This is a genomic window from Streptomyces sp. NPDC036764 (assembly GCF_055609385.1).
Genome location: NZ_JBVJPT010000023.1, coordinates 1 through 57,671 on the forward strand (window position 1 = coordinate 1; position 57,671 = coordinate 57,671).

The following is a 57,671-nucleotide window of genomic DNA, read 5'->3' on the forward strand; positions in this document are numbered from 1 at the left end:
TAGGCGACGACGTTGAACTGCTTGCCGGAGAAGTTCAGCCGCATGCCGTGGGTGAGGTGGCCGCCGTGCGCCAGGTCCAGGCCCAGGATGGTGTCACCGGGCTGGGCCAGCGCGAACAGCGCCGCCTGGTTCGCCGAGGCACCCGAGTGCGGCTGCACGTTCGCGTACTCCGCGCCGAACAGCTCCTTGACCCGGTCGATCGCGATCTGCTCGGCGACATCGACATGCTCGCAGCCGCCGTAGTAGCGCCGGCCCGGGTAGCCCTCGGCGTACTTGTTCGTGGCGACCGAGCCCTGCGCCTCCATCACCGCGACCGGAGCGAAGTTCTCCGACGCGATCATCTCCAGCGTCGACTGCTGACGCTCCAGCTCGGCATCCAGAGCCGCCGCGATCGCCGGATCCAGCTCGTGCAGGGATTGGTTGAAGAGGGTCATCGGCGCTCTCCTTGGGTGTGGGCGCGGTGGGCGGCGTAGGTGTCGGCGGACAGGGCGCCGGCGATGTTCTCGACCGGTAGCCCGAACAGCCGGCGGACGGTGTGGCGTGCGGCGTTGTCGAGGGAGGTCATACGGCGGGAGGGGCGTCGAGCCTGTTCTGCACCCAGGTGTGGAACTCGCCGATGTGATGCTCGCTGGGCACGAGGACGCCGCCCTTGGCGTAGGCCCGGGAGCTCATCCCCGGCTGAGTGCGCTCGCAGGCGTCGAAGTCCTGCTGGTTCACCCGGTGGAACAGCTCCACGGAACGCTCCACGTCCTTGCCGCTCTCCACCACGTGCGGGAGGTAGAGCCAGTCGCACTCGACGACCGTGCGGTCGTGCGCCATCGGGTACATCCGGTGGAAGATCACGTGGTCCGGCACCAAGTTGACGAACACCTGCGGCCTGACCGTGATGGCGTAGTAGCGGCGGTCCTGGTCGTCGGCGACACCGGGGATGCGGTCGAGGCCCGCCGAGCCGTCGACCGTGAAGCCCTCGACCTCGGCACCGAACTCGGCGCCGTGGCCGACGTAGTACTGCGCCGCGTAGCCGTCCGCGAACTCCGGGAGCACCTCCGTCAGTTCGGGGTGGATGGTGGCGCAGTGGTAGCACTCCATGAAGTTCTCGATGATGAGCTTCCAGTTGGCCTTCACGTCGTAGGTGATACGGCGGCCCACCTGGAGGCGGTCGATGTCGTAGCGGTCGATCGACTCGACGTCGCCGAGCCGCTCGACGACCGCGCCCATGACGTCGCCCTCGAAGGAGGGCGGGGTGTCGGCCAGGCACACCCACACATACCCGAGCCACTCCCGGACGTGGACGCCGACCAGTCCGTACGCGGTCCGGTCGATGTCCGGCATCGACGTCAGGTTGGGCGCGGCGACCAGCCTGCCGTCCAGTCCGTAGGTCCAGGCGTGGTACGGGCATTGGAAGGCCCGCTTGACCTCGCCGGACTCGGCCGTGCACAGCTTGGCACCGCGGTGCCGGCAGATGTTCAGGAACGCCTTGACCGAGCCGTCCCGGGAACGGGTGATCAGCACGCTCTCCCGGCCGACCTGATAGGTGCGGAAGCTCCCGGGCCTGTCCAGCTCCGCGGCGCGGGCCGCACAGAACCACATGGTCTCGAAGATCCGCTCCTGTTCCAGGGCGAACACCTCGGGGTCGGTGTAGTGCTCGCCCGGCAAGGTGGCGATCAGGCTCGGGGGCAGGCTGGTCGTGGTCATCGAAATCACCTCGGAGGGTCAAAGAGGCCGGAGGGGTCAGACGCACACACTTCGAGGGTCGGACTCGACCGACCGATTGTTGCTTATCACGCAACCATCGTCTCCATGAGCAACGACCGTCAAAACTGTCTCGTTGCGGACACCCACTGTCAAGGGCCCGGCCGGTCCGACGTCGGCCGCCGCCGCAACGGGCTGGGCAACGGGAGCCGCACAGCCGTCTTCCGTTGACATCACGGGCCGTGCGAGCATGCGGGCAGCCGGATCCGGCCGTCGCGAGGGCCCGCACCCGTCCGCACCTTCCGAGGAGCCCCGGGATCCATGAGCGCAGCCGCGTATAGTTGCGTCATGAGCAACTACGCGGCAGAGGGCGCAACATCGGGTCCCGCGGTCGGCGGCGTGCAGTCCGTCGACCGTGCCGTCAGCGTCCTGGAGATCCTCGCCCAGCGCGGCGAGGCGGGTGTCAGTGAGGTGGCCGCCGAGATCGACGTCCACAAGTCGACGGCGTTCCGTCTCCTCGGGGCGCTCGAGGCGCGCGGACTGGTCGAGCAGACGGCCGAGCGGGGCAAGTACCGCCTCGGCTTCGGGATCGTACGCCTGGCAGGTGCGGTCACCGGTCGTCTCGACGTCACCCAGCAGGGCCGGCAGGTGTGCGAGCGGCTCAGCGAGGAGATCGGCGAGACCGTCAACATCGCCGTGCTTCAGGAGCACTACGCGGTCAACCTGTATCAGGTACGCGGCCCGGGCGCCGTCGGCACCCACAACTGGGTCGGTCAGCTCACCCCGGTGCACGCCACGTCCAGCGGCAAGATCCTGCTGGCCCACCTGACGGCGGACGAGCGCGCCGAAGTGCTCGCGGCGTCCGGGCTTCAGAAGCTGACCCCGCGCACCCTGACCGCGAGGGCGAAGCTGGAGGGGAACCTCGCCGAGGCCCGTGAGCGCGGGTACGCGGTGACCCTGGAGGAACTGGAGATCGGGCTGCACGCCGTGGCGGCGCCGATCCGGGCACGCGAGGGCCAGGTCATCGCCGCCCTCAGCGCCTCGGGCCCCGCGTACCGCTTCACCGAGGAACGCATCCATGAGCTCGCGCCGACGCTGGTCAAGGGCGCGGACGAGATCAGCCACCGGATGGGCCATCTGGGCTGAGCCCACCCGGGTGGCTGGCGCGACGGCGAGGGCGGACACGGCCGTGGGCGCGGTGTCCCCGTCCCGGCGGCACGGGATTCGACCGAGGCCGGGACGGGGGCCGCTGCCCGGGAACGACCTACGAGATGCCCGACCAGGACGGGACGCCCCCGTCCTGGGTCGCTCAGAGGTGTTCCGTCGCCGCGTCGAGCAGCCAGTCCGCCAGATAGCCGGCGAACGACGAACGGACCAGCACCCAGAATCCGGCCCTGGGTTCGTCCCGGGCGACCAGCACGACCTGGGTGCGGCCCAGCGTCGTCTGGGCGCAGCGCCCGGAGCCGAACGCCCTCGGATGCAGGTCCAGCGGACAGCCGTGCGCCAGCAGGTCATGGGCGCGGGGGCCGGTCACCAGCAGGGTGGTGCGCTGTGCGGAGACGTCGGTGACCGAGACGGGCTCGTCCCCGGCCGCCTCCCGGATCCGGCTCTCCAGATCCCGCTCGCCGCCCGGCGGTCCGACCACCAGCCACTCGTCCGGGCCCAGCCACAGCGCGGTCAACGCGCCCGCACGCACGACGGTGTTCGGCTGGAGGGGCAACTGGAGGTCCAGCGCCAGTCCGACGGCCTCGGCCGCCGCTCCCTTGGCGTCGAGGCGGACGTTGACCTGGGTGAGGAAGGGGAGTTCGGCCAGCCGGATCGCGCCCCGGGAGGTGCGGGTGACGGCGGCCAGGCGGTCCGCGACCCGCGACAGGGGGCTGCGGAGCGGGACGGTCAGGGCGTTGTCAGCCATCGCGGCGGGCTCCTTCGGGGTCGTAGAGGACGGGGCTGGCGACGGTCACCGGGACCAATCGGTCACCCACGGGGGCGATCAGGCGCTCGCCGATGCGGTCGCGGCCGCCCTTGACCAGGGCGAGTGCGAAGGTCCGGCCGAGCGCCGCACTGCGGTAGCTGGACGTGACATGGCCGAGCATGGGGACCGGTGGGGTCAGCAGCACACCGTCGGCGATCAGGTGGGTGCCCTCCGGGAGGAAGGTGCCCGGGTCCTCGGGGAGGAGGCCGACCAGGTGCTTGCGGTCGGGCCGGGCGGTGTCGGCCCGGGCGTAGGAGCGCTTGCCGATGAAGTCGGGCTTCTTCTTCGACACCACCCAGCTCATGCCGAGGTCCTGGGGGGTGACGGTGCCGTCGGTGTCCTGGCCGATGATCGGGTAGCCCTTCTCGGCCCGCAGGACGTGCATGGTCTCGGTGCCGTACGGGGTGATGCCGTACGGGGCGCCGGCCTCGTACACGGCCTCCCACAGGGCGAGGGCCTGCCACGGGGACACGTTGATCTCGTAGGCGAGTTCGCCGGAGAAGCTGATCCGGCAGACCCGGGCCGCGATGCCGGCGACGGACGTCTCGCGCCAGGCCATGAACGGGAAGTCGTCGTTGCCGACCGCCAGTTCGGGCGCCAGCGCGCCCAGCACCTCGCGGGACTTCGGTCCGACCAGGGCGACCGTGGCCCACTGCTCGGTCACGGACGTGCAGTGGACCTTCAGCTCGGGCCACTCGGTCTGGTGCCACTCCTCCATCCAGTCCAGTACGGCGGCCGCGTTGCCCGTCGTCGTGGTGACCAGGAAGCGGTCCTGGGCGACACGGATGACGGTGCCGTCGTCGAAGACCATGCCGTCCGGGCGGCACATGACGCCGTAGCGGATCATGCCGACCTTCAGGGTACTCATCATGTTGGTGTAGAGCCGGTCGAGGAAGACGGCCGCGTCCGGGCCCTGTACGTCGATCTTGCCGAGGGTGGAGGCGTCCATGAAGCCCACGCTCTCGCGGGTCGCCCGGCACTCGCGCAGCACGGCGGTCTCCATGTCCTCGCCGTCCCGCGGGTAGTACCAGGGGCGCTTCCACTGGCCGACGTTCTCGAACAGGGCGCCGTGCGCGACATGCCATTCGTGCAGGGCGGTCGTGCGGACCGGATCACTGAGTGCGCCGCGGTCGCGGCCGGCGAGGGCGGCGAAGGAGACCGGGACGTACGGCGGCCGGAACGTGGTCGTGCCGAGTTCCGAGATGTCGACGCCGAGCAGTTCGGCGACGATGCCGCCGGCCAGGACGCCCGAGGTCTTGCCCTGGTCGTTGGCGGTACCGGCCGTGGTGTAGCGCTTGGTGTGCTCGACCGAGCGCAGTCCTGCGCCGGTCGCGCGGGCCAGGTCGTCGACGGTGACGTCGCGTTGCAGGTCGACGAAGCGCGGGGCGTCCGCGTCTCCCGGCACGTCGAACACATGCATGGGAGGTGTCCGCCGCGGCTGAGCGGCCGGTGCCGGGAGGCGGGGGGTCCCGGACCGGTAGCCCTCGGCCTCGACGGCACGGGCGCCGGCCGCCGCGCCCTGGGCCAGCACCCCTGCCAGGTCCAGGACACCGCTCGCGGAACCCGTGACCTCGACCGCCTGGCGGACGCTGTCGGGGACGAAGGAGCCCAGCTCCTCGTCGTGGCGGAGCTTGCCGCCGGACTGGCTGAACAGATGCACCACCGGGTTCCAGCCGCCGGAGACCAGCAGCAGGTCGGCGGCGAACTGCCGCTGTCCCGCGGACTCCCCGTACGGGGCGACGGTCACCGCGGTCAGGCGTGCCCCGCCCTCGGTGCCGGTGACGGCATGACCGGCCAGCACCTCGATGCCTGCGGCCCTCGCGCGCTCGGCCCACTCCCCCGGTTCGGGGCGGGTGTCGACGACGGCCGTGATGGCCAGGCCCGCTGCGGCAAGATCCAGGGCCGCGGCGTAGGCGCTGTCGTTGGTGGTGAAGACGACCGCGTGGCGGCCGGGCAGGACGCCGTGGCGGTTGACGTAGGTGCGGGCCGAGGCGGCCAGCATCACTCCGGGGCGGTCGTTGTCCGCGAAGGCGAGGGAGCGCTCGTGGGCGCCGGTGGCCAGGACGACCCGGCGGGCACGGATACGCCAGACGCGTTCGCGGGCGACGTGCTCGGGGGCGGCGCCGCCGAGGTGGTTGGTGCGGCGTTCGACGGCGAGAAGGTGGTTGTCGTCGTAGTAGCCGAAGACGGTGGTGCGGGGCAGGAGACGGACCTCGGGGGCGGTGGCGAGCTGTCCGCTGACTTCCTCCACCCAGTCGAGGTGTTCGCCCGTGCCGAGGAGGCTGCCGCCGGGCTCCGGCTGGTCGTCGGCCAGGATGACGCGGGCGCCGCTGCCGGCCGCCGCGGCTGCTGCCGCGAGGCCCGCCGGGCCGGCGCCTACGACCAGCACGTCGCAGTGGGCGTGTACGGCGTCGTAGCGGGCCGGGTCGGGGTCGGTGGCGAGGCGGCCCTGGCCTGGGAGGCTGCTCGCGACCAGGCCGTCGTACAGCTCGACGGTCGTCGCGGGGAGCATGGGCTCGGGGAAGGGCTCCTCGATCTGGACGACCGCGTTGGGCTCTTCGACGCCGGCGGAGAAGATGCCTCGGGGGCGGCCGAGCTTGATGCTGGTGCCTGCCTGGATGACGCCGTTGGCGAGGAGGGCGGAGGCGAGGGTGTCGCCCCTGAAGCCTTGGTATTCGGTGCCGTCGAAGGTGAAGGTGAGGGGCTCGTCGCGGTGGATTCGGCCGCGGGTCGGGTGGCGGAACGGCTGGGTTGACTCGCCCCCGCCGCCCCTACCCGTCCCGTCCTGAAGGGGCTCCGCCCCTTCGACCCCGCCAAGGGACTCTGCCCCCTGGACCCCCGTCGGCCCCGAAAGGGCCTCGTCCTCGAACTCCCCCAGAGGGGGTGCCCCCAGACGGGCTGAAAGGACTGGCCTCGGCCCGGGAGTTGCCGGGCGTTCCTCTCCCGTCCGGTACACCGTCAGGATCTCGTTCGTCGACGTGTCCCGTACCGCGTTGAACCAGCGGCGGCAGCCCGACGCGTGGCTCCAGCGTTCGGCGAAGGGGCCCTTGGTGTTGTCGCGGAAGAAGAGGTACCGGGCCCATTCCTCGTCGGTGAGGGACGCGGGGTCCTGCGGGTACGGCACATGGGCCTGGCCGCCGTAGTGGAACTCGGCCTCGTCGCGGGGCCCGCACCACGGGCAGGGGATGAGCAGCATGGATCGGCTCCCAGAGCTTCAGTGGTCCTAGTGGGCCACCGCGGCCGCGCCGTGCTCGTCGACGAGCGCGCCGGTGGTGAATCGGTCGAGCGAGAAGGGGGCGTTCAGGGCGTGCGGGGTGTCGTTGGCGATGGTGTGGGCGTAGACCCAGCCGACGCCCGGGGTGGCCTTGAAGCCGCCCGTCCCCCAGCCGCAGTTGAGGTAGAGGTTGTCGACGGGCGTGAGGCCGATGATCGGCGAGGCGTCCGGGCTGACGTCGACGATGCCGCCCCAGGTGCGCAGGACGTGGGCGCGGGCGAAGACCGGGAAGAGCTCCAGGGCCGCCGACATCTGCTCTTCGATGATGTGGAAGGCGCCGCGCTGCGTGTAGGAGTTGTAGGCGTCGATACCGGCGCCCATCACCAGCTCGCCCTTGTGGGCCTGGCTCACGTACACGTGGACGGCGTTGGACATGACGACGGTGGGGTGGATCGGCTCCAGGAGCTCCGAGACCAGGGCCTGCAACGGGTGGCTCTGGAGCGGGAGTTCGATGCCGGCCATCGCGGCGAGGACCGAGGTGTGGCCCGCCGAGCACAGCGCCACCTTGCCGGCCGCGATGGGGCCCAGGTTCGTCTGCACTCCCACGACCCGGCCACCGACCACGTCCAGGCCGGTGACCTCGCAGTTCTGGATGATGTCGATGCCCGCCGCGTCCGCCGAGCGGGCCAGGCCCCAGGCCACGTAGTCGTGCTTGGCGATGCCCGCGCGGGGCTGGTAGGTGGCGCCCAGGACCGGGTAGCGCACGTCCGGGGAGATGTTGACGATCGGGCAGACTTCCTTGACGCCGTCCGCGTCCAGCCACTCCGCGTCCACGCCGTTGAGGCGGTTCGCCTCGACGCGGCGCACGCTGTCGCGGACGTCCTGGAGGCTGTGCGCCAGGTTCAGCACGCCGCGCTGGGAGAAGAGGATCGGGTAGTCGAGCTCCTCCGCCAGTCCCTCCCACAGCTTGAGGGCGTGCTCGTAGATGCCGGCGCTCTCGTCCCACAGGTAGTTGGAGCGGATGATCGTGGTGTTGCGGGCCATGTTGCCGCCCGCGAGCCAGCCCTTCTCCAGCACGGCGACGTTGGTGATGCCATGGTTCCTGGCGAGGTAGTGGGCGGTGGCCAGGCCGTGTCCGCCGCCGCCGACGATGACGACGTCGTACGACCTTCTGGGCTCGGGGTTGCGCCACAGCCGGTCGGGGTGATCGGGGAGTTCGGCGCCGGGGGTGCGGGGGCTCATCGGAGGGCTCCGTCCGCTGGAAGGGACAGGTTCATACGGCGTTCGTGTTCCTCTCGGCGGCCTCGACGACGTTGGCGAGCAGCATCGCCCGTGTCATGGGTCCCACGCCGCCGGGCATCGGTGCGACCCAACCGGCGACCTGCTTCGCCCCCGGATGTATGTCGCCGACCAGGCTGCTGTCGGTGCGGGTGATGCCGACGTCCAGAACCACCGCGCCCGGGCGGAGCATGTCGGCGGTGATCAGTCCGGGCGAGCCGGCGGCCGCGACGACGATGTCCGCCTCGCGCACGTGCCAGGCCAGCCCCTTGGTGCCGGTGTGGCACAGGGTGACCGTGGCGTTCTCGGTGCGGCGGGTCAGCAACAGCCCGAGGGGACGGCCGACCGTGATGCCCCGGCCGATCACGCACACCCGCGCTCCGGCGATCGGCACCTGGTACCGGCGCAGCAGTTCGACGATGCCGCGCGGGGTGCACGGCAGCGGTGCCTCCTCGCCCAGGACGAGGCGGCCGAGGTTGACGGGGTGCAGGCCGTCGGCGTCCTTGGCCGGGTCCATGCGTTCCAGTACGGCGCCCGCGTCCAGGTGGGCGGGGAGCGGCAGTTGGACGATGTAGCCGGTGCAGGCCGGGTCGGCGTTGAGTTCGTCGATGACGTCCTCGACCTGCTGCTGCGAGGCGTCGGCGGGCAGGTCCCGGCGGATGGAGGCGATGCCGACCTGCGCACAGTCCCGGTGCTTCCCGGCGACGTAGGCGCGACTGCCGGGGTCCTCGCCGACGAGGACGGTGCCGAGTCCGGGCGGTCGGCCGCCGATCGCCGTCAACTTGGCCACGCGTTCGGCGAGTTCACGGCGGATGGCGGCGGCGGTGGCCTTGCCCTCAAGGAGTTGTGCGGTCACCGGTACTCCTTTCAAAAGGGATCTGCTGCAACGCCCTCCAAGGGCGCCGGGCTGTGTCCATGTGCGGCTCCGCCGCGTGGGCGCGACCGGCCACGACGGACGGGCGACCCATCCACAACCTGTCGCGGCACTCCCTTCAGGACTGTCACCCACGAAGTCGGGACATCGAGGGGTCGAACAGCGGCTCCTCGGCCACGACCGCCTCGACGCGCTGATCGAAGTAGCCGATGTGCAGAGTCCTGCCGGGGACGGCGAGTTCCGCCGGCAGCCATGCGTAAGCGATCCCCTTGCCGATCGTGTAGCCGTACGCGGCGCTCGTGACGTACCCGACCGCATGCTCGCCGTCGTACACCGGCTCCTTGCCCATGACGACCGACCACGGGTCGTCGATGGTGAGGCAGGTCAGCCTGCGCCGTACGTCGGACTTACGCCGCTCCAGCGCCGCCTTGCCGATGAAGTCGCCCTTGTCGAGCTTGACGGCGAAGCCGACGCCGGCCTCGTAGGGGTCGTGCTCGTAGGTCATGTCGGTGCCGAAGGAGCGGTAGCCCTTCTCCAGGCGGAGGCTGTTGAAGGCGCCGCGGCCGGCGATGACGCCGCCGAGGGGCTCCGCCGCCTGCCAGAGGGTGTCCCAGAGTTTCAGGCCCTGGTCGGCGGTGGTGTAGAGCTCCCAGCCCAGTTCGCCGACGTACGACAGGCGCATCGCCGTCACCGGGACGCTGCCGATGTAGGCGCGCTTGGCGCGGAAGTACTTCAGGCCGTCGTTGGTGAAGTCCTCGTCCGTCAGGGGCTGCAGGACCTTGCGGGCCAGCGGACCCCACAGGCCGATGCAGCAGGTGCCCGGCGTGATGTCGCGGACCTGGACCGTGCCGTCGGCGGGGAGGTGGCGGGTGAACCAGTCGAGGTCGAGGTTGCCGTTGGCGCCGACCTGGAAGAGGTCGCGGCCGAGGCGGGCGACGGTGATGTCGCTGCGGATGCCGCCGTCGTGGTCGAGCAGCAGCGTGTAGGTCACCGAACCGACCGACTTGGCGACCTTGCCGGTGCACAGGCGCTCCAGGAGGTCGGCCGCGCCGGGGCCGCTCACCTCCAGGCGCTTGAGGGCCGTCATGTCGTACATGGCGACGGTCTCGCGGGTGGCCTGCGCCTCGGCGCCGACGATGGGCGACCAGAACTGTGCGGCCCAGTCGTTGGGGGTGGGGATGTTGCGGCCTTCGACCAGCCGTGCGTTGGCCTCGTACCACTGCGGGCGCTCCCAGCCGTTCGCTTCCAGGAAGAACGCGCCGTGCTCCTGCTGGCGGGGGTGGAAGGGGCTGGTGCGGATCGGGCGCGGGTCGCCGGACGGCTGGAGCGGGTGGAGGATGTCGTAGACCTCGACGAAGTTCTGGCAGTCGCGGGCCAGGACGTACTGCGGGGAGAGCTGGTGCGGTTCGAAGCGGTTCACGTCGCACTCGTGCAGGTCGAAGGACGAGCAGTGGCCGTCGACCAGCCACTCGGCCATCGCCCGGCCCACGCCCGCGGAGTGGGTGACCCAGACGGCCTCGGCGACCCAGAAGCCCTTGACGTCCGGGGACTCGCCGAGAAGCGGGAAGTTGTCGGTGGTGAAGGAGAACAGGCCGTTGATGCCCTCCTCGACCTTCGCCTCCTTGGTGGCCGGGAGGAGGGACTGGGTCTCGGTCCAGGCCGGCTCGAAGTCCTCCTCGGTGAACTTCAGGACGGACGGCATGTCGTCGGCCTCGTCCACGGAGAGGATGTCGTCGGCGGAGATCGGCATCGGGCGGTGGCCGTAGTAGCCGATGCCGATGCCGTCGAAGCGGTCGCGGTAGTAGAGGTCGGCGTCCTGGTGGCGCAGGATCGGGCGGACCGCCTCCTCGGTCTGGCCGGCGAGGGCCGGGACGGGGCCGGTCCAGGCGAGCTGGTGGGCGAGCGGTGTGAGCGGGAGGTTCATGCCGGCCATGCGGGCGATCTTCGGGCCCCAGATGCCGGCGCAGCACACGACGATGTCCGCGGGGATCTCGCCCTGGTCGGTCAGGACGCCGGTCACCTCGCCGTCGGCGCGTAGCACGTCGAGGACCTCGTGGCTGGCGAGGAAGCGCACGCCGCGTTCCGTGGCCCGGCGGATCTGGGCCTCGACGGCGAGGACCGCCTTGGCGAGGCCGTCCGTCGGGACGAGGAGGCCGCCGAGGACCTTGTCGCGGTCGACGAGGGGGTGTTGCTCGACGCACTCCTCGGGGGTCAGCAGCCGGGACTCGATGCCCCAGGCCGTGATCCAGCCGTGGCGGCGGCGCAGTTCCGTGAGGCGCTCGGGGCTGGTGGCCACTTCGAGGCCGCCGACCTGGAGGAAGCAGGGCTTGCCGTCGACTTCGAGGGAGCAGAACTTCTCGACGGTGTAGCGGGCCAGTTCGGTCATGGTCTTGGAGGAGTTCGTCTGGAAGACCAGGCCTGGGGCGTGCGAGCTGGAGCCCCCGGTGGCCGGGAGCGGACCCTGGTCGACCACGGTCACTTCGGTCCAGCCTCGCGCGGAGAGCTCGTCCGCGAGCGCCGCACCGACGACTCCCGCTCCGATGATGACCACTCGGGGTCCCGCCATCGCCGCACCTCCGGTTGAGTTGCTTTCTGCGCAACGTGACTCAGGTTGCGCAACTCAATGTGCCTGCCGTGCAGGTAGGTGTCAAGAGGTCCGTTGACGTCGGAGAACGGCCTGGAAAACAGCAATACCCGGTGGGTGGTGCGCGTTGGTTCGCACCACCCACCGGGCATCCGTGAAGGGCCTACTTGATCCAGGCGTCCACCTTGGCGCGGTTGGCCTCGACCCACTTCTTGGCCGCCGCCTCGGGGGCCATCTTGTCGACGGCGATGTACTTGGCCACGACGTTCTGGTCCTCGTTGGTCCAGGTGAAGTTCTTCACCAGGTCATAGGCGGGGCTGCCGGACTTGGCGAACTTCGCGCTGACGATCTTGTCCAGTTCGTACACGGGGTAGTCGCAGTCGACCTTCTCCGTATCCGTGTCGCAACCCTGCTTGTAGTCGGGCAGCTTGACCTTGACGAGCGGCACCTCGGACATGAACCACTGCGGCTCGTAGAAGTAGCCGATCACCCATTCCTTGTTCTTCTCCGCCTTGCGGAAGGCCTGGATGAGGGCGGTCTCACTGCCCGCGTACACCACCTTGAAGTCCAGCTTCAGGTTCTTCACCAGCGCCTCGTCGTTGGTGACGAACGACGGGTCGCCGTCGAGGAGCTGCCCCTTTCCGCCCGACTCCGAGGTCTTGAACTCGGCCGCGTACTTGTCGAGGTTGTTCCAGTCGGTGATGTCGGGGTGCGCCTTGGCCAGCCACGGCGGTACGTACCAGCCGATGAGCCCCTTGTTGCCGGTCGGGCCGGCCTCGAGAGCCGTCTTCTGGTCGGTTATGTACTTCTTCTTCAGGTCGTCGTGGCCCCAGTTCTCGATGACGGCGTCGACCTCGCCCGTCCCGAAGCCCTGCCAGGCGATCTCCTCCTTGAGGTCCTTCTGGTTGACCTTGCAGCCGAGGTCGTGTTCCGCGACGTACGCGACGACGGCCGCGTTGGCCTCGTAGCCCACCCACGGGTTGACCGCGAGGTTGAAGGTGCCGCACTTGCCGGAGTCGCCCGAGCCGCCGGACCCCGCGGAGTCGTCGCCGACCTTCGCACCGCCGCAGGCGGTGAGGGTGAGGCCGAGGACGGCCAGTCCGGCCGCGCCGGCTCGCCAGTGTCTTGCCATGGTGTGGTGCTCCTTATGCGCTGGTGCGGCGAGCCGCCGCCTGAGTGATCCGGTCGAACATGACGCCGAGAAGGACGATGGCGAGCCCCGCGGCGAGCCCCTTCCCGTAGAGCTGGCCCTGCGAGAAGCCGGCCACGACGTCGTAGCCGAGGGCGCCCGCGCCCACCAGGCCGCCCACCACGACCATCGAGAGGACGTAGATCAGGCCCTGGTTGGTCGCGAGTGTCAGGGCGCTGCGCGCCATCGGGAGCTGGACCTTGGTGATGATCTGCCAGGTGTTGCACCCGGCGGCGGTGGCCGCCTCCACGGTGGTGGCGGGCACGTTCCGGACCCCGTCCGCGATGATCTTCATGGCGACGGGGGCCGCGTAGACGACGGCGGCGACGATCGCCGTGAAGCGGGTCGCGCCGAACAGTGCGAGGAACGGCACGAGATACACGAACGGCGGCATGACCTGGGCCGCGTCCAGGCTTGGCCGCAGCAGCCGGTCGACGAGGGCGCTGCGGCCCATCCATACGCCGAAGCCGATGCCGAGGAGCATCACGAGCACCGTGGCGACGACGGTCGACGCCAGTGTCGTCATGCTGTCGGACCACACCCCGGTGCCGACGAGGAGGCCCACGCAGACGGCCGTGGTGATGCCGGCGCGCCATCCTCCGAGGACGACGGCGAGCGCGATCAGGGCCGCGCCGACGAGCCACCACGGGGAGTCGGTGAGCAGCGTCTGGAAGGGGTTGAGCAGTCCGTTGGTGATGGCGTCGCGGAAGGCGTTGGTGAGACCGGACAGGTTGTCCTGCGCCCAGGTGGTCACGCTGTCCGCCCCGCTGGAGATGGCGCTGCCCACGCCTCCCTCGCCGGGGAACTCCGCCGCCCACACATAGGTGTGCGAGAGGTAGACGAGGACCGCCGCGGCCGCGGCGCCCACGCCGAGCAGGGGGCGGCGCCAGGCCAGGAAGCGGTTCTTCGAGCGCCGGGCCGCCTCCTCGCGGACGCTCGCCGCGGTGGTGACGCGGTCGAGCACGATGGCCATGACGACGATCGCGAGACCGGCGTTGAAGGCTGTGCCGACGTCGAGCGACTGGAGAGCCTGGACGACGGTCTTGCCGAGGCCGGGCGCGTCGATCAGGGCGGCGATGGTCACCATGGCCAGGGCGGCCATGATGGTCTGGTTGACGCCCATGACCACGGTCCGCTTGGACATCGGCAGCAGCACCTTCGTCAGGGCCTGCCGCCGGGTGGCACCCAGCGAGTCGGCCGCCTCCACCGTGGTCGTCGGCACGGAGCGGATGGCGTGCGCGGTGATCCGGATCGCGGGCGGCGCCGCGTAGACGAGCGTGGCGATGGTGGCGGAGGCCGGGCCGATGAGGAAGAACAGGGTCAGCGGGGCCAGGTAGACGAAGGTCGGCATCGTCTGCATGAAGTCCAGGAAGGGCGTCATGATCCGGTTGACCCGGTCGGACAGCCCCGCCCAGACGCCCAGCGGGATCGCGAACAGCAGCGCCACGAAGACGGCGGAGACGGTCAGCGCCAGCGTGTCCATGCTCTCCTGCCACAGGCCCTGGAGCCCGAGGAAGGTGAATCCGGCGACCGCCAGCAGCGCGACCCGCCAGTTGCCCACGGCCCAGGAGACGTAGCCGGCGATGCCGACGACTCCGAGCCAGCCGATCTGCGGGACGGGCCGGCCGGCGCCCGGCTGCGAGATCAGCTCCTGGACGAAGGTCACCAGGGAGTCGATGACGAGGCGGATCTCGTTGAAGAAGTACAGGAAGAGCGGGTTGGAGTTGCGGTCCGCGCCGATCGAGTCGTTGACGTCGTTGAACCAGCGGTGCAGATCGGTGAGGTCGGCCGCGGCCAGGGTCAGGGTCTGTTTTCCGCGCAGGACGGCGAAGAGCACCAGCCAGACGACGACGATCGCGGCGACCACCATGGACCGGCTGATCCCGCGTTCGGGCCTGACGGGAGCGGGCGGTTCCTCGACGGACGCCGTCTTGTGCGGTTTCTCCATCGCGACGGTCATCACGCGGCGCCTTCCGTCCCGGCGACCACAGCGAGGATCTCCTCGTCGCCGACGATGCCGAGCAGCTTGCCGTCCTCGACGACCTTGACCGGCTTGTCGGCCGCGAGGACGGCCCGGGTGGCCTCCTTCACGACGACGTCCGGCCCGAGTTCGGGACCGTCCAGGGCGTCGCCGTCCGCCACCGGGCGCATGATCCAGCGCAGGGTCAGCACATCGCCGCGCGGGACGTCCTTGACGAACTCGCGGACGTAGTCGTCCGCCGGGGCGCCGACGAGTTCGTCGCCGGTGCCGCACTGGACCATCTTGCCGTCGCGCATGATGAGGATGCGGTCGCCCAGCTTGAGGGCCTCGGAGAGGTCGTGGGTGATGAACACCATCGTCTTGCCGACCTCGTGGTGCAGCCGGATGACCTCGTTCTGCATGTCGCGCCGGATCAGCGGGTCGAGCGCCGAGAACGGTTCGTCGAAGAAGAGGACGTCGGGATCCCCGGCCAACGCCCGGGCCAGGCCCACGCGTTGCTGCATGCCGCCGGAGAGCTGGTCGGGGTAGGAGTTCTCGTAGCCGGCGAGGCCGACCAGTTCGACGACCTCCTGGGCGCGCTTGACGCGCTCGGCCCTGCCCATGCCGCGGATCTCCAGACCGAACGCCACGTTCTCGACGACGCGACGGTGGGGCAGCAGACCGAAGTGCTGGAAGACCATGGAGAACTTGCGGCGCCGCAGGTCGCGCAGGCGCGCGGCGTCGGCCTGGCGGATGTCCTCGCCCTCGAAGACGACCTCGCCGGCGGTGGGTTCGATCAGCCGGGTGAGACATCGCACCAGGGTGGACTTGCCGGAGCCCGACAGGCCCATGACGACGAAGACCTCGCCGGGCGAGACGTCGAAGTGGACGTCGCGTACGGCGGCGGTACATCCGGTGCGGTCCATGAGCTCGCGGCGGGTGAGGCCGCACAACTCCTCGGATTCCGGCACCTGGTCGGCCTTCGGCCCGAACACCTTCCACAGCCTGCGAACGGAGATGACCGGGGTGGGGCCCGAGTCCTGGGGCGTGCCGCGCCGCTGCGGCACCTCGGTCTGAGTGGTCACTTTCGACCTCATTTCGGCGTTCAGCCGCGGAACCAGTGCTGCGGCCGGGGTTGGATGTTCTGCCAGATGTGTTTGGGCTCTCGGTACTCGTTCAGACCGGTCGGTCCCAGCTCCCGCCCCACGCCCGAGTGCCCGAAGCCACCCCATTCCGCTTGCGGCACGTAGGGGTGGTAGTCGTTGATCCACACCGTGCCGTGGCGCAGTCGCCGGGCGACCCGCTGGGCCCTTCCGGCGTCCTGGGTCCACACGGCTCCGGCGAGTCCGTACTCGGTGTCGTTGGCGATGCGTACGGCGTCGTCCTCGTCGGTGAAGCGCTCCACGGTGAGCACGGGTCCGAAGGACTCCTCGTGCACCACCCGCATGTCCTGCCGGCACTCGTCGAGCACGGTGGGCAGGTAGTAGTGGCCGTTTGCCAGGGCGGGGTCGTCGGGGCGCGCGCCGCCGCAGCGCAGTACGGCGCCCTCGGCGAGGCCGGAGGCGACGTACGCCTCGACCTTCTCCCGGTGCTGTGCGGAGATCAGCGCCCCGGTCTCGGCGTCGGGGTCGAAGGGGCCGCCGAGGCGGATCTGCCGGGCCCGGCGGACGACCTCGTCGACGAAGCGGTCGTGCAGGGTGTCCTCGACGATCAGCCGTGCGCCGGCCGAGCAGACCTGTCCCGAGTGCAGGAAGACCGCGGTGAGGGCGAAGTCGACGGCCGTGTCGAAGTCGGCGTCGGCGAAGACGACGTTGGGGTTCTTGCCGCCGAGTTCCAGGGCGACCTTCTTCACGGTCGACGCGGCGGTGGCCATGATGCGCCTGCCGGTGTCGAGTCCGCCGGTGAAGGAGACCATGTCGACGCGGGGGTCCTCGGACAGCGGCGCGCCCGCCTCGGGCCCCGCGCCCAGGACGAGATTGGCGACGCCGGCCGGGAGCCCGGCCTCCTCCAGCGCCCGCATCAGCAGGACGGAGGTGGAGGGGGTGAGCTCGCTGGGCTTGAGGACGATGGTGTTGCCGGCGAGGAGCGCCGGGGCGACCTTCCAACTCGCCTGGAGCAGTGGGTAGTTCCAGGGCGTGATCAGTCCGCACACGCCAACCGGCTCGTACACGACGCGACTCACGGCGTCGTCCCGGCCGGTGTCGATCACCCGCCCGGCGTCGGTGCCGCCGAGGCCGCCGTAGTGGCGCAGACAGGAGACGACGTCGGCGATGTCGTACTCGCTCTCCACCAGGCGTTTGCCGGTGTCCAGGGACTCAGCGCGGGCGAAGTCCTTGGCGTCGCGTTCGAGGATGTCGGCGGTGCGCAGCAGCAGCGCGCCGCGCTCTCGCTCGGGGGTGTTCGGCCAGTGCCCCGCGTCGAAGGCACGGCGGGCGGCGGCGATCGCGGCCTCGGTGTCGGGGCGGGTCGCTTCGGAGACGGTCGCCGAGAGCGTGCCGTCAGCGGGACATCGGATCTCCCGCTGCCCACCGGCCACGGGATCCCGCCATTCGCCATCCACGTACAGGTCTGCCACGCGCCGAGCCTTTCAACAGAAATTCGTTGCGCATCATGCACCCGATTGCTTGTGGTGGAACACCCTGGCGAATGTCCAGACAGTCGTCAAGGGGTTCGCCGATGACGATTCAGTCATGCGATCACTTATCCTCCCGACCCTTGACCGGGAGGGGTGACAAGCCGACCATGTTGCGTATCGCTCACCATGTTGTGCAATGCGCACCGACGGAGGCCGCACATGTCCCCTCGACCGCAACCTGGCCGTGAGTACGTCCTCACTCTCTCCTGTCCCGACCGCGCCGGACTGGTCCACGCAGTGAGCGGCTTTCTCGTGAGGAACTCCGGCAACATCCTGGAAAGCCAGCAGTTCGACGACCGGCTTCAGGACCGTTTCTTCATGAGGGTTCACTTCGATGTTTCGGATCCGAACACCGATCTGGAAAACCTGCGTTACCGGTTCGGGCCCGTCGCCCAGGCCTACGGAATCACCTGGACCCTGGCCGACGCCGCCACCCCCACCCGGACCCTGATCATGGTGTCCAAGTTCGGCCACTGCCTGAACGACCTGCTCTTCCGCCGGCGCACCGGCGCCCTCAACATCGAGATCCCGGCGATCGTCTCCAACCACCGGGACTTCGAGGGACTCGCCGAGACGTACGGCATCCCCTTCCACCACGTCCCGGTCACCAAAGACACCAAGCCCGAGGCCGAGGCACGGTTGCTGGAGCTGGTGCGCGAACTGGACGTCGACCTGGTGGTACTGGCCCGCTACATGCAGATCCTCTCCGACGACCTGTGCAAGCAGCTCGAAGGCCGGGCCATCAACATCCACCACTCCTTCCTGCCCAGCTTCAAGGGCGCCCGCCCCTACGAGCAGGCGTACACGCGCGGTGTGAAGCTGGTCGGCGCGACGGCCCACTACGTGACGCCGGATCTGGACGAGGGGCAGATCATCGAGCAGGACGTGGTCCGCGTGGACCACTCGCTCGACCCCGGCGAGCTGGTCACGGTCGGCCGGGACGTGGAGGCACAGGTCCTCGCGCACGCGGTGAAGTGGCACAGCGAGAGCCGCGTGATGGTGGACGGCAACCGCACGGTGGTCTTCCGCTGAGCGGTACCGGCGGTGGGGCGGGACCGGGTTCTCCGGTCCCGCCCCTTTCGTATACGGCCCCTGAGCCCCGTCCCCGCTGTCACCGCTGCCGCTGGAGGAAGGCGATGAGCGCGGCCGTGAGCTGCGCGGGGGCGTCCTCCTGGACGAGGTGTCCCGCGCCGGGGACCGGTTCGAACCGCGCGCCGGGGACGAGAGCGGCGAGCTCGCGTCCCTTCTCGATCGGGATCCAGGTGTCGTCCTCGCCCCAGCACAGGAGCGTGGGGATGCCGATCTCGCCGTAGCGGTGCTGGATCTCGTCGGTGTAGCACTGGTCCGCCTGGACGATCTGCCGGTAGAAGGCCGACTGGCCGGCGCCGTCCAGCCAGGGCGCGACGAGCCGGTCGAGGACGTCGGGGCGCAGGCCGGGGCTGCTCGCGGAGGCGACGTACTCGCGCACCAGGGCGCCGTGCAGCGCGGGCGGCAACCGCTCGAAGACGTCGGCGTGCTCGCCGACGAGCCGGAAGAACGGGGAGCCCCACGGCGCCACGGCGACCGGATCGACCAGGGCGAGGGCCCGGTAGCGGGCGCCGTGCAGCAGATGGGCACGCAGTGCGACGGCACCGCCGAAGTCATGAGCGACGACCAGCGGCTCCGCGAGCCCCCAATGGGCCAGCAACTCGCCGAAGACGCGGCCCTGGGCGGCCAGGGAGACGTCCTGGCCGTCGGCCTGCTCGGAGCTGCCGTAGCCGGGCATGTCCCAGACGTGGACGTCGTACTCGCGGGCGAGCGAAAGGGCGACGGCACGCCAGACGTACGACGAGAAGGGGGTGCCGTGCAGCAGGACGACCGGTGGCCCGCCGGGCGGGCCCAGCCGGTCCCAGCGGACGTCACCGGATGAGCTGGTGAAGGTTCGGGTGAGCTGCCAGTCGGTGTCGGCCGCCATGCCTCTCCTGGTTCAGTCGCCGAGGCGGTCCAGCAGGGCGCGGCGCCAGCGCTCCGTCTCGGCGATCTGGTTGAAGGTGAACAGATGCAGGCCCGCCACCCCTGCCGAGGGGACGGTCAGTGCCTCCTCGGCGCGGGTCAGGAGCCTTTCGGGTGCATACCCACCGGGCGCCGCGAATCGCAGGAACCAGGAGGGGTGCTTCGTCAGGAAGCGCGTCGACTCGCCCACCCCGATCTTCGTCGCCATGGCCAGCAGCTTCGCCCGCTGCACCGGCCCGGCCACCCCCACATGCAGCGGCAGGGCGATGTCCCGGCGGCGTATCCGGCCGATCCACCCGCCCAGCACCCGCGGGTCGAAGCAGAGGTTGCTCACGATGTACGTGGCGTGCTCGCGCTTGTCCCACATGGCCTGGACGGTGACGTCGTCGTGGATGAGGGGATGGCTCTCCGGGTAGCCGGTGACGCCGACGCGCGCGAAGGGCCTGCCCAGCTCGGTCAGCCTGCGCAGCACCGGAAGGGCCCCTTCGTAGCCCCCGGCGGGCGGGTCGGCGTCACCCGCGGGGACGAAGACGTCGTCCACGCCCACCTCACGGAGCCGGCCCGCGACCTCTTTCAGGTGCAGGTCGTCCCGCAGCAGCCGCGCCGGCACGTGCGGGACCACCCGGTAGCCGTGCGTGGCGAGCCGTACGGCGAGATCGAGGGTGGGTTCCAGGCCCTTGACCGGCGACGCCGTCACGGTGACGACGACGTCGCGCGGCACATGGGCGAGGACCTTGTCCTCGGTCGGCTTCGCGGGCAGCACCTCGTAGCGGACGCTCCCCAGCAGCGCCCTGAGTCCTGCGGCGGCCAATTAGCCCTCCGTCTGCTTCTGCGCGTCACGGTGCCGGTAGAACGCGGCCTTCGACGGCGCGAGCGGCTCCTTGCCGAGGATCAGGTCGGCGGCCTTCTCGGCGATCATCATCACCGGGGCGTAGATGTTGCCGTTGGTGACGTACGGCATGACGGAGGCGTCCACGACGCGCAGTCCGTCCAGGCCGTGCACCCGCATGCTGGCGGGGTCGACGACCGCCATGTCGTCGGTGCCCATCTTGCAGGTGCAGGACGGGTGCAGGGCGGTCTCGCCCTCCTTCGCCACCCAGGCGAGGATCTCCTCGTCGCTCTCCACCTTCTTGCCGGGCGAGACCTCGCCGCCGTTGTAGGGGGCGAGCGCGGGCTGGTTGAGGAGCCTGCGGGCCACCCGGATGGCCTCGACCCATTCGCGGCGGTCCTGCTCGGTGGAGAGGTAGTTGAAGCGCAGCGCCGGGTGCTCGCGCGGGTCCTTGCTCTTGATCTTCACCGAGCCGATGGCGTCGGAGTACATGGGCCCGACGTGCACCTGGTAGCCGTGGCCGCCGGCGGGCGAGGAGCCGTCGTAGCGGACCGCGACGGGCAGGAAGTGGAACATCAGGTTGGGGTAGTCGACGTCCTCGTTGCTGCGGGCGAAGCCGCCGGCCTCGAAGTGGTTGGTGGCGGCCGGACCCTTGCGGAACAGCCACTGGAGCCCGATGAAGGGCGCGCGCCACTTCGCCATGTACGGCTGCATGGAGACCGGCTGCTTGCAGGCGTACTGGACGTAGACCTCAAGGTGGTCCTGCATGTTCTCGCCGACGCCCGGCAGGTCGTGGACGACGTCGATGCCGAGGGCGCGCAGTTCGGCGGCGTTGCCGACGCCGGAGAGCTGCAGGAGCTGCGGGGAGTTGATGGCGCCGCCGCAGAGGATGACCTCCTTGGCGCGGACCTGCTGGGGCGCACCCCGGCCGCGCCGGTACTCCACGCCCACGGCCCGCTTGCCCTCGAACAGGACGCGGGTGACGAGGGCACGGGTTCTGACGGTGAGGTTGGGCCGCTTCATCGCAGGCTTGAGGTACGCCTTCGAGGCCGACAGCCGGCGTCCGCGATGGACGTTGCGGTCGAACTTGGCGAAGCCTTCCTGCCGGTAGCCGTTGACGTCGTCGGTGGGGGCGTAGCCCGCTTCCTCGGTGGCCTTGAGGAAGGCGCCGAAGAGAGGGTTGGTGGCGGGGCCGCGTTCGAGTACCAGGGGGCCGTCGTGGCCGCGGAACTCGTCGTCGGGGTCGGCGGCGAGACAGTTCTCCATCCGCCGGAAGTACGGCAGGCAGTGCGCGTAGTCCCAGGTCTCCATGCCCGCGTCGGCCGCCCAGCGCTCGTAGTCCATGGGGTTGCCGCGCTGGAAGATCATGCCGTTGATGCTGCTGGAGCCGCCCAGCACCTTGCCGCGGGCGTGGTAGACACGCCGGCCGCCCATGTGGGGCTCGGGCTCGGACTCGTACTTCCAGTCGTAGAACCGGCTGCCGATGGGGTAGGTCAGCGCCGCGGGCATGTGGATGAAGACGTCCCACGGATAGTCCGACCGGCCCGCCTCCAGGACCAGCACCCGGTTCGCGGGGTCCGCCGAGAGTCGGTTCGCCAGTGCGCTGCCGGCCGAACCGCCACCGACGATGACGAAGTCGTATTGCAGGGAAGCCATGGTGCCTCGTCTCGCTCGCGTCTTCGATACGCGACGCATGCTAGACCTGGTGCCGCTATGCGCACCAGGTTGCGAACAACGCAACTTCCAAGGTCTTTGTTGCGACGCGGTTACTTGTGGCCTTGTTGTTTACTACGCGTATAGTTTCACTGTGAGCAACTACAGCCATGACACAGAAACGTCGAATTCACAGGCCGGCGGGGTCCAGTCGGTGGACCGGGCGATCAGCGTGCTGGAGATCCTCGCCCAGCGCGGCGAAGCGGGCGTGAGCGAGGTCGCGGCCGAGATCGACGTCCACAAGTCCACGGCTTTCCGTCTGCTCGGCGCCCTGGAGGCGCGAGGCCTGGTGGAGCAGGCCGGCGAGCGGGGCAAGTACCGGCTCGGATTCGGCATCGTCCGCCTGGCCGGCGCGGTCACCGGCCGTATCGACATCACCCAGCAGGGCCGCCCGGTCTGCGAGCGCCTGGCCGAGGAGCTCGGCGAGACGGTCAACATCGCCGTGATGCAGGAGCAGTACGCGATCAACCTGTACCAGGTACGCGGTCCGGGAGCGATCACCGCGCACAACTGGGTCGGCCAGCTCACCCCCCTGCACGCCACGTCGAGCGGCAAGATCCTGCTGGCGTACCTGCCCACCAAGGAGCGCACGGCGCTGCTGACGGAGACCGGGCTGAAGAAGGTCACGTCACGCACCATCACCGCGAAGACCAAGCTGGAGAAGAACCTCGCCGAGGCGCGCGAGCGCAGGTACTCCATCACCCTGGAGGAGCTGGAGATCGGCCTGCACGCGATGGCCGCACCGGTCCGCAACCGGGACGGCGACGTCATCGCCGCACTGAGCGCCTCGGGTCCCGCTTACCGGCTCACCGAGGAGCGCATGCACGAGATGTCCCCGGTGCTGGTCAAGGGCGCCGAGGAGATCAGCCACCGGATGGGCTACCTGGGCTGATCCGCCCGACTACGACAGGGGAGCGCCGAGACGCTCGTTCACCCAGTCGTGGAACGCACCGATGTGGTGCTCGCTGGGCACCAGCACGCCACCCTTGGCGTACATGCGCGACCCCATGCCGGGCTGGGTCCGTTCGCATGCCTCGAAGTCCTGGCGGTTGACCCGGTCGAAGAGTTCCACGGACCGGCTGACGTCCTTGCCGCTCTCGACGACGTGCGGAAGGTAGAGCCAGTCGCACTCCACGATCGTGCGGTCCACGGACACCGGGTACATCCGGTGGAAGATCACATGGTCGGGGACGAGGTTGATGAACACCTGAGGCCTGACGGTGATCGCGTAATAGCGGCGGTCCTGCTCCTCGCCGACCCCGGGAATGCGGTCCAGGCCCTCCGAGCCGTCGACGGTGAAGCCCTGGACGTCCTCGCCGAACTCGGCACCGTGACCCACGTAGTACTGGGCGGCATAGCCGTCCGCGAACTCCGGCAGCACCTCGGTGAGTTCCGGGTGGATCGTGGCGCAGTGGTAGCACTCCATGAAGTTCTCGATGATGAGCTTCCAGTTCGCCTTGACGTCGTACACGATCCGTCTGCCGACGGAGAGGTTGTCGATGTCGTAGTGCTCGATGGACTCGACGTCGCCGAGGCGGGAGACGACCTCGCCGATGACGTCCTCCTCGAAGGACGGCGGGTTCTCCGCGAGGCACACCCAGACATAGCCGAGCCATTCCCGCACGGCCACGCTCACCAGGCCGTACTCGGTGCGCCCGACGTCGGGCATCTTGGTGAGGTTGGGGGCGGCGACGAGCTTGCCGTTCAGGTCGTACGTCCAGGCGTGGTACGGGCATTGGAAGGCCCGTTTGACCTCGCCGGACTCCTCGGTGCAGATCCTGGCTCCGCGATGCCGGCACACATTGAAGTAGGCACGGACGGCGTTGTCCCTCGCCCGGGTGACGAGGATGCTCTCGCGGCCCACGTCGACGGTGCGGAAGGCGCCGGGCTTCGCCAGCTCCGAGGCACGGGCGACGCAGAACCACATGGTCTCGAATATGCGCTCCTGCTCCTGGGCGAAGATCCCCGGGTCCGTATAGGAGGGGCCGGGGAGAGTGGCGATCAGGCTGTCCGGCAGGCCGGTCGAGGTCACGGTGCACTCCTCGGGGGAACGTCGTGGAGGGGTCATTCACGCGCCGGTAGGTGCGACTCCGGACGGCGTTGTGTATGGAGCAACACTGGGTGTCATGTGAAACCGCAGCATGGGATGGAGCCGGGGCGGTGTCAAGACACGATGGTGGTGATCTGCTTGCGCCAGCGCGTGAACAGCCGCGGCTGGTTCATCCCGAGCACGGCGACCGGGACACCGGACCGCCGGTAGACGGCCAGGACGTTGCGCTCGTCCGCGGTGCCGTCCTCGATGGTGACGCTGTCGGCGCCGGCCGCGTGGCCGGCGAACTGGATCTTCACGCCGTACTGGTCGGACCAGAAGTACGGCGGCCGGGGCACACCCGGTTCCACGGCGCCGCCCGCGAGCAGCGTGGCGACCGCGGCGTCGGGACGCTCGCGCGCGCCGGTCCAGTGCTCGACGCGGCGGTGCAGGCCCGCGCGCGGGTCGTACCAGTTGGCGCAGTCGCCGACCGCGACCACACCGGCCAGGCTGGTGCGGCCGTCCGCGCCGCACTTGACGCCGTTGTCGAGGACGACCCCGGAGCCTTCCAGCCACTCGACGTTCGGGCGAGCGCCCACGCCGACCACGACGATGTCGGCGGGGATGGAGCGGCCGTCCTCCAGCAGGACGGCGTCCACACGCTTCTCGCCGCTCAGCCCCTTGACGCCCACGCCGCACAACAGCCCTGCGCCGTGGTCCGCGTGGAGGGCGGAGACGACGGCGCCCATGGTCTCGCCGAGCGGTCCGGCGAGCGGTGCCGGCGCGGCCTCCACGACGGTGACCTCCAGCCCGAGGGCACGGGCCGTGGAGGCGACCTCGGCTCCGATGAAGCCACCGCCGATCACCACCAGCCGTCCGCCCAGGGCCAGTTCGTGGCGCAGGGCGCGGGCGTCGTCCAGGGTGCGCAGCGTGTGCACTCCGGCCAGCCCTTCGGAGCCGGGCAGGGTGCGGGCCGCGGCGCCGGTCGCGATGACGACGCCGTCGGCCTGGACCCGACGCCCGTCGGCGAGCCGGACGGCACGGTCGGCCGCGTCGAGTCCGACCGCGCGGGCGCCGAGCAGCCACTGGGCCGCCAGGTCCTCGCCGTCGGTCTCCAGCGCGAGCTCCTCCTCGCCGAGGGTGCCGGCGAGGAACTCCTTCGACAGCGGGGGCCGGTCGTACGGGCGGTGGAGCTCGTCGCCGATGACGACCAGCCGCCCGTCGTAGCCCTGCTTGCGCAGCGAACGCGCCGCCGACAGGCCGGCGAGGGAGGCGCCGACCACGGCGACGGTCCTCACGCGGGACCTCCGGCGAGCCGCGCGGCGATGCAGGGCGGCAGGTTGGGTGCCTCCGTGGAGATCCGCACGTGGATCATGCCGTCGTCGTCGACGACGACCTCGTGCGTCCGGACCGGAAGCTTCGCCGGCGGGGCGTCGACCGCACCGGTCCTCAGGTCGAACTTCGAAGCATGCAGCGGGCATTCCACCTCGCAGCCCTCCAGCCAGCCGTCGGCGAGCGAGGCGTCCTGGTGGGTGCAGGTGTCGTCGATGGCGAAGAGCTCGCCATCGTCGGTGTGGAACACCGAAACCGGCGGATCGATGTCGAGCCGGTGGGCCTCGCCTCGTGGAAGATCCGCGAGACGGCACGCGGGAATCATCATGACACCTCGGGTGCGTATAGCGAAACGGATTGCGGTAAGCGCAACGTCAGTCTGCGGGCCGCTCAGAAGCGTTGTCAAGGCGTCAAAACGCCTCGTTCGCACCGGCCCGCCGCCCGGCCTCCGGGCAGCACGAAGCGCCCGAACCACCTGCGAAAACAAGCGGAACGGGCGCCCCACGAAGCCTCCTTGGGGAGCTCAGAAGCCGCGGTCGAGCCACTCCTGGAGATGCGGAGCCTCGGCGGCGACCGTGGTCGTCTCGCCGTGTCCGGTGTGTACGACGGTCTCTGCGGGCAGCGTCAGCAGCCGGTCCCGGATCGACTCGATGATGGTCGGGAAGTGGCTGTACGACCTCCCGGTCGCGCCCGGACCGCCGCAGAACAACGTGTCGCCGCTGAAGAGCGCCCCCAGGCGCGGCGCGTGCAGACAGACCGCGCCGGGGGCGTGGCCGGGCGTGTGCAGCACGGTGAGGTCGACACCCGCCACCGCGATGAGCTGACCGTCGGTGAGCTCGGCGTCCGGCGCCCTGTCGGGATGGGTCTGCTTCCACAGCGGCAGGTCGTCCGGATGGAGCAGGACCGGGGCGCCCGTGCGCGCCGCGAGTTCGGGCGCGGCGTCGATGTGGTCGTTGTGGGCGTGCGTGCACACGATGGCCCGCAGCGCCCGGTCGCCGACCGCCCGGACGATCGCGTCGGCGTCGTGGGCGGCGTCGATGACGATCACCTCGTGGTCGTCCCCGACGATCCACACGTTGTTGTCGACGTCCCAGGTGCCGCCGTCCAGGGAGAACGTCCCCGAGGTGACGAGGTGTTCGATGCGGGCGCCGGCCATCAGAGGACCACCACCGAGCGCAGCACGTCGCCGTGGTGCATCCGCTCGAAGGCCTTCTCGACCTCGTCCAGCGCGATGGTCTCCGAGACGAAGGCGTCCAGGTCCAGTCGGCCCTGGAGGTAGAGGTCGATGAGCATCGGGAAGTCCCTGCTCGGCAGGCAGTCGCCGTACCAGGAGGACTTCAGCGCGCCACCGCGTCCGAAGACGTCCAGCAGCGGCAGCTCCAGCTTCATCTCCGGGGTCGGTACGCCGACCAGGACGACGGTGCCGGCGAGGTCGCGGGCATAGAAGGCCTGCTGGTACGTCTCCGGGCGGCCGACCGCCTCGATGACGACGTCGGCACCGAACCCGCCGGTCAGCTCGCGGATCGCCTCGACGGCGTCGGCGTCCTTGGAGTTGACGGTGTGGGTCGCGCCGAGCTTCCTGGCCGTGTCCAGCTTGCGGTCGTCGATGTCCACCGCGATGACCTTCGCGGCGCCCGCGAGGTTCGACCCGGCGATCGCCGCGGCGCCCACACCACCGCAGCCGATGACGGCGACCGAGTCGCCCCGGCCCACGTTGCCGGTGTTGATCGCCGCGCCGATGCCGGCCATCACGCCGCACCCGAGGAGACCGGCGGCCGCCGCCGACGCGGTCCGGTCGACCTTCGTGCACTGCCCCGCCGCGACCAGCGTCTTCTCCGCGAACGCGCCGATGCCGAGCGCCGGCGACAGCTCCGTGCCGTCGGTCAGCGTCATCTTCTGCTTGGCGTTGTGGGTGTTGAAGCAGTACCACGGACGCCCGCGCAGACAGGCGCGGCACTGTCCGCACACCGCACGCCAGTTGAGGATCACGAAGTCCCCGGGGGCCACGTCGGTGACCCCCTCCCCCACCGACTCCACCACGCCCGCGGCCTCATGACCGAGCAGGAAGGGGAAGTCGTCGTTGATGCCGCCCTCGCGATAGTGCAGATCGGTGTGGCAGACCCCGCAGGCCTCGACCTTGACCAGCGCCTCACCCGGTCCCGGGTCGGGCACGATGATCGTCTCCAGGCTGACGGGGGCGCCCTTGCCCCGCGCTACGACAGCACGGACCTGGTGCGTCATGGCCACTCCTCGGCTGATCGGGACTCGGAATCAGATGTTGCTCATTACGGCACACATCTCATGTGTCGCAACACAGCATCGTGGAGGGGCCAGCGGCGGTCAAGGAGGAAGACGGGGGTTCCTGCCGCAGGGCCGGTTCGCGCCGGAACACGCCGAACGCCCGGTGGGGGCGTGATCGAAGACGCCGGTGCATGTCGACGCCGCAGCCGCGCCGCCGGACCCGGCGGACGGAGGAGGTGTCCGCCGGTCAAGAGGAGGAGGTGTCCGCCGGTCAAGCGGAGGAGGCGTCCGCCGGTCAAGCGGAGGAGGCGTCCGCCGGTCAAGCGGAGGGGAAGAGGTGTTCGCGCGCCCATTCCGGGTCGGGGTTGGTGTGCGACCGCCCCGCCACGACGACCGTCGGCACGGTCTCGTTGCCGTCGTTTACGGCCCGCACCGCTGCCGCTCCGGCCGGGTCACGCCAGATGTCGACCCAGTACGCCTGACGGCCGCCACGACCCAGCCGGATGCGCAGTCGCATGCAGTACGGGCAGCCCGGGCGCCAGTAGACGATCGGCCGGCCGTCGGCCGCACTGCGGCGCTGCGCCTCCAGCGCACCGATCGGCCTCGGGAAGATCAGCGGTGAATTGACGCCGGCGAGCAGCACGAACACCAGCAGGATCGCCACGGCCGCGCCGGGGCTCCCGTCGAGGATCAGCCCGGCCGCAAGGGCCGAGCCGCCGAGCACGAGCAGCAGGGGCAGGAACCAGGCACGCGTCATGGCGCGCAGGCTATCGGCGAGCCGGGCCGCCGCGCTCACCGATCGCCCGCCGGGACGCAGGGTGCGGCACTTGATAGGCAAGTGTCGACTTGCCTATGCTGGGGTCGTGGCCGACGACCTCTTCAAAGCCCTGGCCGACCCCACCCGCCGCACCATCCTCGACGAGCTGACAGAGAAGTCCGGACAGACACTGTTCGAGATCTGCTCGCGCCTGGCCATGAAGCACCGGCTGGCCATCTCCCGGCAGGGAGTCTCCCAGCACCTCGCCGTGCTGGAGGCCGCAGGGCTCGTCGAGACGAGGCGGGAGGGCCGCTACAAGTTCCACGAACTGAACACGGCCCCGCTGCGGCAGATCACCGAGCGATGGCACGTGCCCGACACTTCCGGACCGGAGAAGAGCACCTCATGAAGATCCATCTGACCAGCGTCTTCGTCGACGACCAGGCCAAGGCCCTGCACTTCTACACGGAGGTCCTCGGCTTCGTGAAGAAGCACGACGTCCCCGTGGGCGAGAAGGACCGGTGGCTCACCGTCGTCTCCCCCGAGGAGCCCGGCGGCACCGAGCTCCTCCTGGAGCCGGTGGGCCACCCGATCGCCCGGACCTACCGTGACACCCTCGCCCAGGACGGCATCCCGCTGGCCCAGTTCGCCGTCGAGGACGTCCAGGCGGAGTACGAGCGGCTGCGCGCCCTCGGCGTCCGCTTCACCCAGGAGCCCCTGGAGATGGGTCCCGTCACCACGGCCGTCTTCGACGACACCTGCGGCAACCTGATCCAGATCGCGACCCAGCCGAAGTAGACGCCCGGCGCCGGACGCACTCCGCCCCCGCGCCGATCTGCCCGGTGTGGCCGTGGTGACGAGCTACGTCACCATGAAGACGCTCTCCAACCGACACCACGTGACAGTTCCTCTCGGTTGCTTCCGGTTCGCGGCCCCGTTCTCGTACCCGGTCAGCCGGCCAGGGGCCGCCATCGGTCCTCCCTGCTGGGATCGATGCTGCTGAGCCACACCAGGACCCCACCGACCAGGCCGGGCTTGTCCCGTGTCGCCAGGGCCGGGGCTTCGAGCATGTCGGCGGCCTCTTCCAGGTACGTGACGAGTGTGTCGAGTTCTTCGCCGGGGGCTTCGTTGTAGCGGGACCAGCGGCCCAGGTAGCCCGACTCGGCGTCCAGATACAGGCCCGAGGTGCGGTCGGACGGGCCGAGGCAGATGACCGGAATCCAGGCGGGCTTCCACACGGTGATCCGCTCGTCCTCGGGGCGGCGGGCGTTGAAGGTGTCCTCGTGGGCCTGGGTGTCCATCATCTGACGGTGCAAGACGGCCACGGCCTCCAGGGGCATCAGCGCCCGATTACGTGGAAGGCATCCCCAGCCGTTGACCCCGTCGTCGCCCGCGGTCAGCAACCACAGGGCGCGCAGCTCGACCGGTATCCGGATGCCGAGGTCGTCTTCCACCGCAGCGAGGGCGGCAGGGCTCGCGCCGGGGCGGAGCGCGGCGCAGGAGTCGGGGGCGTGCTGCTGGAGCCGGCGCGTGATGCGGTGCCAGGCGTCCGCGACCTCCCGCACGGTGACCGCGTCGATGACGGGATCGGCGGTCCGCTCCTGCTCGCGTTCCTGCCCCACCTCCTGGTCCTGGGCCCCGGCGTCCGTGTTCGGCTCGGCGAAGGAGGCCGGTGTCACGTACCGGATCTCGATGCGCTCGGGCTCGCGGATGTAGCCGACGGCCAGGTCGGGGCAGTCCTCGAAGACATCACCGTCGACCATGACCGTGAGGATGCCGGGCAGCCCCGAAGGCCGGCCCATGTCCGGGTCGTCCGCCAGCCGGCCGGCCAGGACCTTCAGAGCGTAGGGGACGCCGGCCCCGAGCCCGGTGGCCAAGTCGGTTACGTGCGAAGGGATTTCGACGTTCACGGCCGGGCGCTCCTTGCTGGTCGGGGAAGAGCGATGCCCCACACAGTAGGACGCCTGACTGCCCGCGGACGGGGCACACCGTGACCGATCTGCCGTTGACCTTGTCGCGGCGCCGGCCAGGCGGCCGTGGGCGACGCGGTCCATGGCCGCGCCGCATGCCTTTGCCGACGCGCCGTGGGAGGACCGGCGGTTTCGCCGCCGCTCCTCCCACGGCTCATGCTCCGCGAGCGCCGCCCGTCAGGTGCCGGGCTTCGGGTAGAGCTGGTTCAGGACGGCGAAGTCGTCCGACGACGGGTGCTGCGGGAACTCCGGTACGGACAGGCAGCTATTGGTGGATCCGTTGTGGTCGAGTCCGAGGGCGTGGCCCATCTCGTGGCAGGCGACGCTGCGCCGGGCCGCGTAGGTGTTCGGGGTGACCTGGTCGTTGAGCTTGACCGTGACGCTGCCGTCGACGAAGTAGCCGCCCGACGTGGTCGCCTCGGTCAGGCCGTACCAGGCCGTCCCGTAACTGCCGCTGTACACGTGCACGCAGTGCCGCCCGCCACCGGGGCATCCGGCGGTGTGCCAGCGGTAGTAGGCGTCGATGCCGGGCGCCTGGTACCAGTCGACCCGGGCGTCGGTCACCGGCCACGAGTCGCCGCTGTGGTCGAGGAAGTACACCTGCGGGTCGTTGAAGGGTCCGTAGTCCCACTTGTGACCGCACCAGGCGGAGGCGGTGCCGACGACGGGCGAGCAGCCGGCGATGCCGATGCCGAAAGCGCTGCTCTCGTCCTGCACGCCGCGCACGCCCTGGCGACGCAGGCTGCTGCGCAGCTCGTCGGCCGTGACGCCCGGAGCGGGTTCGTAGATGGCGGTGTAGGTGGTGCCGTCGGGCCGTGGCTGGACCACGTAGACGGCGTTGTCCGCCCCGGCACGATCGGACGTGAGCCCCTTCGGGGCAGTCGTGTCCGCCTGCACGGCCGGAGCCGAGAGCGCGACGACCAGCGCGGTCACTGCCAGTCCGATCGCGGTTCTCGTTCTTCGCAACATGTCGTTCCCCCTGTTGCCCGCGGCCGCCTCCCGCTGCCTACTGGCGGCGGGATCCTTGAGCGGCCGTGGAAAGACGAGCGCAAGAGTGGCATGTCCTCGACAATCAGGGAACGACGTTAATCGGCCACATTGAGAGCCTTTGGTAGGACCCGGGCCGGGGGCGATCAGAGGTGCGGGCGTCGGTGCGGGCACCGAGGCGCGATGGGGTGTATCCAGAACATATGGTTCCTAGACACCCCCAGGATCTTCGTTGGTCACAGGAGCCAGCTCAGGCGCTGCCGGCGGTGCCGATCATGATGATCGTGATCGTCACACTGGTCGACATCCTGGCTCCGGCCAGCGTCCACCTCGGGCCGTTCCTGGTGGCCGCGCCTGCCGTCACGGCGTCGTTCGCAGGTCCCCGTATGACCGCCTACGTCGGCGCACTCGCCGTGTCGGCCCAGGCCCTGGTGGCGGCGGTGCGCACCACCCTCGTCGACCTGAACCACACCGTTCAGCTCATCACCCTGATCCTGATGTCGGCGTTCGCGACCTCCTTCGCCGCTCGGCGGGAACGCCACGAAAGAGAGCTGATGCAGCTACGGTCGGTCGCGACAGCGGCGCAAGAGCTGGTGCTCAAGCCGCTGCCCCAGCGGGTCGGTTCGTTGCGCATCGCCTCGGTGTACCTGGCCGCCGAATCCGAGGCGCAGATCGGCGGCGATCTGTATGCCGCCGCGCGTACGGAGCACGGATTCCGGATCATCATCGGCGATGTCCGGGGAAAGGGCCTGGCAGCGGTCGGGGATGCCGCCCTCCTGCTCGGCGCATTCCGCGGCGCGGCCCACAGACAGGCCGACCTGGCGGCGCTCATGAGTTTCCTGGAGGGAACCGTCTCCTCTGACCTCGACGACCCCGCGGCCCTCGACGCCGCGGCCGAGGACCGCGGCGAGGCGTTCATCACCGCCGCCGCGCTCGACATCCCGGACGACGAGCCGGTCCTCCACCTGATCAACTGCGGACACCCTTCGCCACTGCTGCTGCGCGACGACCGGGTCATTCCCCTGGCCGTACGCCACCCGGCACCGCCCCTGGGCCTCACCGAGTTCGTGGAAACCGAGCTCTCCGAGGAGACGTTCGCCTTCGAAGACGGCGACATCGTCCTTCTCTACACGGACGGTGTCATCGAAGCCCGCGACGACAAGGGCACGTTCTACCCGCTGGCGGAGCGGATTGCGGGCAAGGCGGCAGACCACGGTCCCGACGCTCTGCTGGCCCACCTCTGCAAGGACCTGATGCGGCACGTCGGCGGCCATCTGGGCGACGATGCCGCCATGGTCGCGATCGAGCGCGTGCCGCGGCCCGCCTAGGAGCGCGGACTCCGGCCCCGCACCGCGTGGCGTGACCGCCGGCCGGTCCGGCGCTCCGCCAAAAGGGCAGGACCGAACACCCTGACACCGGTCTCGTCGTTGAGCCGGACATGAAGATCATCGCTGCCGCAGCACTCGCCGGCGCCGCTCTCCTCGCCGCCGCCCTCCCCGCCTCTGCCGACGACGGGCCCATTGACTTCGGCATCTTCCAGGGCGTCAACGACACCAAGGGCTCGAGTACGACGGACTCCGGAACGACCTGGGGGCAGACGGGCGGCGGGACGGGCGGAACCGTCCCGAAGTCGCCCCTGACCATGCTGGTGGACGGCCTGACATGGCCGGACCAGCAGTGACCTCGAGTGAGGTCGGCTCGGTCAGGTCGGGTCAGGTCGGGTCGGGTCGGGTCACCGCGACTGGATCGCCGCCTCGGCCGCCGCCTTGATCCGACCCCCGAAGCCGGGGGCATCCTTGCGGGCGGCGGAGAGCGCCAGGCCGACGAGGAGCTTGCCGAGGCCGTGGCCCTCCAGAACGTTGAAGATGCGGACCCGGGTCCGGCCGTCGGCCAGCGCCTCCAGGTCGTAGCCGCCCTCCCTGGCCATGACGATGTTCTTCGACACCTCGGCCCACCGAATCTTCGCGGGGGCTTGGAGCTCGGTGATGCGGAACTCCCTGGCCGTCTTCATCCCGGCGTCCTTGACCGTGCTGCGGAAGACCGTGCCCACGGTCGTAGGGCCCTCGGGAACCCGCTCGATCTTGAGCACGCGAGGACTGAACTGCGGGTCGTTGCGTCCGTCGGCGAGGTAGTCGAACACCGCCTCGACGGGTCGGTCGACCTCGAACGTCGCTTCAAACTGGCCTGCCATGAGCACTCCTCAATCGCTTGAGCCGCAGCGTGCCCGCGACTCCCCCGCAAGCCGTCCGCGGTGCCGCCCGGCCGAAGGGCATCGCTTCGTGGGCATGCGCAGAGCCGCGCCGCCCGTCCTGTCGTAGCGGCACCGCGACTCTATGGGGCCACTGGGCATCACGCGAGGCGAACGGCGCGAACCCGCGACCGAGATGGCCGGTCGCGGGCCTCGTGCGCACGGCTCACATGGCTCCGTGTGCACGGCTCGCATGGCTCCGTGCGCACGGCTCACATGGCTCCGTGCGGTCCGCGTGGTGTGTCGGTGCACTCAGGTGTCTCGCCGCGCCTCCTTCTGCCGGTGCCGCCGCTCGCGCGGGTACAGGCTGACGATGAGTGGGGCCGCGGTGAGGACGGAGGAGTAGGTGCCGACCGCCAGGCCGATGAGCAGGGCGAGGGCGAAGTCGGTGAGGGTGTCGTCGGCGAGGACGGCGAGGGCGGTGAGGATGAGGGCGGCGCCCATGCCGGTGTTCACGGTGCGGGGCAGAGTCTGAAGGATCGCCTGGTTCGTCAGCCGGCGCAGCGATGTCGTGCGGTCGCGGGCGAGGAGTTCGCGGATGCGGTCGAACAGGACGACCGAGTCGTTGACCGAGTAGCCGATGACGGTCAGCAGGGCGGCCAGGAAGACACCGTCGATCGGCTTGCCCAGCCAGGCGAAGACGCCGATGAGGATCACCACGTCGTGGATGAGCGCGCCGACGGCCGCGGTCGCGAACCTCCAGCGGAACCGGACCGCCAGGTAGAGGAGTTGGGCGCCCAGCGCGAGGGCGAGGGCGATGACGGCGTTGCGGCGCAGTTCATCACCCAGGCTGGGGCCGATCAGCTCGTCACGGACCTTCCTCGTCTCGCCGCCGAGGCCGCTGATGGCTTCGCTGACGCTGGTCTCTTCGGCACTGGTCAGGCTCTCGGTGCGCACCGTGAGGGCGGTGTCGCCGGAGGACTGCACGACCGCGCGGGGGAATCCGGCGTGGGTGAGTGCCTCGCGGGCCCGGTCGGGGTCGACCGCGGCGGTCGTGGAGTACTCGATGAGCCGGCCTCCGGTGAAGTCGATGCCGAGATCGAGGCCGCGGACCAGGATGCCCGAGGCCGCCATGACGAGGAGGGCGGCGGATACGGCCAGCCATCGGCGCGGACGGCGCATCAGGAACGGGTTACGGCGCAGCAGTCCGTCCCGGACACCGCCGGTGTCGGCGATACCGGTGAGGCGTGGACGTCGGCGCACGGCAGGCCGTCCGGCCGCGTACTCGGCGAGTACGCGGGTGATGACCAGGGCGCTGATCATGGAGGCGAGGACGCCGATGCCGAGGGTGACGCCGAAGCCGCGGACCGGGCCGGAGGCCAGGGCGAACAGCAGAGCCGCGGCGACGAGCGTGGTGATGTTGGAGTCGGCGATCGCGCTGAACGCGCCGCGGAATCCTGCCGTCAGCGCCGATCGGGGGCTGGGGCGGTTGCGTGCGGCGTACTCCTCGCGGGCCCGTTCGAAGACCAGCACATTGGCGTCCACGGCCATGCCGATCGCCAGGACGAACCCGGCGAGGCCGGGCAGGGTCAGGGTGGCGCCGAGCGCGGCCAGGGCGGCGTAGGAGATCAGGCCGTAGCAGATCAGGGCCGCGGTCGCGAGCAGGCCCATGAGCCGGTAGACGGCGATGATGAACAGCGCGGTCAGGGTCGTACCGATGACGGCGGCCCAGGCCGCGGCCTCGATGGCCGCGTCGCCGAGGGTGGCACCGATGGTGCGCTGCTCGACGGTCTCGACCGGTACGGGCAGGGCGCCACCGGAGATGAGCAGGGCGAGTTCGCGGGCTTCGGTGTCGTCGAAGGAACCGGTGATCTGGGTCGTGCCGCCCGGGATGCCGGTACCGCAGGTGACGGACGGGTCGACCTGCGGCGAGGAGATGATCTTGCCGTCGAGGACGATGGCGACCCGGCGCTGCGGGTCTCCTGCCGGGTGGCAGGCGGCCTGTGCGGTTACGTCCTTCCACGCGTCGCGGCCGCCGGCGGTGAAGTCGACGGCGACGTGCCAGCCGGTGCCGCTCTGCTGGTCGAAGCGGGCGTCGGCGCCTTTGACGTCCTGTCCGGTGAGGTCGGCGGCCTTGAGCCGCAAGGGCCGTCCGGACTCGTCCGGCAGGGTCGGCTGCTGCTTGGCTGGAACGGCCGGATCGGTTGGTGGGGTGGTGGTGCCGTCGGGCTTCTCGGCCGGGCCGAGGACCGCGTGGACCGTGAGCTGGGCGGTGCGGCCCAGCACGTCGGCCGCCTTCTTCGGGTCGTGTACGCCCGGCAGTTCGACGAGGATGCGGTGGTCGCCGGAGCGGACGAGGGTCGGTTCGGCGACGCCGAGCGCGTCGATGCGGCCCCGTAGCACCTCCATGGTGCGGTCGGTGGCCTCGCGGTCGGCTTCGGTGGTGTCGGTGGAGCGGGTTTCCAGCGTGATCTGGGTGCCGCCTCGCAGGTCGAGGCCGAGGCGGACGGGTGTGGTGAGGGCGATGGCCAGCGATGCGGCGATCACGGCGAGGGCGAGCAGCGCACGCGCGCGCAGGGAGTTCTTCCGGCGTTTCAACACGAGCCTCCGGCAGGCACGTCGCGGCGGCAGCGGCAGCGGCAGCGGCAGCGGCAGCGGCAGCGGCAGCGGCAGCGGCAGGCGAGAGCAGCACGGGGCGCGCTTGGCCGCGACGAGGTAAAGGGTGATGGGTTGCTTCAGGTGCCGGTAGGCGCTGGAGGGGCCCTGCCGCGGTCGTGCGCCGATCGGCAGGGGGAGATGGGAGCGTGCCCGGATGCCGCCGAAGTGCGGACGCCGGCAGCGGGGCGGCCGGCGTGGACATCGCCGGAGTCGGTGGCGTGGTGATCCGGCGGGTTCGGGCGCTCACCGAGGTGGTCGTGCCGGGTTCTGGCCGGTGTCACGCAGACGGCGGCGCACGGGTCGTCCGCTTGCGGTCCGCTGTCTGCGAGTTCGGTGCTCGTGGCCGCCGCGGCCGAGTTGGGCCTCGGGTCCGCTGCGGTGTGCGCGGCGTGCGCGGGGACCATCGCCAGCAGGACGGCGATCAGGACGGTGAGCGTTGCGGCGAGCCGATGCCCTGTGGCTAAAAGCCGTGCCCCGGCCGTCGGGATGGTGCGGGATGCCGGGCGCATGCACCATCCCTCTCTGGATGTTCGGATCCGGACCGCCGGGGGCCGGGGGCGGGCGTCAGGGTTCGACAAGACCGGAACGGATGGCGTACCGGGTCAGTTCCAGCCGGTCGTGCAGCCCGAGTTTGTGCAGGAGGTTGGCGCGATGGCGGTGCACGGTCTTGACGCTGATGAACAGCATCTCGGCGATCTCCTTGGAGGAGTGGCCCTCGGCGACGAGTTTGAGGACCTCCTCCTCGCGCGGCGTGAGAAGGCGATCGGCATCCTCCTCGCCGTTCCGGACGCGATCCAGGTAGTTGCGGATCAGGGCGGTGACCGCGCCGGGGTAGAGGAACGGCTCGTTGCGCATCGCGGACCGGCAGGCGGCGACGAGGTCGCGGTCGGCCACCGACTTCAGTACGTACCCGCAGGCCCCGGCCTTGAGCGCCTGGAACAGGTACTGCTCGTTGTCGTGCATGGTGAGCATCAGGATGCGCAGGTCCGGCTTGAGCGCACTCAGTTCGCGGGTGGCCTGGAGGCCGGTCATGCGGGGCATGGCGATGTCGAGGACGGCCAGGTCGATCTCCTGCTTCCGGGCCTCCTCGACGGCCTCGGCACCGTCCCCGGCCTCGGCGACGACCTGAAGGTCCGGTTCGCGGTCGAGGATGAGGCGTACGCCGCGGCGAACGAGCGCGTGGTCGTCGGCGAGGAGGATGCGGATCGGCGCCGGGGTGGCGGACGCCGATGTCGAGTTGGCCGAGGACGGTGTCGGGGCCGTGGCGGGCGGCATCGGGTCGTGCATGGTCAGAGCTGCTTCCTGGGGACTGGTGCGGTGAGCCGGATCCGGGTGCCCGTGCCGGGTGTGGAGGTGATGTCCAGGGTGGCGCCGACGAGCAGCGCCCGCTCCCGCATGCCGCGGATCCCGGCGCCCTCGCAGGCGGCCTCGATGCCGCGGCCGTCGTCGGCGATCTCCAGCAACACCGCCTCGTCGGCGCCGTGCAGGCTCACCTCGACCCGACGGGCCTCCGCGTGGCGGGCGGCGTTGGTCAGGCTCTCCTGGGCCACCCGGTACAGGACGAGTTCCCCCTAGTGGTCGAGGGCGGGCAGGTCGTTGTCGAGGCGGCGCACCACACGCAGCCCGGTGTGGGTGGCGAAGTCCTGCGAGAGCGAGGTCAGTGCGCTGACCAGGCCCAGATCGTCCAGGACGCCGGGGCGCAGGCGGCGTACCAGGCGCCGGACCTCGTCCAGGCTCTCCCGGGTGATCTCCTGGGCCTGCTGGAGGTCCTCGCGCAGCGGCTCGGGTGCATCGTCCGCGGCGCGCTTGAGGACCAGCAGGATCGCGGTCATGCTCTGCCCGACCTCGTCGTGCAGTTCCTGGGCGATACGGCGGCGTTCCGCCTCCTGGGCCAGCAGTGCCCGGGCGCTGGAGGTGGCGCGCTCGTGCTCCAGCCGGTCGAGCATGGCGTTGAAGGTGCGGATCAGTTCGGCCACCTCGCTGCCGGCGGCGCCGGGCACGGGCAGACGCTGACCGGGGCGCAGCAGGTCGACGGTGGTCATCAGGCGGGTCAGCCGGTCCAGGGGGGCCAGGCCCCAGCGCAGCAGGGTGCCGTTGGCGACCAGCATGACGGCCAGACCGCCGACCAGGATCATGGCCTCGGTCAGCAGCACCGGCACGGAGACGGTCACCGGCGCCCACAGCAGCAGCGCCGTGGCGATGCCCAGGACCAGGGCGTTGAGCCCGAAGATCCGCCAGAACAACGACACGGGGCAACGCCTCCTTCTACGACCCGACCCTAACCGGCTCGGCTCACGGCCATCACATCCCCGGACGGGAGCCGCGGCATCCGGGCCTGATGGATCCTCCCGCCCCAGCCTGCCGTGCCCCACACGCGGGGTCGATGGGGTCTGGTCCCCATTTCCCAGGTCACGGGGTACCCATACGCCGTGCCGTGCCGGTCGCCGGGTGGGCGGCGCGCCCCCGTGCAGCCCCCATGTGGGCATCGCGGTCCGGGGTGAATGGGGCCTGTGCCCGATGGGTTTCCTACGCCGGGCCGAGCAGAGTCGAAGGTGCCAGGGCCGTCCGGTTCGGCCAGGACCCGCGGTCGCCACGGAAGGCCGCGGGTCGGCGAACCGGGCGGCCGTCGCTGCGCCCGTCGCCTCCAGAGAAAGGACCCCGCCATGCCGCTCGACGCCTCGCCCACCTCCCCCACCTCCCAGACCCCTCAAGCGCCCCACCCCTCTCAGACACCCCAGACCGATCCCCGGCCCGGCCGGCTGACCGCTCACGAGGCCCGGCAACGACTGGAACACGCCCGCAACAGCCGGTTGGCCCAGCTACACGCCCTCAGTGAGACCGGCCAAAGCGCTGACGACCACCTGCTGTCGGCCCAGGCCGGGGCGATCCAGCGAGTCCTCAAGGAGATCGACGAGGCGTTCGCCCGCATCGACGACGGTTCCTACGGCACCTGCCTGGGCTGCTCCACGCCCGTCCCCGCCGAACGCCTGGAGATCCTCCCGTACACCCGGTACTGCGTCCCCTGCCAGCGCCGGGCAACCATGTGACCGGCAGTTCCTGAGACCCGCTCTGACCAGCCCGAATTCTTCTCCTGCCCTGCTCAAGAAGGGGTGAAGTGGTGAACCACCAGACCGTCGGCGACCGTGCCGCGCACCTGTCGCCCGAGGACCTTGCCGCGCACCTGTCGCCCGAGGACCTTGCCGCGCTCCGGGAAAACCTGCACGAACAGCGGCTGTTCCGTCAGGACCAGCTTCGGCAGATCGCCGCGGCGCCACGCGCCGAGGCCCTGCTCGGCCGGCGCTCCGCGGCGCAGGCCGAGGTGCACGTCAAACTCGCCGCGTCCGCGCGCATGGTTCTCGCCGACGTGGAGGCGGCCCTGCAACGCATGGCCGACGGCAGTTACGGCACCTGCCGGCTGTGCCGACGGACCATCGAACACGAACGGCTGACGATCGTTCCGCAGGCCCGCTACTGCGCACGGTGCCAGCAGGTACGCGAGGCCGGACGATGACCCTGATCCCCCGCCCCCGGACCGGTCCTACCTCCAGCAACCGGCACCGGCCCTGGCCGCTGTGCCGGCAGTGCTACGGCCTCGCCCTCGACATGGGCAGCGTCCGTACCCGTGCCTGGATCTCCGGCCGCGGAATGATCCTGGACGTACCCACGGTTACCTTCCCGGGCGCCGGGGCGGTCTACCCGATCCAGCGCGGCGCCATCGTCGACGTTCCGGGAACGGCCCGGATGCTCGACCGGCTGCTCGGCCCCCGCCTGCCCCGCCTCACCCGCCCGCTGATAGTGGTCACCACACCCGTGCTGGACGGCCCCACCTACCGGCAGCGGGCCCGTACGGCAGTGGAGGTACTGCGTCCGCGAACGGTACTGACCGTCCCCACCGCGCGTGCCATCGCGCTGGCCGCGGACGCGGACCTCTCCCGCCCGCTGCTCGTGGTGGACATCGGCGCCCACGTCACCGAAGTCGTCCTCCTCGTCGACGGCGCTGTCCTCGACGCCCGCCGCACCGCCGTGGGCACGGCCGGCCTCTCCGTCCCCGGCACTTCGGAGGAGGTCATCGCAGCCGTCACCGCCATGATCACCTCGATGATCCGGCAGGACCGCACGGCCGTGACCGCCGACGCCCTGTGCCGGGGCGCCCTCCTGGCCGGCGGCGGGGCCCTGCGTCCCGACCTCACCTACCGGCTCGCCGGCAGTCTGCACGCGCCGCTGCGAGCCGTCCCCGCACCGCACACCGCCGCGATCCGCGGCGCCGCCAAGATCCTGCGATCCGCGCACGCCCACCCCTCGGCCAGAGCCACTTCTCACTGGCCGCTGCCGCCGCCTATGCGCACCTAGGTTGGATGCAGGTCGGTGTGCACCAGGTGATGGTCCGAATGCTCGGTCGGATGCACACGCTGCTCATTCGGGTCGAACCCACGCAGAAATACGTAGTCGAACTTGCTCTGCCAGTCGGTGGTCGTCTCGCAGGTGCCGGTCGCCGAGGGATGGCACTGGGGATCTGCGTCCGCGGCCAACGCCCACATCCCCGCGAGTTCGGGGGCGTCCGGCACGGCATTGAAATCACCGAGAACGAGCGCACGGTCGTACCGGCCGACCTCTTCGGCGAGTACGCCGATCTGTTCCGCTCGGAATGCCTCTTGACGTCGATGGGCGAGGTGTGTGTTGAAGACCCGGACCGACTGTCCGCCGACCTCGGTGGTGACTGCCATGTACCCACGGTCTTCGGATCCGCCGTCGGGGTATTCCACGTTCACGTGGTCTTTCATCGGCGCCGCCGACAGAATCGCCTGACCGTAGCCCCCCGGACTCCACGGCACTCCCCCGCAGCGGCCCCAACTCCGAAGGACCGTCCCGTACTCGACGTGGTAAACGAGACCGTATAGGCCCCGCAGATAATTCCGGATGCTCTCGACGTCACGCATGCAGGCTTCTTGCAGGCCGATGACCTGCGGCGCATACATGGCGATATCCGCCGCCCGGTCGGCGTTGCTCACATCGCACGGATTGCAGATGTTCCACGTCATGACCCGGTTCGGTACGACTTCCCTTACGGCGTCGGCGGGCAGAGATCTGCCGAACAGGCCACCGCTTGGCGCACTGGGGCCGACGAGCACCATGAAAGCCACGACCACGGCCCCCGCGAGCAATCGCGTGCCCCGTCCGAACACCACCGCCTCCTCAAGTGGACAATGCCCGGCTCAAGGATATCGACCTTGCGGCTCACGCTCTGGAGCTGGTTCACGATCTGCGATCCAGGTCAGGATGCGATGAATGCCGGCCCGGTCACGTCTCGTTCGAGGCTCGCGCCCTGGAATCCGTACGTAGCGATGTCAGCGACCTTGATCAGGACGCAGTAGCGATCGACCGAGTCAAGGATTTCGGCCACTTGGCGGTGATTCCTTTTGAGGAAGTGGATCGCGGCCTGATTCGCCAGGGAACTCTGGCCGCAGACCAACACGACCGGGCGAGTCGCCTGCGGCGGGGTGAACTTGGCCACCAGCGCGTACTCCACCTCGTTCTTACGAAACGGGTAGCGTCGGCCGCCGACGACGAACGCCACCGACTCGGCACCCTCACCGTGCGGCAGGATCCTGACACCGGGCAGATGAGCCGCGAGGTGGCCGCCCGTACGGACGTTGGCCTCGCCCAGCGGGCCGCCGATACAGAACTCCGTACGGTCGTCGTTGCTGGCACGGAAGTCGTCGCTCAACTCGGTGGAGACGTCACAGCCGAGCTGGCCGGCCAAGGTCGCCACCTCGATCATCGCGCGGATCTCCTTGTGCGTCGTGACCCCTCGCGCGTTGTGCTTGTTGCCGATGACGATGAAGCAGGTCTCTCCCGGAACGAGACCGAAGAAGTTCGCCTTCCGCTGGAGCACACGGGCACGCTTGCCGCGCTCCCAGAGCCAGACGAACGCACCGCCGATGAGGCTGGTCACCAGACCGACCAGCACATTGACAACTACCGAGTAGATCGCCGCCCCCTCGCGCCCGCGCCACGCACCGCAACTGCGTGCGCTTCGACCGCCGTTGATCCTGCACGACCGCCCCGTGGATGACAACTGGGCTCAACAGCGGGCCGGTCGACCGGACACGGATCCGGCCCGGTCCCCGCAGGTACGGGGACCGGGCCGGAGGGTTCGCCGACGCCGGGCAACGGTCACCGTCGACGCGTCATCTCACGGAGCGAGCCGATAGGCGTTCGTGATCGTCTCGCGTACGGTGTTGCCGCCCTTGTCCTTGAGGTCCACGCGGAAGGACACGGCCTTGGCGGTTTCCGGGTGCTTCACACTCACCGAGCGCGCCCCGTTCGCGTCGGTCGTCACGGTGAGCGGCTTCCAGGTCCGGCCACCGTCGTAGGAGACGTTCACCGTCAGCGCGGCGACCTGCCCTGCCGCGGCGGCGGCGCCGCTCAGCTTCAGCGGCACGGTGAGGGTGCTGCCCACCGGAGCCGTCCCGCGCAGGCTCAGCTTCGGCGCGAACCGGACCGTCGACAGCGGCAGCCTGGTCGTACGGTCCGATGCCGGCCGGGCCGAGGTGAACGTCCACACCCCTGCCACCTTCGTGCTCGTGGAGGTGTCCTCGGCGGAGCGGCTCGCCTCGACCGTCAGGCGGTACGCGGCCGAGGCGGCGGGAACTTCGGTGGTCAGCCAGTCCGTGGCCGGGCCCTCGCCGAGGATCCGCCCGCCGGATTCCAGCCGGGCGAAGCCGCTGGTGACGATCGAGGACCCCTGGTTGCCGCTGCCGTCGTTGAACAGGGGGATCCTGGCGCTGAGGTGGTCGCCGACCCGCTCGGCGCCCTGCTCGTGCGAGCTCCCGGCCGCGAGATCGGGGCCGACCACGCCGGTGTTGAACCTCAGCGTGTGGCTGGAGCCGGCCTTGTAGGTCACCAACTCCTTCGAATACTGCATGCGCACCTCGCCGCGGGCGTTGAGCTGCGCCGCCGTCCAGGACCAGCCCACGCCGGCCGTGGTGAGGTAGTGCGTGGTGGACTGCGGCAGGTTCTGCACCTGCGGTTCCTGAATGCCGATGGTCATCCCGCGTTCGTCCAGCGGTGTGATGTGGACCTGGCCCTTGGCCCCGGTGACGGAGGCGCCGAAGCCGAGCTTCACCTCGGCGACATCGGCCCGGGTGACGGTGCGGGTCAGGCCGGTGAAGAAGCTTCCCTTGCGGTTGAAGGCGAGTCGGTAGTCGACGTTGTTGCCGGCCGCGCCGGGCGTCTTCCACACCCCGTTGAACTGGGCCCGCATCGTGTCGGATGCCGGGCCGAGGGCGGCGGTGCGCATCGCCGGCACGCCGCTGCTGGACCAGGAGTTGGACACGCCCACGGCTTCGTCGTAGTAACCGGCGATGGAGGTGACGAGCTTCGCGGCCGGATCCGGGGCCTTCACGGCGAACGGCTTCGCTTTGCGGGAGTCGAGGGTGACCGTGACGTTCCGGGTCACCTCCAGAACCGGCTGGACGAAGAAGCCGACCTCGTTGTCCTTGGCGAAGACAAGGCTGTCCAGTTGGTAGGAGCCCTTGGGCAGCCGCTGGACCACCGTGCCGTTCGCGCGGTACGGGAGCTCCACGAACTCGCTGCGCAGGTCCATGGGGTTGATCGTCGTCGCGTAGGCGGGCGGATTCGCTCCGTCGGCGTCGATGTGCCGCACCGTGACGTCGTACGACTCCACCTCCCGCTCGACCACCAGACCGGTGCGCACCTGCTGGCCGTCTCCCGATGCGAGCACGGTGCCGCCGAAGACGCCGTCGACGGTGCCCTTGCGCGTGTCGGCGGTGACAGTGGTCTTCGCGGTGCCGCCGGCCGGAACGGTGAGCTGGGCGTCCTTGACGGTGAACATGCCGTCCGGGGCGGGGCGGCCCGACGAGTCGGCCCCGGAGGCGCTCAGCCTCAGGGTGACGGGCCGGGTGCCGTAATTGCGGTAGGTGAGGGTCTTGGCGGCCGGCTTGTCGTCGGCGTGCGGCCAGGCGTGCGTGCCGAACCCGAGGGAGCCGGGCTCCGAGACGACCAGCGCCGTGGCGGCGCGCGCCAGGTCCACGCGGCCCGCGCCCTGTTGGTGGGCGTTCAGCAGCGGGTTGGGCTTGGCCGAACCGGTCAGGAGCGCCTTGAGCCGGGCTCCGCTGAAGTCCGGGTGCTGCTGGAGCACCAGGGCGGCGGCGCCGGCGACGTGCGGGGAGGCCATCGACGTACCGGATTGCGCCACGTAGCCCTCGTCCGAGGGCTGTTCGCTCTGCGTGGTCAGGGCGGCGGTGATGTCGACGCCGGGGCCGGTGATGTCCGGCTTGGGGGTGCCGTCGAGGTTCGGGCCGCGGCTGGAGAAGTCGGCGATCCGGTCCTGCTTGTCGACGGCGCCGACGGTGAGCGCCTGGGGGGCGCTGCCGGGCGACCCGATCGTGCGGGGCCCTTCGCCCGAGTTGCCCGCGGCCACCACGAACAGGGCCTTGCCGGAGAGCCGGGCGATGGCCTCCTCCTTCGGGTCGACACCCGGGGTGTCGGGGGAGCCCAGACTCATGTTGACGATCTTGGCGCCCTGGTCGACGGCCCACTGCATGCCGGCGACGATGCTCGAGGTGGATCCGAAGCCGTCATCGGCCAGGACCTTGCCGTCCAGCAGCTTCACGTCGGGCGCCACGCCCTTGTACCGGCCGCCGGACTTCGCACCGCTCCCGGCGAGGATGGAGGCCACGTGCGTACCGTGCCCGTAGCGGTCCTTGACGTCGGGGGCTTCGCTGAAGTTCTTCTGGGCGATCTCGACGCCCTTGAGATCCGGGTGGGTCTGGTCCACGCCCGTGTCCAGTACGGCGACCTTGACGCCCTTGCCGGTGTAGCCCGACGCCCACATGGCGGGCGCACCGATCTGCGGCACGCTCTCGGCCAGGGTGGCCCGGACCTTCGCGTCCAGCCAGACGTGGGCGACGGACCTGGCGGCGGCTTTACCGCCTGGCGTACGGGCCGCGGAACCCCCTGTGACGGCCGCCCACAGCGCCGGCGCGCCGGCCTTGGGCGCCTTGAATGCCTCGCCGCCGACTGCGGGCAGCGCACGGCGCTCCCGGACGGCGACGCCCGCGAACGGGTCGGCGTCGGCGGCCAACTCCCTTGATTTGCCGCCGCCTTGCCGGTAGCCGACGATCAGCGGCAGCGTGCCGCGGTGCGCGTCGTCGTACCCGTCCCTGACGAGCTGCGCGACGTCGAACAGCCCCCGGTCGAGCACACCGTCGGCGACCAGGCGTAAGGCGTCCTGCGGGACGACGTACGTGTGGCCGGCCTCGCGCCGCACCGAGAAGCCGATCCCCTCGCGGCTCTTGCCACGCATGAGCCGAAGTGCCCGGCCGTCCGAGCCGACGACCACACGGTCGCCGGTGATCAGCGTGACGGTCGCCGGCGACTTCGCCTTCGCCTTCCCGTCATTCACGACAGAACCGGCAGCTTGCGCCGGCTGGCCCCCGGCCGATACCGCCCCCGCGACCAGCGCCCCGGCCACCACGGCGGCCAGTGCCGCCGTTCTCGCGCGTGGTGTGGATCCCACTCGCGTTCCCCCGCCCTCGTGTGCATGCCAACGCGTTCTCCGGTATCACGCGTGTGGGACGTGTCCGGTTCTCGGCGGCGCACGCAAATCGGCGGAGGGGAAGAAGGGGTGCGAGCTGCGATGCCTCGAACTGACAAGTGGTCAGCCGAAGGCCCTGTCGGTTCCCGGGTTGGGGCGGGGTACGTGGGGTTGCAGCCAAGCGGGCTCAAGCGCCGTGGATTGACCGGGGAGGCACCGGCACAGGTCGCCGCCAAGGTCAGCGCCTACCGCGCCGCCGGCGCCGCCTTCGAGGACACCGCCCCCGGCTGGGGCCGTTGCGACGGACAGCAGGGCGCCGTCGGCTCACGCCGAAAGGACCTGCTGTCCGTCTGCTGTCAGGTCGTGAAGTGCCAAGTCCCGTGCTCCACGCGGTAGATGGCGAAGCCGGGCTCCGTACGGAGATACCGGGCACCGTCGGGTGCCGTCACCTCGTCCCGGCCCCCCGCGGGAACATGGACCTCCGCGACCGCACCCACCGGCACCCGCACCTCCATGGTGAACTCGGCCTCCGACTGCGACCAGGCGACGCCCGCGGTTCCCCGGACGGTGCGGATCGACGTCCGGGCCCAGTCCACCCCGTGCCGGGCATCGGGCCGCACACTGAACGTCGCGTAGCCGGCGTCACCCGGACGCAGTCCTGCCACGTTCTCGTAGAGCCACTGGGCCACGGTGCCCTGGAAGTAGTGGTCGCGCGAGCGGGAGTCGAGCGGCCACATCTCCCACATGGTGTCAGCGCCGTTGTCGTGCCAGTAGCCCCAGCCGGGGTAGGTGCGCTGGGTCGCGACGGCGTGGGCGAGGTCCGGCCGCCCGTGCGCGCACAGCACCCGCAGCAGCACGCTGGTGCCCAGCGCACCCGTGTTGAGGTGCCGGCCGCGGCGTTCGACGTCCCGCACCAGGCTGTCGAGGACCGAGGCGCGGGCACTGTCCGGCACCAGACCGAAGGCGAGCGGAATCGCGTTGGAGGTCTGCCGGTAGCCGGGGTCCTTCGCCGTCCGGTAGTGGCCGTCCGCGCCCAGGAACTCCGCGTTGAGGGCCGCCTTCAGCTTCTCGGCGGCCTCCCGGTAACGCGTCACCACGTCGTCGGCGTGGAGCACCTCCCCCATCTCGGCGGTGTCCAGCAGCGCCCGGTGGAGGTAGGCGGTCGCGGTCAGCCGTGTGTCCTCCGGTGGGTTGCCGCCGTAACCGGGGGCGAGGTAGTCGCCGAGCGCCGTGACGGCGAGGCCGTCGCGCAGCCGGGACAACTCCCAGTCCAGGTAGCGGGTCAGCGTCACCCAGTGCTCGCGCGCCGCCCGCTCGTCGCCGTACACCCGGTAGAACTCGCGGATGAGGAACGGGTACACGGTCGTCCACTCGGGCGAGGGCCCGAGGTCGCCGTATCCCCAGCCGCCGCTCGGCACGATCACGGGAAGTTGACCGTCGTCCGTCTGGCTGTCGGCGAGGTCGCCCAGCCATTTGGACAGCATGCGGTGCATGGCGAACGCGTAGGTCATGACCGGTGTGCCGAGCTGGGCGTCACCCGTCCAGCCGTTCTTCTCGTACATCGGGGTGTCGGTCGGAATGCCGTGCATGTTGTTCAGCACGGTCCGCCGCATGGCGCGGTCGAGCCATTCGTAGAAGGGCTCCGAGCAGGCGAAGGAGCTGACCTCGTCCAGTGGGGTGTGCACCAGCCGGCCGAGGATCTGCCGGGCGTCGGGCGTCTCGGGCAGGCCGCTGATCTGTATGTACCGGAAGCCCTTGTAGGAGAAGGAGGGCTCCCAGCTCTCCTCCTCACGGCCGGCGCAGATGTACTCGTCGCGCTGGAATCGGCCGGGCACGTGGGAGGTCTCGGCCGAGACGCTTCCGTCGGGCTTCAGTTTCTCGCCGTAGGTGAGCTGGATGCCGGTGCCCGCGGGGACGTTGCGCACCGTGATCCGGGCCCATCCGGCCATGGTCCGGCCCATGTCCACCACGTGCACCCCGGGGGTGAGTGGGGTGATTCTCTCGGGGTGGAAGGAGTCGATGACCTCGATTCCGTCGTGCGGCTGCGCCCGCAGGCGTCCCTTCGGCGCGCTCTGCACCTTCGCCGGGCGCCAGGAGGAGTCGTCGAAGCCCGGCCTGGTCCACGGGCCCGGTTCGCGCCGGGCGTCGTATGTCTCCCCGGCGTAGAGGGAGTTGGAGAGTGTGGGTCCCTCCGTGATCCGCCACTGGTCGTCGGTGACCAGCGCGGTGCGGGAGCCGTCGGGGTGCTCGACCTCCAGGCGGGCGACGAGGCGGGGCTCCGAGTGCCAGGGCGGCCGGTGCCAGTTCCAGACGTTCGGGGTGGTCATGCCGAAGAAGCCACGGCCCAGGCTCACCCCGATCGCGTTGCCGCCGCGCCGCAGGAGTTCCGTGACGTCGTGGACGGTGTACAGCACGGTCTCGTCGTAGTCGGTGAAGCCGGGGTCGAGCACCTGGCGCCCCACACGCCGGCCGTTGATCTGCGCCTCGTAGTAGGCCAGGCCGCTGATGTAGAGCCTGGCCCGGCTGACCCGGCCGGGTACGTCGAACTCCCTGCGCAGGAGCGGCGCCGGCTGCTCGGGCACGGCGACGCTCACGCCGGTGCCCCAGGGGCCTTGGCCGTAGGGGGCGAGCACCACCGCCGGGAGCCACGCGGAGTCGTCGAACTCCGGCTCCTGCCAGCCCTGTTGCTCCGTCTGCGTCACTCTCCATCCGGCGTCGCTGAGGAGTTCGTACGTCCGCCCCGTCGACGTCTCCACCCGCAGCCGGACCAGCAGCCCCGCGGGGTTGACCGAGGCGCCTTCACGGTTGGTGGCCCTGGCGGCGAGGACGATGCCCGTGCCGGCGGCCACGGCCTCCCGCACCTCCCGCGTCACGTCGGCCGTCCGACCGGCCCGCCAGCCGTCCTGCTGTTGCGGGGCCTGCACCGCCTGGTGGCCGTTGAGGTACAGGGCGAAATCGTCGTCCGCGGTGGCCACCACGGTGGCCGTGACCACCTCGACGCCTGTCGGCAGGTCGAGGTGGGAGCGGAACCATCGGGTGCCCACGGGGGCGTTCTCCAGGCTCGCTCCGGTTGCCCAGATCCATGACGCGCCGGCGAAGTCGAGGGGCGTGGGGGTGTCCACGCCGATCCAACTGGCGCCCCACTCCTCGGGCGACAACGTTGTCTCCCACCAGCGGGGCGCACTCCAGGTCGATGCTCTGCCCCGTCCGTCCCACACCTTCACCCGCCAGGCATACCGGGTGCGCGGCTCCAGCGCCGGCCCGCCGTACGCCACGCCGACGCTGTTCGCAGACATCACCTTGCCCGAGTCCCACACCAGCGAACGGGCCCACCCTTTCGCGCCCGTCCTGACCTGGATGCGGTAGGCGGTCTGCCGTGCGCCATGACCCGGGGACGCCAACTCCCAGGCGAGCCGAGGGTGGGCCACATCGGTTCCGAGGACGTTCTCCGCGTGCTCCACGGTCGTTCGCGTGACGCGAAGTCCGCCGGTTCCGCCTCCCCCCGCGCCCTGCGGCCCATCAGCCGGCGCCCCCGATGCGGGAGTCGCTGCGGCCAGGACGGGAATTCCGGCGCCCATCGTTCCCGCGGTGGCGCGCAGAAAGGTCCTTCGGTCCCAGTCTCCGGGCATGTCCACTCCCTGCTCACTGTGTCCCACTCAATGGATTGAAACGATTCAACGAGCTCTCATTCGAATCCTATGGGCGAGCTGTGTCCGGCTTCAAGACTCCGGATGCATCCCGTCGGCCCCGCACCGGCCAAGGTCGAAATGACCTCTGAACAACCGCCGGACGAACTCTTGCACCACCTCAACGGTCAAGTGGCCGTGGTTCGTTCTGGCGAGGAGCACGGCTCCGCGGGTGCTCCGGTTCAGGTCTGGGAGGTGGCCACCTTGACGCCGAACCCGATCAGGACGACACCTGTGATGCGGTCCATGGTGCGCCGTACGGCAGGCTTCTCGAAGAAGGTTCGGGCCTTGGCCAGCACCAGTACATAGCCGCCGAGCCAGACGAGCGTCAGGGCCGCGTGGACGAGGACCAGCAGAGCCATCCCGGCATGCGGCGAGAAACCGGACGGAGCGAGCGTGGGCAGCAGGCCCGTGTAGAAGACGGCGATCTTCGGATTGAAGACGTTGCTGATCAGGCCCGTGCGCCACGGGTTGCCGGATGAGGACGGGGCGCTCGCCCCCGAAGTCGCCGAAGTCGCCGAAGTCGCCGAATGGCTGCGTCGGCTCTGCAGCAGTGCCTGCACGCCCAGGAAGCCGAGGTAGGCGGCACCGGCGAGCTTGACGATCATGTAAGCCGTGGCAGACGCGGCCAGGACGGCCGCCAGGCCGACCACGGTGAGCACACCCCAGATGAGCAGTCCCGCCGTGATGCCGCCGACCGTGCGCAGGCCGTCCTGCCAGCCGGACGCGATGGCGCGCTTCGTCACCACCGCCATGTCCGGGCCGGGAACGACGGTCAGGACAGCGAGCACACCCGTTGCCGCGAGGAGCTGAACGAACATGGGCTCAGTCTCGCACCCCGGTTCGCCTCGCCGAATCGACCTCCAGCCGGTGCCGCCCCGCGAGCCGAGCAGCCTTCAGCTCGCGGGCTCAGACTTGTCGCGGCCGGCCGGAGCAGCCGGTTCTTGAAGGCGCGCCGGCCGTGGGGCTCATATCCCGGCGGCCAGGTGGCCGCTGCTGTCGTGAGTGGTTTCGTAGGCGATGCCGACGCGCAGCAGGTCGGGTTCGGCGAGCTGGCCGGCGATGAGTTGGAGGCCGATGGGGAGGCCGTGCTCGTCGAGGCCGATCGGCAGGGAGAGGGCGGGAAGGCCGGTGATGTTGGCCGGAGCCGTGAGCCTGACGAACGCGTCGGTCGCCGACTCCGTGGAGCCGTCGGACCATTGCACATCGGACTGTTCGCGTCGGATCGCCGTACAGGCGACGGTCGGCGTGGCGAGTACGTCGATGGAGCGGAACATCTCCCGCCATGCCTGGCGGATGCGTGTGCGCGAGCGCTGAGCGCGCAGGTAGTCGCCGGCCAGGACGAGCTGTCCGGCCTGGAGCAGGGTCCGGACGTCCTCGCCGAAGAGGTCGGCGTGGTGCTCCAGGTGATCTTCGTGCGCGGAGGCCGCCTCGGGGCCCATGTGGCCCCACAGGATGGGCAGCAGGTAGTCGGTCAGCGGCACGGCGACTTCGACTGTTGTGGCGCCGAGTTCGGCGAGGTGGTCGATGGAGTTGCGGACCGCCTTCTCGACCTCGGGCGTCACGTGGTCGAAGAAGTAGTTGGCGGGGATGCCGACGCGTATACCGCGCAGGTCGGTCGAACGCCCGTACTCGTGATGGGAGTTGGGAGAGTGGATGCTTGCGGGATCCCTGAGGTCGCGGCCCGCGACGGCGTCCAGGACCAGGGCCGCGTCCCTGACGCTTCGGGTGAGGGGACCGACGTGGTCCATGGACCATGACAGCGGTGCCACGCCGTGGCGGGAGACGAGACCGTAGCTGGGTTTGAGCCCCACGACGCCGTTGAGGGCAGCGGGGACCCGAATGGAACCGGCGGTGTCGGTTCCGATCGAGAAGGTCGCCGATCCGGCGGCCACGGCTACGGCCGACCCGCCACTGGATCCGCCGGCGACTCGATCGACGTTCCACGGATTGGCCGATTGGGGGGTGATGAGGCCGTAGGCGAACTCGTGCGTGTGCGCTTTGCCGATCAACACCCCGCCCGCCGTCGTGAGGCGGGTCATCACAGCACTGTCCTCGGCGGGGATGCGCCCGGCCCAGACCCGGGAGCTGGCCGTGGTCGGCACCCCGGCTGTGTCGATGATGTCCTTGAGCGCGAAAGGGATGCCGTGCAGGGGGCCGCGGTACCGTCCCGCGTGGATGTCCCGCTCGGCCTGTGCCGCGGCTGACCGTGCCGCTTCGGCGGTGACGGTGACGAACGCGTTGAGGGTGCCTTCGGTGTCCTCCGCGCGCCGGAGGACGGATTCGACGAGTTCGACGGGAGAGAGGCTCTTGCCGGCGATGGCTCCGGCCGCGGCCGTGAGCGTGAGTTCATAGGGCTGCATCGGAGGACTCCCGAGATGCAACCTCGACCGCGTCGGTGGTGCGGAAGACCGACGCGGGTGCCACGCCCGTGAGATCGAGGGCGCGCAGTGTGGCGATGCTCTGGTGGATGTGACCGGCGAGCACCGCGGCACGCAGGAATTGACGGTCCGTCGGCGGACCGGACTGAAGGCCGTACAGCGCCCAGCGGGCCGCGAGTTCCGTGGAGGTGATGGGCACAGACACGAGCTGCTTCCTCTCGGCACCGGGCTCGACAGCACGGTGCGACCGACGACGTCCGAGGGTGGGCGTCCCGGGACTCGGGGGCGCTGCCGGATGCAGGCACCCGGCGGCTCTGCGTACGGGGGATTGGGCAGGGCCGCCGGGCGGTCTCAGGCCTGCGAGTCCATCAGGGTGTGCAGGCGTGCACGGGCCGCGCGGGGCGGCCCGCCGATGCGGGTCCGGTCACAGGTCCAGGGTGACCTGGTACGACTCCAGCCAGGCGTTGAGCGAGAGCGGCACTTCCAGGTCGATCCGGGTGATCTGCGTGCTCTCACTGCTGACCGGCCGGTCGAGGCGATCCTGGACACGCCCCAGGTCCAGCAGCGGGAGGATGGGCGCGTTGCCGCCGGAGACGACCTCGGCGAGCCGGTCACGCAGCTTCTTCTCGTATCCGGAGTCCTGTGTGCTCGGGTAGGGCGCCTTGACCCGCTCCACGATGGACTGGGGCAGGACGTCCTTGGCGGCGGCTCGCAGCAGGCTCTTCTCCCGACCGTCGAACTTCTTCATGGCCCACGGGGCGTTGAAGACGTATTCGACGAGTCGGTGATCGCAGAACGGGACCCGGACCTCCAGGCCCACGGCCATGCTCATGCGGTCCTTGCGGTCGAGGAGGGTGTTCACGAAGCGGGTGAGGTTGAGATAGCTGAGCTCCCTCATCCGCTTCTCGAGTCCGGTCTCCCCGGGGAGCACGGGCACCTCGGCTATCGCTTCGTGGTAGCTGTCGCGCCGGCGGCCCAGCAGGTCGAGGCGCCCCAGCAGGCTCTTGTCGAACATCGGAGTGCCGTCGTAGAAGGGGCCGGGTGTGCTGGTGAGCCACGGGAAGGTCTCGGCCGTGAGCACCTCCGGGTCGTGGAACCAGCTATAGCCGCCGAAGAGTTCATCGGCCGACTCGCCCGAGAGGGCCACGGTGGAACGTTCCCGTACGGCGCGGAAGAGGAGGTAGAGGGACGGCCACAGGTCGCCGTACCAGACCGGGGGGAGGTCGGTGGCGGCCAGGACGGCGGCGCGGACGGCGGGATCGCTCAGGTCGTCGCTGTCCAGCAGGATTTCCTTGTGGTCGGCCTGGACGAGTTCGGCCAGGTCGCGCACGAAGGGGGCGTCGGGGGTGCTGCGCAGCGGGTCGGGCACGAAGTTCTCGGCGGCTCCGACGAAGTCCACGGAGAAGGAGCGGACCGGACCCGCGCCCTCGTCCTTCAGGGCCTTGGCGGCGAGGGCGGTGACGGCCGAGGAGTCCAGTCCGCCGGACAGGAGGCTGCACAGGGGGACGTCCGAGATGAGCTGGCGGGACACGATGTCCTCCAGCAGCTCCCGAACGGTGCCGATGGTCTGCTCCAGGGAGTCCTCGTGCTCCTTGGCCTCCAGCGCCCAGTACACGTGCTTGGTCAGACCCTGGCGGCGCACACGGACGACGTGTCCGGGACGGACCTCGAACATGCCGGTGAAGATGGCGTGTTCGGGGGTCTTGACCATGTCCAGTATCTCGCGGAGCCCATCGATGTTCACCCGGCGCGGGATCTCCGGGTTCGCAAGGATCGCCTTGGGCTCCGAGCCGAAGAGGACTCCGTCGGGTGTGGGGTAGTAGTAGAGCGGCTTGACGCCCATGCGGTCGCGCACCAGGAGCAGTTCTTCGCTGCGGATGTCCCAGATGGCGAAGGCGAACATGCCGTTCAGCCTGGTGACCAGGTCCTGGCCCCACTCCAGATAGGCACGCAGGACGACCTCGGTGTCGCTCTGGGTGCGGAAGCGGTGGCCGCGGGAGACGAGTTCGGAGCGCAGTTCCCGGTAGTTGTAGATCTCGCCGCTGAAGGTCAGCACGGCCAGCGGGCGGCCGTCCTCTTCGGCGAGCATGGGCTGCTTGCCGCCCTCGAGGTCGATGACGGAGAGCCTGCGGTGGCCGATGGCCGCGTGGGGAGCCAGCCACAGCCCCTCGGCGTCGGGGCCGCGGCAGGTCATCGTCTCGGTCATGGCCTGCGCTGTTGAGCGCTCCTGGGTCAGGTCGCGCTCGAAGTCCACCCAACCGGCGATTCCGCACATGGGCGCTGTCCTCTCCTTAGGTTTGATGAGTGCCGGGCAGGCCGGCCGAGCCGAGGGCCCCGGATTCCCGTGCCTGAGCGGAGTCCGGAGCCGTGCAGGGGAAGGTCGAAAGTGACGCTCAGGTCGTCGGCGGGGTTCAGGTGTGGTCGGGCCAGGTCAGGCGGCGGGCGAAGTGAGCCCACACGGCCACGACCATGAACGCCGCGGTGACACCGCCGAGCACCATGACGGTGGACGGCGAGGAGTGGTCCACGACCACGCCTCCGACCAGCGCGCCGATGGAGATCGTCGCCTGGAAGGAAGCGGTGAACAGCACCGAGGCCGCCTCGGGTGAGGCGGGAGATGCCTTGGCGAACCATGTCTGGGAGGAGACGGGGACGGCGCCGTATGCGACGCCCCAGACGATCAGCAGGGCGACCGCGCCGATCTCCCAGCGGCCCAGAACGGGCAGCAGCAGGGTGGCGGCCGCGATGAGGCCGGCCGCGAGGCCGAAGGTGGCGCGGGGGCGGCGGGCGACGATCGCGCCGCCCAGGAAGTTGCCGACGATGCCTGCGGCACCGTAGATCAGCAGGAAGACGGTGATCATGCCGGAGCTGACCTTGGTGACCTGCTCCAGGAACGGGGTGACGTACGTGTACGTTCCGAAGTGGGCCAGCACGACCAGGAAGGTCAGCAGCAGCGCAAACCGGGTGTTGACGCTGCTGATCATGCCCCGCAGCACGCTCAGGCGGGTCGTCTGGGTCGGGGGCAGCGGCGGCACGACCAGCAGGAGCATGAGCAGCACACCGACGGTCAGGGCGCCCATGACGACGAAGGCCATGCGCCAGCCGGCCAGATCTCCGATGAAGGTGCCGGCCGGCACTCCGAGCACCGATCCCAGCGGGACCGCCGAGAAGATCACCGCCGTGGCCCGGCCGACCGACTCCGCCGGCACGAGGCGTTCGGCCAGTCCGGCACCGATCGACCAGAAGCCGCCGATGACGATACCGACCAGGATGCGGGAGACCAGGACGAGCCAGTAGTCCGGCGCCACGGCGGCCAGGAAGTTCGCCCCGGCCAGTAGGAGCATGAACACACACAGCATCAGCCGACGGTCGATGCGCGCGGTCGCCACGGTGACCACGGGGGCGGAGATGGCCGCCAGAAAGCCGGGCATCGTCATCATCAGCCCCGCCATCCCGTCCGAGATGGTGAAACTGGCCCCGATCTTGGTGAGCAGACCGATCGGCAGGATCTCGGTCGTGACGATCGAGAAGATTCCCAGCATTACCGAGACCACGGCCAGCCATCCGACCAGAGGTGATCGGGTCGGCAGGCCGGTTCCGCCAGTGTGCGTGTTGGCGGTGGTTGTCGAGGCCATGAATTCCGTCCTGTGAAGGGTCTGTCGGTACGCGATCAGTTCAACAGGATCCGGGGGGCCGAGGCTGGCAGATCTGCGACATCACCCTGCCCTCCGGAGGGTGATGTCGTAAATCCGCGAGGTCTTTCGCCTCTTCATCGTCGCTGGTCAGGGACTTCGATCCGGAGTTTGTGGCGCGGCGATTCCGGCCCGGTGGGCAAGGGGCGAACCTCGTACGACTTGGGCAAGTTCAGGTGCGTTGGTTGAATCTGCAACGGCAAATCACCGCACTCGTGTGCGACTTCGGCAAGAATCCGTTGACGGCGCAAGGACGCGAAGGTGACGGTGTGGCCTATGCCGATATCCATGGCCCTACTTTTCACTTCACGAAGTTCAAGTCTTGACATCTCGGCAGCGCGTGAGATTTTCGGCGTCAATCGGACCTACCTGGCCGACCCTTGGTATGACTTCGCTGCCTGCGCCCCGGAGAGCATGCAGAGCTGTGACGCCTGCCGCATCGAACGGCTCTACACCCTTGATGAGTTGTCCCGGGCACACACCGTCATCGTCCCGGGCGCCCCCGATGTGCGGCAGGCCCCTTCCGCTGCCCTGGTGAAGGCGGTGCGCGACGCGCATGACGCGGGCGCGCGCATGGTCGCCACCTCCACGGGAGCCTTCGTCCTCGGGGCCGCCGGTCTGCTCGACGGCCGCCGGATCACCACCCACTGGACCCACGCCGACGCGCTGGCCGCGCAGTACCCGCGGGTGACGGTGGACCTGGACGCGCTGTACGTGGACGAGGGAGACATCCTCACGTCCGCCGGCGGGGCCGCCAGCCTCGACCTATTCCTGCACATGGTGCAGCTCGACCACGGCGCCGCGGTCGCCAAGGCCCTGGCACATCGCCTGGGCATGGCCCCGCAGGACACCGCGGAGCCGGTGCAACCGCCCCACACGTCCGAGTCCGGCGGCGCCGACCAGGTGCTGTCCGAGGTCCTGTCATGGGTGACGCAACGCCTGGACACCCCTGTGACGGTGGAGGACATGGCGCAGCAGGCCAGCGTCAGTCGGCGTACGTTGACCCGGCACTTCCGCGCGAGCACGGGTATGGCTCCGTTGCAGTGGCTCCTGGCGCAGCGCGTCCAACTGGCCCAGCGTCTCCTTGAGACCACGCAGCTCAGTGTCGAGCAGATCGCCGCCCAGACCGGCATGGGGACGGCCGCCACCTTGCGCCGGCACTTCGGTCGTACGGTGGGCGTGCCGCCCGACTCCTACCGGCGCTGGTTTCGTTCGCGGGGGTCGGACATGAGCCTGGGCCTGGTCGGCGCACGGGCCACACCGGCCTCGTGACCGGCACCGCCTCGACGACGGGCGGGTCCGAGGGGACCCGTCGGGCGCGGAACGCGCCCCGGCGCAGTGCCGCCGGGGCGCGTGTCCTGGCAGGTCGTCACCCTCCGTTCAGCGGCCGGCGCCACGCCTCACGCGGTGCCGGCTCACGCGAACCGTATTTCCCGCAGCGGCCCACTTCCGAGCCCTTCGAAAGGAGCACCCTGTGAACACCACGGTCCCCTCCACTCCGGCTGCCTTGCCGGAGGCCTTCTATCGCGAACTGGGGCATGGGCGCTTCGCGAGCACCCCTGCCACCGCCGGCCCCTGGAGCCCCAAGTGGCAGCACGGCGGGCCGCCGTCGGCCCTGCTGGGGCGGGCGATGGAACGGCATGCGCCACGTCGGGACTTCCGGATCGCCCGGGTGACGGTGGAACTGCCGCGCCCGGTGCCCGTCGCGGATCTCGAGGTCACCGTACGGACTGTGCACGCCGGCCGCCGGGTGGAGTTGCTGGAGGGCCAGATCAGCTCGGGCGGGGACGTCGTCATGCTGGCCAGGGCCTGGCGCATGGCTGTCAGCCCCGACGACACCCCGTCCTTGGACTCCGCCCCGCAGGCACCGCCGCTCCCGGACGCGCAGCCGCCCCACACCATGGCCGACGCCCACCTGGACGGCTACATCGCCGCAATGGAGTGGCGCTTCGAGCCGGGGACGGGGTTCGACACGCCGGGGCCGGGCTGGGCGTGGGCGCGCCAGCGCATCCCACTGCTCGCCGGGCAGCAGGACACCCCGCTCACTCGGGCGTTGACGGTGGCGGACAGCAACTGGGCCGTGGCGTTCGAACTGGACCATCATCACCGTCTGGTGATCAACACCGATGTGACGCTCGCCCTGCACCGTGAGCCGGCCGGCGACTGGCTGTGCATGCGCTCCGCCACGGCGGCCAGTCCGCAGGGATCGGGCCTGGCCGTGGGGCAGTTGCACGACACGGCGGGCGCTTGCGGTCAGGT

46 protein-coding genes and 2 pseudogenes (1 of these 48 running past the window's edge) are annotated in these 57,671 nt (G+C 70.2%); 12 read left to right on the forward strand and 36 right to left on the reverse strand.

The annotated features are described in order from the left end of the window. The 3 genes and pseudogenes from ACZ69Q_RS43930 to ACZ69Q_RS43940 all read right to left on the reverse strand — a co-directional run. Window positions 1-434, reverse strand: a pseudogene (locus tag ACZ69Q_RS43930) (serine hydroxymethyltransferase); the annotation flags it as partial. Next, window positions 431-565 (reverse strand): hypothetical protein, encoded by a 135-nt coding sequence (locus tag ACZ69Q_RS43935; protein ID WP_471054190.1) that lies wholly within the window; start codon window positions 563-565, stop codon window positions 431-433. The gene ACZ69Q_RS43935 and the pseudogene ACZ69Q_RS43930, both read right to left, overlap by 4 nt. Next, window positions 562-1,695 (reverse strand): aromatic ring-hydroxylating oxygenase subunit alpha, encoded by a 1,134-nt coding sequence (locus ACZ69Q_RS43940; RefSeq protein WP_471054193.1) that lies wholly within the window; start codon window positions 1,693-1,695, stop codon window positions 562-564. The genes ACZ69Q_RS43935 and ACZ69Q_RS43940 overlap by 4 nt, the downstream gene beginning before the upstream one ends. Window positions 1,696-2,040: 345 nt before the next feature. Here ACZ69Q_RS43940 and ACZ69Q_RS43945 point away from each other — a divergent pair, with 345 nt between their 5' ends. Continuing rightward, a complete protein-coding gene (locus ACZ69Q_RS43945; protein ID WP_471054195.1) occupies window positions 2,041-2,838 on the forward strand; it encodes an IclR family transcriptional regulator in 798 nt (265 codons plus the stop codon). Window positions 2,839-3,001: 163 nt separating this feature from the next. Here ACZ69Q_RS43945 and ACZ69Q_RS43950 read toward each other — a convergent pair whose 3' ends face one another. From ACZ69Q_RS43950 to ACZ69Q_RS43990, 9 genes are all read right to left on the reverse strand, one after another. Next, the gene (locus ACZ69Q_RS43950) at window positions 3,002-3,604 is read right to left on the reverse strand and encodes a sarcosine oxidase subunit gamma (protein WP_471054198.1); all 603 of its coding nucleotides are present in this window, start codon (window positions 3,602-3,604) and stop codon (window positions 3,002-3,004) included. After that, the gene (locus ACZ69Q_RS43955; protein ID WP_471054200.1) at window positions 3,597-6,860 is read right to left on the reverse strand and encodes a sarcosine oxidase subunit alpha family protein; all 3,264 of its coding nucleotides are present in this window, start codon (window positions 6,858-6,860) and stop codon (window positions 3,597-3,599) included. The genes ACZ69Q_RS43950 and ACZ69Q_RS43955 overlap by 8 nt, the downstream gene beginning before the upstream one ends. A 27-nt stretch (window positions 6,861-6,887) precedes the next feature. Then, the gene (locus ACZ69Q_RS43960) at window positions 6,888-8,120 is read right to left on the reverse strand and encodes a sarcosine oxidase subunit beta family protein (RefSeq protein ID WP_471054203.1); all 1,233 of its coding nucleotides are present in this window, start codon (window positions 8,118-8,120) and stop codon (window positions 6,888-6,890) included. A 31-nt stretch (window positions 8,121-8,151) separates the two neighbouring features. Beyond that, the gene (locus ACZ69Q_RS43965) at window positions 8,152-9,012 is read right to left on the reverse strand and encodes a bifunctional methylenetetrahydrofolate dehydrogenase/methenyltetrahydrofolate cyclohydrolase (RefSeq protein ID WP_471054206.1); all 861 of its coding nucleotides are present in this window, start codon (window positions 9,010-9,012) and stop codon (window positions 8,152-8,154) included. A 145-nt stretch (window positions 9,013-9,157) separates the two neighbouring features. Next, entirely contained in the window at window positions 9,158-11,596 is a 2,439-nt protein-coding gene (locus ACZ69Q_RS43970) for a GcvT family protein (RefSeq protein ID WP_471054208.1), read from the reverse strand. A gap of 181 nt (window positions 11,597-11,777) precedes the next feature. Then, window positions 11,778-12,746 carry an ABC transporter substrate-binding protein gene (locus ACZ69Q_RS43975; protein ID WP_471054211.1) on the reverse strand — a complete coding sequence of 323 codons (969 nt, stop codon included), beginning with the start codon at window positions 12,744-12,746 and terminating at the stop codon, window positions 11,778-11,780. A 13-nt stretch (window positions 12,747-12,759) separates the two neighbouring features. Next, window positions 12,760-14,763 (reverse strand): ABC transporter permease, encoded by a 2,004-nt coding sequence (locus ACZ69Q_RS43980; RefSeq protein WP_471054213.1) that lies wholly within the window; start codon window positions 14,761-14,763, stop codon window positions 12,760-12,762. Continuing rightward, window positions 14,763-15,848: a quaternary amine ABC transporter ATP-binding protein gene (locus tag ACZ69Q_RS43985; protein WP_471054216.1), complete on the reverse strand. Its 1,086-nt coding sequence runs from the start codon at window positions 15,846-15,848 to the stop codon at window positions 14,763-14,765. Before ACZ69Q_RS43985 ends, ACZ69Q_RS43980 begins: the two co-directional genes overlap by 1 nt. A gap of 20 nt (window positions 15,849-15,868) precedes the next feature. Next, entirely contained in the window at window positions 15,869-17,338 is a 1,470-nt protein-coding gene (locus ACZ69Q_RS43990; protein WP_471054219.1) for an aldehyde dehydrogenase family protein, read from the reverse strand. Between the two features lie 219 nt (window positions 17,339-17,557). On the opposite strand from ACZ69Q_RS43990, the gene purU reads away from it, so the two are divergent. After that, window positions 17,558-18,430 (forward strand): formyltetrahydrofolate deformylase, encoded by an 873-nt coding sequence (gene purU, locus ACZ69Q_RS43995; protein ID WP_471054221.1) that lies wholly within the window; start codon window positions 17,558-17,560, stop codon window positions 18,428-18,430. A gap of 79 nt (window positions 18,431-18,509) precedes the next feature. Here the strand turns inward: purU and ACZ69Q_RS44000 are convergent, their stop codons facing one another. The 3 genes from ACZ69Q_RS44000 to betA are packed head-to-tail and all read right to left on the reverse strand — an operon-like array spanning window position 18,510 to window position 21,875. Beyond that, a complete protein-coding gene (locus tag ACZ69Q_RS44000) occupies window positions 18,510-19,352 on the reverse strand; it encodes an alpha/beta fold hydrolase (RefSeq protein WP_471054224.1) in 843 nt (280 codons plus the stop codon). Window positions 19,353-19,364: 12 nt separating this feature from the next. Beyond that, entirely contained in the window at window positions 19,365-20,201 is an 837-nt protein-coding gene (locus ACZ69Q_RS44005; protein WP_471054226.1) for a methylenetetrahydrofolate reductase, read from the reverse strand. Next, a complete protein-coding gene (gene betA, locus ACZ69Q_RS44010; RefSeq protein WP_471054229.1) occupies window positions 20,202-21,875 on the reverse strand; it encodes a choline dehydrogenase in 1,674 nt (557 codons plus the stop codon). A gap of 151 nt (window positions 21,876-22,026) precedes the next feature. Between betA and ACZ69Q_RS44015 the strand changes: the two genes are divergently transcribed. Then, window positions 22,027-22,824, forward strand: coding sequence for an IclR family transcriptional regulator (locus ACZ69Q_RS44015; RefSeq protein ID WP_471054232.1), 798 nt, complete (start codon window positions 22,027-22,029; stop codon window positions 22,822-22,824). Between the two features lie 9 nt (window positions 22,825-22,833). Here ACZ69Q_RS44015 and ACZ69Q_RS44020 read toward each other — a convergent pair whose 3' ends face one another. From ACZ69Q_RS44020 to ACZ69Q_RS44045, 6 genes are all read right to left on the reverse strand, one after another. After that, window positions 22,834-23,964 carry an aromatic ring-hydroxylating oxygenase subunit alpha gene (locus ACZ69Q_RS44020; protein WP_471054235.1) on the reverse strand — a complete coding sequence of 377 codons (1,131 nt, stop codon included), beginning with the start codon at window positions 23,962-23,964 and terminating at the stop codon, window positions 22,834-22,836. A 131-nt stretch (window positions 23,965-24,095) separates the two neighbouring features. Further along, window positions 24,096-25,259 carry an NAD(P)/FAD-dependent oxidoreductase gene (locus ACZ69Q_RS44025; RefSeq protein ID WP_471054237.1) on the reverse strand — a complete coding sequence of 388 codons (1,164 nt, stop codon included), beginning with the start codon at window positions 25,257-25,259 and terminating at the stop codon, window positions 24,096-24,098. Further along, the gene (locus ACZ69Q_RS44030) at window positions 25,256-25,621 is read right to left on the reverse strand and encodes a bifunctional 3-phenylpropionate/cinnamic acid dioxygenase ferredoxin subunit (protein WP_471054240.1); all 366 of its coding nucleotides are present in this window, start codon (window positions 25,619-25,621) and stop codon (window positions 25,256-25,258) included. The genes ACZ69Q_RS44025 and ACZ69Q_RS44030 overlap by 4 nt, the downstream gene beginning before the upstream one ends. 195 nt (window positions 25,622-25,816) lie before the next feature. Then, complete coding sequence (locus ACZ69Q_RS44035) at window positions 25,817-26,449, reverse strand: MBL fold metallo-hydrolase (RefSeq protein ID WP_471054243.1); 633 nt, start codon at window positions 26,447-26,449, stop codon at window positions 25,817-25,819. Further along, window positions 26,449-27,534, reverse strand: coding sequence for an S-(hydroxymethyl)mycothiol dehydrogenase (locus tag ACZ69Q_RS44040; protein WP_471054245.1), 1,086 nt, complete (start codon window positions 27,532-27,534; stop codon window positions 26,449-26,451). The genes ACZ69Q_RS44035 and ACZ69Q_RS44040 overlap by 1 nt, the downstream gene beginning before the upstream one ends. A 319-nt stretch (window positions 27,535-27,853) precedes the next feature. Beyond that, window positions 27,854-28,291, reverse strand: coding sequence for a glutaredoxin domain-containing protein (locus ACZ69Q_RS44045; RefSeq protein ID WP_471054249.1), 438 nt, complete (start codon window positions 28,289-28,291; stop codon window positions 27,854-27,856). 106 nt (window positions 28,292-28,397) lie between these two features. Between ACZ69Q_RS44045 and ACZ69Q_RS44050 the strand changes: the two genes are divergently transcribed. After that, a complete protein-coding gene (locus tag ACZ69Q_RS44050) occupies window positions 28,398-28,700 on the forward strand; it encodes an ArsR/SmtB family transcription factor (RefSeq protein WP_471054252.1) in 303 nt (100 codons plus the stop codon). Then, entirely contained in the window at window positions 28,697-29,089 is a 393-nt protein-coding gene (locus ACZ69Q_RS44055) for a VOC family protein (protein ID WP_471054255.1), read from the forward strand. Before ACZ69Q_RS44050 ends, ACZ69Q_RS44055 begins: the two co-directional genes overlap by 4 nt. A gap of 152 nt (window positions 29,090-29,241) precedes the next feature. Here ACZ69Q_RS44055 and ACZ69Q_RS44060 read toward each other — a convergent pair whose 3' ends face one another. Both ACZ69Q_RS44060 and ACZ69Q_RS44065 read right to left on the reverse strand, forming a co-directional pair. After that, window positions 29,242-30,201, reverse strand: coding sequence for an SMI1/KNR4 family protein (locus tag ACZ69Q_RS44060; protein WP_471054258.1), 960 nt, complete (start codon window positions 30,199-30,201; stop codon window positions 29,242-29,244). A gap of 237 nt (window positions 30,202-30,438) precedes the next feature. Further along, complete coding sequence (locus ACZ69Q_RS44065; RefSeq protein ID WP_471054260.1) at window positions 30,439-31,230, reverse strand: matrixin family metalloprotease; 792 nt, start codon at window positions 31,228-31,230, stop codon at window positions 30,439-30,441. A gap of 206 nt (window positions 31,231-31,436) precedes the next feature. On the opposite strand from ACZ69Q_RS44065, the gene ACZ69Q_RS44070 reads away from it, so the two are divergent. Together ACZ69Q_RS44070 and ACZ69Q_RS44075 are read left to right on the forward strand one after the other, a co-directional pair. Next, window positions 31,437-32,576 carry a PP2C family protein-serine/threonine phosphatase gene (locus ACZ69Q_RS44070; protein WP_471054263.1) on the forward strand — a complete coding sequence of 380 codons (1,140 nt, stop codon included), beginning with the start codon at window positions 31,437-31,439 and terminating at the stop codon, window positions 32,574-32,576. Between the two features lie 110 nt (window positions 32,577-32,686). Next, the gene (locus tag ACZ69Q_RS44075; RefSeq protein ID WP_471054266.1) at window positions 32,687-32,929 is read left to right on the forward strand and encodes a hypothetical protein; all 243 of its coding nucleotides are present in this window, start codon (window positions 32,687-32,689) and stop codon (window positions 32,927-32,929) included. A 51-nt stretch (window positions 32,930-32,980) separates the two neighbouring features. On the opposite strand, the gene ACZ69Q_RS44080 is transcribed toward ACZ69Q_RS44075, so the two are convergent. The 4 genes and pseudogenes from ACZ69Q_RS44080 to ACZ69Q_RS44095 form a co-directional block, all read right to left on the reverse strand. Beyond that, window positions 32,981-33,439 carry an SRPBCC family protein gene (locus tag ACZ69Q_RS44080; protein ID WP_471054268.1) on the reverse strand — a complete coding sequence of 153 codons (459 nt, stop codon included), beginning with the start codon at window positions 33,437-33,439 and terminating at the stop codon, window positions 32,981-32,983. A 309-nt stretch (window positions 33,440-33,748) separates the two neighbouring features. Next, window positions 33,749-36,037 (reverse strand): protein translocase subunit SecD, encoded by a 2,289-nt coding sequence (gene secD / locus ACZ69Q_RS44085; RefSeq protein ID WP_471054271.1) that lies wholly within the window; start codon window positions 36,035-36,037, stop codon window positions 33,749-33,751. A 621-nt stretch (window positions 36,038-36,658) separates the two neighbouring features. After that, window positions 36,659-37,369: a response regulator gene (locus tag ACZ69Q_RS44090; protein WP_471054317.1), complete on the reverse strand. Its 711-nt coding sequence runs from the start codon at window positions 37,367-37,369 to the stop codon at window positions 36,659-36,661. A 14-nt stretch (window positions 37,370-37,383) separates the two neighbouring features. Beyond that, a pseudogene (locus tag ACZ69Q_RS44095) lies at window positions 37,384-38,343 on the reverse strand (HAMP domain-containing sensor histidine kinase). Window positions 38,344-38,757: 414 nt separating this feature from the next. Between ACZ69Q_RS44095 and ACZ69Q_RS44100 the strand changes: the two are divergent. The 3 genes from ACZ69Q_RS44100 to ACZ69Q_RS44110 all read left to right on the forward strand — a co-directional run bounded on the left by ACZ69Q_RS44100 (window position 38,758) and on the right by ACZ69Q_RS44110 (window position 40,444). Further along, complete coding sequence (locus tag ACZ69Q_RS44100; protein WP_471054273.1) at window positions 38,758-39,141, forward strand: TraR/DksA family transcriptional regulator; 384 nt, start codon at window positions 38,758-38,760, stop codon at window positions 39,139-39,141. Between the two features lie 68 nt (window positions 39,142-39,209). Next, complete coding sequence (locus tag ACZ69Q_RS44105) at window positions 39,210-39,605, forward strand: TraR/DksA family transcriptional regulator (protein ID WP_471054276.1); 396 nt, start codon at window positions 39,210-39,212, stop codon at window positions 39,603-39,605. Further along, window positions 39,602-40,444, forward strand: a complete 843-nt coding sequence (locus tag ACZ69Q_RS44110) for a rod shape-determining protein (protein ID WP_471054279.1) — start codon at window positions 39,602-39,604, stop codon at window positions 40,442-40,444. Before ACZ69Q_RS44105 ends, ACZ69Q_RS44110 begins: the two co-directional genes overlap by 4 nt. On the opposite strand, the gene ACZ69Q_RS44115 is transcribed toward ACZ69Q_RS44110, so the two are convergent. The 9 genes from ACZ69Q_RS44115 to ACZ69Q_RS44155 all read right to left on the reverse strand — a co-directional run bounded on the left by ACZ69Q_RS44115 (window position 40,441) and on the right by ACZ69Q_RS44155 (window position 55,355). Further along, entirely contained in the window at window positions 40,441-41,280 is an 840-nt protein-coding gene (locus tag ACZ69Q_RS44115) for an endonuclease/exonuclease/phosphatase family protein (protein ID WP_471054281.1), read from the reverse strand. The genes ACZ69Q_RS44110 and ACZ69Q_RS44115 overlap by 4 nt on opposite strands. An 86-nt stretch (window positions 41,281-41,366) precedes the next feature. Beyond that, entirely contained in the window at window positions 41,367-42,047 is a 681-nt protein-coding gene (locus ACZ69Q_RS44120) for a hypothetical protein (RefSeq protein WP_471054283.1), read from the reverse strand. Between the two features lie 240 nt (window positions 42,048-42,287). Further along, window positions 42,288-45,521, reverse strand: a complete 3,234-nt coding sequence (locus ACZ69Q_RS44125) for a S8 family peptidase (protein WP_471054284.1) — start codon at window positions 45,519-45,521, stop codon at window positions 42,288-42,290. A 488-nt stretch (window positions 45,522-46,009) separates the two neighbouring features. After that, complete coding sequence (locus ACZ69Q_RS44130) at window positions 46,010-49,282, reverse strand: family 78 glycoside hydrolase catalytic domain (protein ID WP_471054287.1); 3,273 nt, start codon at window positions 49,280-49,282, stop codon at window positions 46,010-46,012. Between the two features lie 239 nt (window positions 49,283-49,521). Next, window positions 49,522-50,160 carry a LysE family translocator gene (locus ACZ69Q_RS44135; protein ID WP_471054290.1) on the reverse strand — a complete coding sequence of 213 codons (639 nt, stop codon included), beginning with the start codon at window positions 50,158-50,160 and terminating at the stop codon, window positions 49,522-49,524. A gap of 147 nt (window positions 50,161-50,307) precedes the next feature. Then, complete coding sequence (locus ACZ69Q_RS44140; protein ID WP_471054292.1) at window positions 50,308-51,702, reverse strand: amidase; 1,395 nt, start codon at window positions 51,700-51,702, stop codon at window positions 50,308-50,310. After that, the gene (locus ACZ69Q_RS44145; RefSeq protein WP_471054295.1) at window positions 51,689-51,925 is read right to left on the reverse strand and encodes a hypothetical protein; all 237 of its coding nucleotides are present in this window, start codon (window positions 51,923-51,925) and stop codon (window positions 51,689-51,691) included. The genes ACZ69Q_RS44140 and ACZ69Q_RS44145 overlap by 14 nt, the downstream gene beginning before the upstream one ends. A gap of 219 nt (window positions 51,926-52,144) precedes the next feature. Next, on the reverse strand, window positions 52,145-53,995 hold the full coding sequence (gene asnB / locus ACZ69Q_RS44150; RefSeq protein WP_471054297.1) for an asparagine synthase (glutamine-hydrolyzing): 1,851 nt from the start codon (window positions 53,993-53,995) through the stop codon (window positions 52,145-52,147). A gap of 136 nt (window positions 53,996-54,131) precedes the next feature. Next, complete coding sequence (locus ACZ69Q_RS44155; RefSeq protein ID WP_471054299.1) at window positions 54,132-55,355, reverse strand: MFS transporter; 1,224 nt, start codon at window positions 55,353-55,355, stop codon at window positions 54,132-54,134. A gap of 333 nt (window positions 55,356-55,688) precedes the next feature. Between ACZ69Q_RS44155 and ACZ69Q_RS44160 the strand changes: the two genes are divergently transcribed. Continuing rightward, the gene (locus ACZ69Q_RS44160; protein WP_471054302.1) at window positions 55,689-56,684 is read left to right on the forward strand and encodes a GlxA family transcriptional regulator; all 996 of its coding nucleotides are present in this window, start codon (window positions 55,689-55,691) and stop codon (window positions 56,682-56,684) included. A 202-nt stretch (window positions 56,685-56,886) separates the two neighbouring features. Further along, window positions 56,887-57,671, forward strand: partial view of a thioesterase family protein gene (locus tag ACZ69Q_RS44165; RefSeq protein WP_471054305.1) — the 5' portion only. 31 nt of this gene lie beyond the right edge of the window; only the first 785 of its 816 coding nucleotides appear in the window; the start codon lies at window positions 56,887-56,889; the stop codon falls past the right edge of the window.

Excerpts from the sequence above, each read along its gene's own strand:
- ACZ69Q_RS43935 (WP_471054190.1), bottom strand. The coding sequence starts at position 565 with ATGACCTCCCTCGACAACGCCGCACGCCACACCGTCCGCCGGCTGTTC.
- ACZ69Q_RS43940 (WP_471054193.1), bottom strand. The coding sequence starts at position 1,695 with ATGACCACGACCAGCCTGCCCCCGAGCCTGATCGCCACCTTGCCGGGC.
- ACZ69Q_RS43945 (WP_471054195.1), top strand. The coding sequence starts at position 2,041 with ATGAGCAACTACGCGGCAGAGGGCGCAACATCGGGTCCCGCGGTCGGC.
- ACZ69Q_RS43950 (WP_471054198.1), bottom strand. The coding sequence starts at position 3,604 with ATGGCTGACAACGCCCTGACCGTCCCGCTCCGCAGCCCCCTGTCGCGG.
- ACZ69Q_RS43955 (WP_471054200.1), bottom strand. The coding sequence starts at position 6,860 with ATGCTGCTCATCCCCTGCCCGTGGTGCGGGCCCCGCGACGAGGCCGAG.
- ACZ69Q_RS43960 (WP_471054203.1), bottom strand. The coding sequence starts at position 8,120 with ATGAGCCCCCGCACCCCCGGCGCCGAACTCCCCGATCACCCCGACCGG.
- ACZ69Q_RS43970 (WP_471054208.1), bottom strand. The coding sequence starts at position 11,596 with ATGGCGGGACCCCGAGTGGTCATCATCGGAGCGGGAGTCGTCGGTGCG.
- ACZ69Q_RS43975 (WP_471054211.1), bottom strand. The coding sequence starts at position 12,746 with ATGGCAAGACACTGGCGAGCCGGCGCGGCCGGACTGGCCGTCCTCGGC.
- ACZ69Q_RS43980 (WP_471054213.1), bottom strand. The coding sequence starts at position 14,763 with ATGACCGTCGCGATGGAGAAACCGCACAAGACGGCGTCCGTCGAGGAA.
- purU (WP_471054221.1), top strand. The coding sequence starts at position 17,558 with ATGTCCCCTCGACCGCAACCTGGCCGTGAGTACGTCCTCACTCTCTCC.
- ACZ69Q_RS44000 (WP_471054224.1), bottom strand. The coding sequence starts at position 19,352 with ATGGCGGCCGACACCGACTGGCAGCTCACCCGAACCTTCACCAGCTCA.
- betA (WP_471054229.1), bottom strand. The coding sequence starts at position 21,875 with ATGGCTTCCCTGCAATACGACTTCGTCATCGTCGGTGGCGGTTCGGCC.
- ACZ69Q_RS44030 (WP_471054240.1), bottom strand. The coding sequence starts at position 25,621 with ATGATGATTCCCGCGTGCCGTCTCGCGGATCTTCCACGAGGCGAGGCC.
- ACZ69Q_RS44035 (WP_471054243.1), bottom strand. The coding sequence starts at position 26,449 with ATGGCCGGCGCCCGCATCGAACACCTCGTCACCTCGGGGACGTTCTCC.
- ACZ69Q_RS44040 (WP_471054245.1), bottom strand. The coding sequence starts at position 27,534 with ATGACGCACCAGGTCCGTGCTGTCGTAGCGCGGGGCAAGGGCGCCCCC.
- ACZ69Q_RS44045 (WP_471054249.1), bottom strand. The coding sequence starts at position 28,291 with ATGACGCGTGCCTGGTTCCTGCCCCTGCTGCTCGTGCTCGGCGGCTCG.
- ACZ69Q_RS44055 (WP_471054255.1), top strand. The coding sequence starts at position 28,697 with ATGAAGATCCATCTGACCAGCGTCTTCGTCGACGACCAGGCCAAGGCC.
- ACZ69Q_RS44065 (WP_471054260.1), bottom strand. The coding sequence starts at position 31,230 with ATGTTGCGAAGAACGAGAACCGCGATCGGACTGGCAGTGACCGCGCTG.
- ACZ69Q_RS44075 (WP_471054266.1), top strand. The coding sequence starts at position 32,687 with ATGAAGATCATCGCTGCCGCAGCACTCGCCGGCGCCGCTCTCCTCGCC.
- ACZ69Q_RS44080 (WP_471054268.1), bottom strand. The coding sequence starts at position 33,439 with ATGGCAGGCCAGTTTGAAGCGACGTTCGAGGTCGACCGACCCGTCGAG.
- ACZ69Q_RS44090 (WP_471054317.1), bottom strand. The coding sequence starts at position 37,369 with ATGCCGCCCGCCACGGCCCCGACACCGTCCTCGGCCAACTCGACATCG.
- ACZ69Q_RS44100 (WP_471054273.1), top strand. The coding sequence starts at position 38,758 with ATGCCGCTCGACGCCTCGCCCACCTCCCCCACCTCCCAGACCCCTCAA.
- ACZ69Q_RS44110 (WP_471054279.1), top strand. The coding sequence starts at position 39,602 with ATGACCCTGATCCCCCGCCCCCGGACCGGTCCTACCTCCAGCAACCGG.
- ACZ69Q_RS44130 (WP_471054287.1), bottom strand. The coding sequence starts at position 49,282 with ATGCCCGGAGACTGGGACCGAAGGACCTTTCTGCGCGCCACCGCGGGA.
- ACZ69Q_RS44135 (WP_471054290.1), bottom strand. The coding sequence starts at position 50,160 with ATGTTCGTTCAGCTCCTCGCGGCAACGGGTGTGCTCGCTGTCCTGACC.
- ACZ69Q_RS44140 (WP_471054292.1), bottom strand. The coding sequence starts at position 51,702 with ATGCAGCCCTATGAACTCACGCTCACGGCCGCGGCCGGAGCCATCGCC.
- asnB (WP_471054297.1), bottom strand. The coding sequence starts at position 53,995 with ATGTGCGGAATCGCCGGTTGGGTGGACTTCGAGCGCGACCTGACCCAG.
- ACZ69Q_RS44155 (WP_471054299.1), bottom strand. The coding sequence starts at position 55,355 with ATGGCCTCGACAACCACCGCCAACACGCACACTGGCGGAACCGGCCTG.
- ACZ69Q_RS44160 (WP_471054302.1), top strand. The coding sequence starts at position 55,689 with ATGCCGATATCCATGGCCCTACTTTTCACTTCACGAAGTTCAAGTCTT.